At 68.8% G+C, this 56,841-nt stretch carries 51 protein-coding genes (2 of these 51 running past the window's edge); 25 read left to right on the top strand and 26 right to left on the bottom strand.

Annotated features, from left to right (window positions below; all coding sequences use genetic code 11):
• Positions 1–332, top strand: the 3' portion of a protein-coding gene (locus E2F46_RS05965) for a putative bifunctional diguanylate cyclase/phosphodiesterase (RefSeq protein ID WP_133321174.1). Its footprint begins 1,801 nt before the window's first position; only the last 332 of its 2,133 coding nucleotides appear in the window; its start codon lies off the left edge, out of view; its stop codon occupies positions 330–332.
• Between the two features lie 108 nt (positions 333–440).
• Here the strand turns inward: E2F46_RS05965 and E2F46_RS05960 are convergent, their stop codons facing one another.
• The 3 genes from E2F46_RS05960 to E2F46_RS05950 all read right to left on the bottom strand — a co-directional run bounded on the left by E2F46_RS05960 (position 441) and on the right by E2F46_RS05950 (position 3,083).
• Positions 441–1,106 carry an exopolysaccharide biosynthesis protein gene (locus E2F46_RS05960; RefSeq protein WP_133321173.1) on the bottom strand — a complete coding sequence of 222 codons (666 nt, stop codon included), beginning with the start codon at positions 1,104–1,106 and terminating at the stop codon, positions 441–443.
• A complete protein-coding gene (locus tag E2F46_RS05955) occupies positions 1,096–2,433 on the bottom strand; it encodes a hemolysin family protein (protein WP_133321172.1) in 1,338 nt (445 codons plus the stop codon). The genes E2F46_RS05960 and E2F46_RS05955 overlap by 11 nt, the downstream gene beginning before the upstream one ends.
• 239 nt (positions 2,434–2,672) lie before the next feature.
• Positions 2,673–3,083, bottom strand: coding sequence for a hypothetical protein (locus E2F46_RS05950; RefSeq protein WP_133321171.1), 411 nt, complete (start codon positions 3,081–3,083; stop codon positions 2,673–2,675).
• Positions 3,084–3,126: 43 nt separating this feature from the next.
• Between E2F46_RS05950 and E2F46_RS05945 the strand changes: the two genes are divergently transcribed.
• Together E2F46_RS05945 and E2F46_RS05940 are read left to right on the top strand one after the other, a co-directional pair.
• Entirely contained in the window at positions 3,127–3,477 is a 351-nt protein-coding gene (locus tag E2F46_RS05945) for an MGMT family protein (RefSeq protein ID WP_133321170.1), read from the top strand.
• An 82-nt stretch (positions 3,478–3,559) separates the two neighbouring features.
• Positions 3,560–4,225, top strand: coding sequence for a rhomboid family intramembrane serine protease (locus E2F46_RS05940; RefSeq protein ID WP_133321169.1), 666 nt, complete (start codon positions 3,560–3,562; stop codon positions 4,223–4,225).
• A 130-nt stretch (positions 4,226–4,355) separates the two neighbouring features.
• On the opposite strand, the gene E2F46_RS05935 is transcribed toward E2F46_RS05940, so the two are convergent.
• The gene (locus tag E2F46_RS05935) at positions 4,356–6,362 is read right to left on the bottom strand and encodes a M13 family metallopeptidase (protein ID WP_133321168.1); all 2,007 of its coding nucleotides are present in this window, start codon (positions 6,360–6,362) and stop codon (positions 4,356–4,358) included.
• A gap of 135 nt (positions 6,363–6,497) precedes the next feature.
• Between E2F46_RS05935 and E2F46_RS05930 the strand changes: the two genes are divergently transcribed.
• The gene (locus E2F46_RS05930) at positions 6,498–7,871 is read left to right on the top strand and encodes an MBL fold metallo-hydrolase RNA specificity domain-containing protein (RefSeq protein WP_133321167.1); all 1,374 of its coding nucleotides are present in this window, start codon (positions 6,498–6,500) and stop codon (positions 7,869–7,871) included.
• 501 nt (positions 7,872–8,372) lie between these two features.
• On the opposite strand, the gene E2F46_RS05925 is transcribed toward E2F46_RS05930, so the two are convergent.
• The 3 genes from E2F46_RS05925 to E2F46_RS05915 form a co-directional block, all read right to left on the bottom strand.
• Positions 8,373–10,223, bottom strand: coding sequence for a monovalent cation:proton antiporter-2 (CPA2) family protein (locus E2F46_RS05925; RefSeq protein WP_133321166.1), 1,851 nt, complete (start codon positions 10,221–10,223; stop codon positions 8,373–8,375).
• Positions 10,224–10,238: 15 nt separating this feature from the next.
• Complete coding sequence (locus E2F46_RS05920) at positions 10,239–10,607, bottom strand: DoxX family protein (protein ID WP_133321165.1); 369 nt, start codon at positions 10,605–10,607, stop codon at positions 10,239–10,241.
• An 86-nt stretch (positions 10,608–10,693) separates the two neighbouring features.
• The gene (locus tag E2F46_RS05915; protein ID WP_133321164.1) at positions 10,694–11,467 is read right to left on the bottom strand and encodes an SDR family oxidoreductase; all 774 of its coding nucleotides are present in this window, start codon (positions 11,465–11,467) and stop codon (positions 10,694–10,696) included.
• 108 nt (positions 11,468–11,575) lie between these two features.
• Between E2F46_RS05915 and E2F46_RS05910 the strand changes: the two genes are divergently transcribed.
• Positions 11,576–12,481 (top strand): LysR family transcriptional regulator, encoded by a 906-nt coding sequence (locus E2F46_RS05910; RefSeq protein WP_133321163.1) that lies wholly within the window; start codon positions 11,576–11,578, stop codon positions 12,479–12,481.
• Positions 12,482–12,487: 6 nt separating this feature from the next.
• Here the strand turns inward: E2F46_RS05910 and E2F46_RS05905 are convergent, their stop codons facing one another.
• Positions 12,488–14,167: a CHASE2 domain-containing protein gene (locus E2F46_RS05905; RefSeq protein WP_133321162.1), complete on the bottom strand. Its 1,680-nt coding sequence runs from the start codon at positions 14,165–14,167 to the stop codon at positions 12,488–12,490.
• A 3-nt stretch (positions 14,168–14,170) separates the two neighbouring features.
• Positions 14,171–15,907: a FecR domain-containing protein gene (locus E2F46_RS05900; RefSeq protein WP_165967359.1), complete on the bottom strand. Its 1,737-nt coding sequence runs from the start codon at positions 15,905–15,907 to the stop codon at positions 14,171–14,173.
• A gap of 363 nt (positions 15,908–16,270) precedes the next feature.
• On the opposite strand from E2F46_RS05900, the gene E2F46_RS05895 reads away from it, so the two are divergent.
• Positions 16,271–17,668: a DEAD/DEAH box helicase gene (locus E2F46_RS05895; RefSeq protein ID WP_133321160.1), complete on the top strand. Its 1,398-nt coding sequence runs from the start codon at positions 16,271–16,273 to the stop codon at positions 17,666–17,668.
• A gap of 82 nt (positions 17,669–17,750) precedes the next feature.
• Here E2F46_RS05895 and E2F46_RS05890 read toward each other — a convergent pair whose 3' ends face one another.
• A complete protein-coding gene (locus E2F46_RS05890; protein ID WP_133321159.1) occupies positions 17,751–18,452 on the bottom strand; it encodes a DUF502 domain-containing protein in 702 nt (233 codons plus the stop codon).
• A 70-nt stretch (positions 18,453–18,522) separates the two neighbouring features.
• Entirely contained in the window at positions 18,523–20,565 is a 2,043-nt protein-coding gene (locus E2F46_RS05885) for a bifunctional serine/threonine-protein kinase/formylglycine-generating enzyme family protein (protein ID WP_165967358.1), read from the bottom strand.
• A gap of 122 nt (positions 20,566–20,687) precedes the next feature.
• On the opposite strand from E2F46_RS05885, the gene E2F46_RS05880 reads away from it, so the two are divergent.
• Complete coding sequence (locus tag E2F46_RS05880; RefSeq protein WP_133321157.1) at positions 20,688–22,058, top strand: hypothetical protein; 1,371 nt, start codon at positions 20,688–20,690, stop codon at positions 22,056–22,058.
• Here the strand turns inward: E2F46_RS05880 and E2F46_RS05875 are convergent.
• Together E2F46_RS05875 and trxA are read right to left on the bottom strand one after the other, a co-directional pair.
• The gene (locus E2F46_RS05875) at positions 22,004–22,516 is read right to left on the bottom strand and encodes a DUF4442 domain-containing protein (RefSeq protein ID WP_133321156.1); all 513 of its coding nucleotides are present in this window, start codon (positions 22,514–22,516) and stop codon (positions 22,004–22,006) included. The two genes, E2F46_RS05880 and E2F46_RS05875, sit on opposite strands and share 55 nt — an antisense overlap.
• Positions 22,517–22,533: 17 nt before the next feature.
• Entirely contained in the window at positions 22,534–23,403 is an 870-nt protein-coding gene (gene trxA / locus E2F46_RS05870; RefSeq protein WP_133321155.1) for a thioredoxin, read from the bottom strand.
• 133 nt (positions 23,404–23,536) lie between these two features.
• On the opposite strand from trxA, the gene E2F46_RS05865 reads away from it, so the two are divergent.
• The 4 genes from E2F46_RS05865 to E2F46_RS05850 are packed head-to-tail and all read left to right on the top strand — an operon-like array spanning position 23,537 to position 25,390.
• The gene (locus tag E2F46_RS05865) at positions 23,537–24,169 is read left to right on the top strand and encodes a hypothetical protein (RefSeq protein WP_133321154.1); all 633 of its coding nucleotides are present in this window, start codon (positions 23,537–23,539) and stop codon (positions 24,167–24,169) included.
• Positions 24,166–24,609, top strand: coding sequence for a hypothetical protein (locus tag E2F46_RS05860; protein WP_133321153.1), 444 nt, complete (start codon positions 24,166–24,168; stop codon positions 24,607–24,609). Before E2F46_RS05865 ends, E2F46_RS05860 begins: the two co-directional genes overlap by 4 nt.
• Positions 24,606–24,821, top strand: a complete 216-nt coding sequence (locus E2F46_RS05855) for a helix-turn-helix transcriptional regulator (protein WP_133321152.1) — start codon at positions 24,606–24,608, stop codon at positions 24,819–24,821. The genes E2F46_RS05860 and E2F46_RS05855 overlap by 4 nt, the downstream gene beginning before the upstream one ends.
• On the top strand, positions 24,818–25,390 hold the full coding sequence (locus E2F46_RS05850) for a DUF998 domain-containing protein (protein WP_165967357.1): 573 nt from the start codon (positions 24,818–24,820) through the stop codon (positions 25,388–25,390). Before E2F46_RS05855 ends, E2F46_RS05850 begins: the two co-directional genes overlap by 4 nt.
• A 580-nt stretch (positions 25,391–25,970) precedes the next feature.
• On the opposite strand, the gene E2F46_RS05845 is transcribed toward E2F46_RS05850, so the two are convergent.
• Entirely contained in the window at positions 25,971–26,222 is a 252-nt protein-coding gene (locus tag E2F46_RS05845) for a SemiSWEET transporter (protein WP_133321150.1), read from the bottom strand.
• Positions 26,219–27,511: a metal-dependent hydrolase family protein gene (locus tag E2F46_RS05840; protein ID WP_133321149.1), complete on the bottom strand. Its 1,293-nt coding sequence runs from the start codon at positions 27,509–27,511 to the stop codon at positions 26,219–26,221. The genes E2F46_RS05845 and E2F46_RS05840 overlap by 4 nt, the downstream gene beginning before the upstream one ends.
• A gap of 113 nt (positions 27,512–27,624) precedes the next feature.
• Here E2F46_RS05840 and leuS point away from each other — a divergent pair, with 113 nt between their 5' ends.
• From leuS to rlmH, 7 genes are all read left to right on the top strand, one after another.
• Positions 27,625–30,363 carry a leucine--tRNA ligase gene (leuS, locus tag E2F46_RS05835; RefSeq protein ID WP_133321148.1) on the top strand — a complete coding sequence of 913 codons (2,739 nt, stop codon included), beginning with the start codon at positions 27,625–27,627 and terminating at the stop codon, positions 30,361–30,363.
• A gap of 54 nt (positions 30,364–30,417) precedes the next feature.
• Positions 30,418–30,930, top strand: coding sequence for an LPS-assembly lipoprotein LptE (locus E2F46_RS05830; protein ID WP_165967356.1), 513 nt, complete (start codon positions 30,418–30,420; stop codon positions 30,928–30,930).
• 22 nt (positions 30,931–30,952) lie between these two features.
• Entirely contained in the window at positions 30,953–31,999 is a 1,047-nt protein-coding gene (holA, locus tag E2F46_RS05825; protein WP_133321146.1) for a DNA polymerase III subunit delta, read from the top strand.
• Positions 32,000–32,171: 172 nt separating this feature from the next.
• Positions 32,172–32,858 (top strand): nicotinate-nucleotide adenylyltransferase, encoded by a 687-nt coding sequence (nadD, locus tag E2F46_RS05820; RefSeq protein ID WP_133321145.1) that lies wholly within the window; start codon positions 32,172–32,174, stop codon positions 32,856–32,858.
• 30 nt (positions 32,859–32,888) lie between these two features.
• Positions 32,889–33,302 (top strand): ribosome silencing factor, encoded by a 414-nt coding sequence (rsfS, locus tag E2F46_RS05815; RefSeq protein ID WP_133321144.1) that lies wholly within the window; start codon positions 32,889–32,891, stop codon positions 33,300–33,302.
• 15 nt (positions 33,303–33,317) lie between these two features.
• Complete coding sequence (locus tag E2F46_RS05810; protein ID WP_133321143.1) at positions 33,318–34,088, top strand: DUF695 domain-containing protein; 771 nt, start codon at positions 33,318–33,320, stop codon at positions 34,086–34,088.
• Positions 34,085–34,555, top strand: a complete 471-nt coding sequence (gene rlmH / locus E2F46_RS05805; RefSeq protein ID WP_133321142.1) for a 23S rRNA (pseudouridine(1915)-N(3))-methyltransferase RlmH — start codon at positions 34,085–34,087, stop codon at positions 34,553–34,555. The genes E2F46_RS05810 and rlmH overlap by 4 nt, the downstream gene beginning before the upstream one ends.
• Positions 34,556–34,918: 363 nt before the next feature.
• Here the strand turns inward: rlmH and E2F46_RS05800 are convergent, their stop codons facing one another.
• The 3 genes from E2F46_RS05800 to E2F46_RS05795 all read right to left on the bottom strand — a co-directional run bounded on the left by E2F46_RS05800 (position 34,919) and on the right by E2F46_RS05795 (position 36,791).
• A complete protein-coding gene (locus E2F46_RS05800) occupies positions 34,919–35,608 on the bottom strand; it encodes an energy transducer TonB (RefSeq protein WP_133321141.1) in 690 nt (229 codons plus the stop codon).
• Positions 35,609–35,878: 270 nt separating this feature from the next.
• Positions 35,879–36,049, bottom strand: a complete 171-nt coding sequence (locus tag E2F46_RS17410) for a hypothetical protein (RefSeq protein ID WP_165967355.1) — start codon at positions 36,047–36,049, stop codon at positions 35,879–35,881.
• Positions 36,050–36,053: 4 nt separating this feature from the next.
• A complete protein-coding gene (locus tag E2F46_RS05795) occupies positions 36,054–36,791 on the bottom strand; it encodes an SIMPL domain-containing protein (protein WP_165967354.1) in 738 nt (245 codons plus the stop codon).
• 122 nt (positions 36,792–36,913) lie between these two features.
• Between E2F46_RS05795 and E2F46_RS05790 the strand changes: the two genes are divergently transcribed.
• From E2F46_RS05790 to tldD, 4 genes are all read left to right on the top strand, one after another.
• On the top strand, positions 36,914–37,510 hold the full coding sequence (locus E2F46_RS05790; RefSeq protein WP_133321140.1) for a Maf family protein: 597 nt from the start codon (positions 36,914–36,916) through the stop codon (positions 37,508–37,510).
• Between the two features lie 8 nt (positions 37,511–37,518).
• Positions 37,519–39,039, top strand: a complete 1,521-nt coding sequence (gene rng / locus E2F46_RS05785; protein ID WP_133321139.1) for a ribonuclease G — start codon at positions 37,519–37,521, stop codon at positions 39,037–39,039.
• A 105-nt stretch (positions 39,040–39,144) separates the two neighbouring features.
• Positions 39,145–42,999 (top strand): YhdP family protein, encoded by a 3,855-nt coding sequence (locus E2F46_RS05780; RefSeq protein WP_133321138.1) that lies wholly within the window; start codon positions 39,145–39,147, stop codon positions 42,997–42,999.
• Positions 43,000–43,041: 42 nt separating this feature from the next.
• Positions 43,042–44,493, top strand: a complete 1,452-nt coding sequence (gene tldD, locus E2F46_RS05775) for a metalloprotease TldD (RefSeq protein ID WP_133321137.1) — start codon at positions 43,042–43,044, stop codon at positions 44,491–44,493.
• A 26-nt stretch (positions 44,494–44,519) separates the two neighbouring features.
• Here tldD and yjgA read toward each other — a convergent pair whose 3' ends face one another.
• Positions 44,520–45,086: a ribosome biogenesis factor YjgA gene (gene yjgA, locus E2F46_RS05770; RefSeq protein ID WP_133321136.1), complete on the bottom strand. Its 567-nt coding sequence runs from the start codon at positions 45,084–45,086 to the stop codon at positions 44,520–44,522.
• A gap of 145 nt (positions 45,087–45,231) precedes the next feature.
• Here yjgA and pmbA point away from each other — a divergent pair, with 145 nt between their 5' ends.
• The 3 genes from pmbA (at position 45,232) to E2F46_RS05755 (ending at position 47,651) form a co-directional block, all read left to right on the top strand.
• Positions 45,232–46,605 (top strand): metalloprotease PmbA, encoded by a 1,374-nt coding sequence (gene pmbA / locus E2F46_RS05765; RefSeq protein WP_243720322.1) that lies wholly within the window; start codon positions 45,232–45,234, stop codon positions 46,603–46,605.
• An 82-nt stretch (positions 46,606–46,687) separates the two neighbouring features.
• Positions 46,688–47,047 carry a DUF4870 domain-containing protein gene (locus E2F46_RS05760; protein WP_133321134.1) on the top strand — a complete coding sequence of 120 codons (360 nt, stop codon included), beginning with the start codon at positions 46,688–46,690 and terminating at the stop codon, positions 47,045–47,047.
• Between the two features lie 157 nt (positions 47,048–47,204).
• Complete coding sequence (locus E2F46_RS05755) at positions 47,205–47,651, top strand: DUF4870 domain-containing protein (RefSeq protein ID WP_133321133.1); 447 nt, start codon at positions 47,205–47,207, stop codon at positions 47,649–47,651.
• 40 nt (positions 47,652–47,691) lie between these two features.
• Here the strand turns inward: E2F46_RS05755 and E2F46_RS05750 are convergent, their stop codons facing one another.
• From E2F46_RS05750 to dnaE, 7 genes are all read right to left on the bottom strand, one after another.
• The gene (locus E2F46_RS05750) at positions 47,692–48,570 is read right to left on the bottom strand and encodes a farnesyl diphosphate synthase (protein WP_341777551.1); all 879 of its coding nucleotides are present in this window, start codon (positions 48,568–48,570) and stop codon (positions 47,692–47,694) included.
• Between the two features lie 14 nt (positions 48,571–48,584).
• Complete coding sequence (locus E2F46_RS05745) at positions 48,585–48,857, bottom strand: exodeoxyribonuclease VII small subunit (protein WP_133321132.1); 273 nt, start codon at positions 48,855–48,857, stop codon at positions 48,585–48,587.
• Positions 48,858–48,909: 52 nt separating this feature from the next.
• Complete coding sequence (tilS, locus tag E2F46_RS05740) at positions 48,910–50,193, bottom strand: tRNA lysidine(34) synthetase TilS (protein WP_425599808.1); 1,284 nt, start codon at positions 50,191–50,193, stop codon at positions 48,910–48,912.
• 105 nt (positions 50,194–50,298) lie between these two features.
• Positions 50,299–51,144, bottom strand: coding sequence for a class I SAM-dependent methyltransferase (locus E2F46_RS05735; RefSeq protein WP_133321131.1), 846 nt, complete (start codon positions 51,142–51,144; stop codon positions 50,299–50,301).
• Between the two features lie 251 nt (positions 51,145–51,395).
• Entirely contained in the window at positions 51,396–52,133 is a 738-nt protein-coding gene (locus E2F46_RS05730) for a tetratricopeptide repeat protein (RefSeq protein ID WP_133321130.1), read from the bottom strand.
• 24 nt (positions 52,134–52,157) lie between these two features.
• Positions 52,158–53,117 (bottom strand): acetyl-CoA carboxylase carboxyltransferase subunit alpha, encoded by a 960-nt coding sequence (locus E2F46_RS05725; RefSeq protein ID WP_133321129.1) that lies wholly within the window; start codon positions 53,115–53,117, stop codon positions 52,158–52,160.
• 272 nt (positions 53,118–53,389) lie between these two features.
• Positions 53,390–56,841, bottom strand: partial view of a DNA polymerase III subunit alpha gene (dnaE, locus tag E2F46_RS05720; RefSeq protein WP_133321128.1) — the 3' portion only. 76 nt of this gene lie beyond the right edge of the window; only the last 3,452 of its 3,528 coding nucleotides appear in the window; its start codon lies beyond the right edge, outside the window — the gene reads right to left on this strand; it ends in the stop codon at positions 53,390–53,392.

Below are 56,841 nucleotides of genomic sequence, written 5' to 3'. Positions count from 1 at the left end.
TGCTGGCGCGGCTGCGCAACACCGGCGTCAAGGTGTGGCTGGACGACTTCGGCACCGGTTTCTCGGGCCTCAGCCACCTGCGACGGGTGCCGGTTGACGGCGTGAAGATCGATCGCAGTTTCATCGCCGACGTGCTGCGCGACCCCGACGACCTGGCGTTGACTACCGCGATCATCGCGATGGCGCATTCGCTGGGCATCCACGTGGTGGCCGAGGGCGTGGAGAAGGAAGGCCAGTACGCCATCCTGCGCGAGCGCGGTTGCGACATGGCGCAGGGCTTCTGGCTGGGCCACCCGATGAAGGCGCAGGATTTCATGGGGTTGCTGGCGTAGGGCGGGTCTCGACTCCGCCGTTGCGATGTTCCTGTTTCCCCGCCTGCGTGCCATGCCTCGCTTGGCGTGCGTTGCGGCGGAGAAGGTAGTGGCGGGTCGAGACCCGCCCTACGCGAACAGCTGCCCGATCCAGTGCGTCACCGCGGCGGCCAATGCGCCACTGGCCACGCCGAAGACAACGATGGCGGCGACGCCCGCGACCCAGCACACCAGCATCAGCAGGCCGTCGCGTTCCAGCAGGGCGAAGGCAAACGCCAGCAGCAGCAGGCCGAACACGTAGTTGGTGAACGGGATGGGCAGCGCCAGCAGGATGCCCAGCAGCACCAGCAGGGCACCGGTGAACATGCTGGCGGCACGATGCTCGATGAGGACGGTCATGCGTGGCTTGACCAGGCGTTCCAGGCGTGACAGCCAAGGCGCCATCACGCGGTCGAAGCTCTGCAACGTGGCGCGCCGCGGGCCGCGGCGGGCGATGAACTTCGGCAGCCACAGCTTGCGCATGCCCACCAGCAGGTGAACGCCCACCAGGATCGTCAGCGGGCCGCCGATCGCGCCGCCGACGCCCGGGATCGGGATGAAGGCGGGCAGGGTGGCGATGAACAGCAGCATGCCGAACACCTGTCGGCTCAGCCCGGCGAGGATGTCTTCCAGCTTCAGGCTGTCCTCGGGATCACCGAGCGCCAGCGCGTCCAACAGTGCGCGCGTGCCCAGCATTTCCGGCCTGGCGCGGGTCACGTCTTCGTCGCGCGGCGTGCCGCCACGGTCATTCGTCATCGCTGGCGGCCTCCGTGGCCAATCGCTGGAGCAGCAGCTTGTCGATGCGAGGACCGTCGAGGTCCACCACCTCGATGCGCCAGTGGTTCCAGTCGAAATGCTCGCCCACGTGGGGAATGCGCCCGTAATGTGCGATGACCATGCCCGCGGCCGTATGGAAATCGTGGTCGTCCTCGCCGGGCAGGGCGCCGCCGCCAAGCAGTTCGCGCAGGTTCTCGGCCGAATAGCTTCCGTCGACCAGCAACGAGCCATCGTCGCGCGTCACCACCAGCGGCGACGCCTCGCCGCCATCGTGGGTCTGGGTGCGGCCGATCACGGCTTCGACGATGTCGTTGACCGTCACCAGCCCGGTCACGTCGCCGTATTCGTCCACCACCAGCGCCAGCGAGTGCTGCTCTTCGCGCAGGATTTCCAACGTCGTGAGCACCGGCGTCGATTCGGACACGAACAGCGGCTTGCGCAGGTATTTGAACAAGTCGAACTCACGCTTCTCCAAGCGATCGATCAGCGACTTGATCTCGACCACGCCCACCACGTCCGCGTCACTGCCGCGATACACCGGATAGCGCGAGAACGGCGTGGCGCGCATCGCCGCCAGGTTCTCCTCGAAGCCTTCGGCGATGTCCAGCCACGCGATGCGGGTGCGCGGCGTCATCAGGCTTTCGGTGCTGCGGTCGCCCAGGCGCAGCACGCGGTTCATCATGTTGCGCTCGTCGGCGTCGATCACGCCCTGTTCATGGCTTTCGCTGACCAGCAGCCGGATTTCCTCTTCGGTGACCTGCGCAGCCTCGGTCTTGTCCAGCCGCAGCAGGCGCAACAGGGTGCGCACGCTGGCACTGAGCAACCACACCACCGGCGTGGCCGCCTTCGCCAGCCCGTGCATCGGCAGCGCCACGAACGACGCCAGCTTCTCCGGCGCCAGCAAGGCCAGGCGCTTGGGCAGCAGTTCGCCCAGCACGATCGTCAGGTAGGTGATCAGGCCGATCGCCAGGACCTTGCCGAGTGCGCCGGCATAGCTGAGCTCGGTGAACGGGAACGTCGCGCCCAGCACGGGCAGTTGCGCCAGCAGCCAGGCGCCGAGCGAACTGGCGACCGCGTCGCCGCCATACATGCCGGTGAGGATGCCGATCAGGGTGATGCCCACCTGCACGGTGGACAGGAACTGCTCGGGATGTTCGGCCAACTCCAGCGCCCTGCGCGCGCCACGATGGTCCGTGGCCAGTTGCTTGAGCCGCGGTTTGCGCGAGGTGACCACCGACATTTCCGACATCGCGAAGAACGCGTTGCAGGCGATCAGGAGCAGGATGACCAGGAACAATTCAAACATCGCCGGGGCCTCCTGTCGGGTCGGCCAGGGGCGTGCAGGTCATCCGGGGGGTCTCAAGCGCGCGCCGGAGGGCGGGCGCAGGGGGAGGTCTAGGGTCGTCGTCCATGGAAGCGGCGGCGCGTTGCTGGCGCGGCAGCGGATCATAGCAGGCCCGCCGCAGGCCCCGGCCATCGGCCGGCAGGTCGGCGCAGGGCCTCCACGGTCCCGGGAGCGGCGCCCCGGTCCCGCACCCGGTAGCGTTAGAGCAGGTCGCCGTCGGCCGACAGGGCGCGCTCCAGGCGGTCGCCCATGCCGCCGATCTCCAGCACCAACCGGCCCACTTCGGCGCCGGTAAGGGTTTCGTAGGGGCGGTTCTCGCACAGCTGCAGGTAGGGCACGCCGTCGAGCTCGCCAAGGGCCAGGTAGCCAACGTGCGCGTTCCAGTTGAACGCCAGCGCACGGCGGGCGTCGATGCCGGTGATCGGCGCGATCACGGTGCTCACGCGCAGGAAGTTGCGGTGGTCGTCGTCCTGCAGCTCGGACAGGAAGATCGCCTGGTGCCGACGGCCGTTGTCCAGCGACAGCTCCACGCAGATCACGTACGGATCCTGCATGGTGATGCGGAAATCGCTGGTAGCGAGGTGGCTGCGGATCTGTTCGAAGTTCTGCATGCGGGCGCGGGCGTTCGGTCGACAGGGTTTATCCTAGTCCCCCATGGCCGATCTGTCTGCCGAAGCCCGTATCCTCGCCGCGATCCGCGACGTGCCGCACGGCGCGGTGGCGGGGTATGGCCAGATCGCGCGGCGCGCCGGGCTGCCGGGACGTGCGCGCCTGGTGGCGCGCGTGCTCGCCGGCAACGGTGACGACACGCTGCCGTGGCACCGGGTGCTGCGCAGCGACGGACGCATCGCGTTCCCGCCCGGTTCCCGCGGCCATCGCGAGCAGGCGGCGCGCTTGCGGGCCGAAGGCGTGCAGGTCACGGCAGGTCGCGTCAGGATGCCGCCGCGGGCCACGCTGGATGCCACATTGTGGGGGCCAGCGACGGCACTGCCACGCGCACGCTGAACGGTTTCATCGCACGCATCCCGCGCATGCGCTACACCTTGCGGGCGACTCACATGCATTTCCGAGCGTAGAAGGCAACAGGATGTTCACCAATCTCCCCCCGATCACCAAGGCGCTGCTGATTGCCAATGCCGCCGTATTCCTCTTGCAGGCCATGCTTGGCGGACGCGTATTCACGCCTTTCGAGCTCTGGCCGCTGGGCATGCCGGAACCCTACGCTTCGCAGGGGGCTCGTTTCATGCCATGGCAGTTGCTGACCTATGGCTTCATGCACGGCAATCTTCCGCACCTGCTGTTCAACATGCTGGCGCTGCTGATGTTCGGAGCGCAGTTGGAGCATGTTTGGGGCAATCGCCGTTACCTGTCCTATTACCTCGTGTGCGTGGTAGGCGCTGGGCTGTGCCAACTGGCGGTCGCCTCCTGGATGCTGGACCAAGGCACGGGGATCGTCCGCACCGTAGGCGCGTCCGGTGGCGTGTTCGGCCTGTTGCTGGCCTATGGCCTGCTGTTTCCCAACCAGCGGGTGATGCTGCTGATCCCGCCGGTGCCGATGAAGGCGCGCACGTTGGTGATCGTGTACGGCGTGATCTCGCTGCTGTTCGGCGTGACCGGTACGCAGTCGGGCGTGGCGCACTTCGCGCACCTCGGCGGCATGCTGTTCGGCTGGCTGCTGATCCGTTACTGGCGCGGGCAGCCGCCATTCGGTGGCGGCAGGCCGCGCGGGCCGCGGGGCATCCGGGGGATGTGACGAGGTGGGCGGATGCTGATTGGTGATTCGTAAAGGAAGGCCGCGCAACGCGCGACCTTCTTGTGGCAGGTGTAATGAGGCCAGGCGCCTGCTGTTCCGGATCTGCCATTTACAGATCACGAACCACGCGTCATGGCCCTTCACGCCAGATCGAAACCTGCTCGTCCGCCTTGCGCACCAATCCGGTGCCGACGGCGCACTTGAAGGTTTCGGCGAACGCGGGGTGGTTTGCCAAGGGACCATTGACGCGCCACTTGCCCGGCGCATGCACGGCGGTGGCCTGGTCGCGGCTGGCGACATCCGCCGACGACTGCTGGCGCCACAGCTGTGCCCAGCCCCTGAAGAAACCTTCCCGAGCGGAGGCCTCCGCATCCGGCTGCGCGGTGGACCAAGCGTCCCACGCCAGTTCCACGGCGGACAGGTCGACCATGTTCTGGTCGCGCGTCAACGCGCCGTTGACCTTCATCGCATCCAGCCCCGGGTAGTCATAGGCGTTGTACTGCGCGACCAGCAGGTCGGCGCGGCCCAGCCACGCGGCCTCGTCGTTGGCCGTCCACCAGTTGCGCAGGTTGCCGGCGGCATCCACCTGGCGCCCCGCGAAATCGACGCTGCGACCGATCTCGTGCGCCACCATCGCGCCGAAACTGCCGTACTGCGCGGCGGTGTCCATGCCCATGTCCAGCACTGGCGACTGCAGCGCGGCCGCCGACACCAGCAGGCGGTTGTGCGCGATGTCGTAGGCCAGGACCGGTTGCTGCGGCAATACGTCCCAGCGCCGCCGCGCATCGGTCCGGCCGATCCGGCGCATCTCCTCGCGCCGATGCCAGGTGGACGCGATCAGCATGTTGCTGCCGAAGCTGCTGCGGCCCATCGGCTGCGTGGTGTAGTCCAGTTCGCGCAGCGACGGGCCCACTTCGATCTGCAGCGCCGCGATCTTGGCGGCGGCTTCCTGCTTGGCCTGCGGCGACATCCAGGCGTTGCGTCCGACCGCACGGGCCAGCGCATCGCGCACGTTGCCGGCGATGTCGTTCGCGCGCGAGGCGGTGGTCGCCGGCAGGTGGCGTGCGACGTATTCGCGCGCCAGCATGGCGCCGGCGGCGCGGTTGATCGCGTTCAGCACCTGCGTTTCGCGCGGCAGTTGTGCGCTTTCACCGCGCAACACGCGGCCGTGGAACTCGAACTCCACGTCGCGGAACGGCTTCGACAGGTAGGGCGCCATGGCGTTGCCGACGTGGAAGCGCAGGTAGGTCTTCCACTGGTCCGGACGCAGGCTGTTGACCAGCGCATCGAGCTGCGCGAACAGCTCGGGGTTGGCCAGCGACACCTGTTCGGCGGAGACACCCTGCGCCTTCAGGAAATCGGCCAGCTGCAGGTTGCGGTACTGGCGCGCGAAACCCGCCACCGGCACCATCGCGTAGTTCGCGCGCGGATCGCGCAGCGATTCGACCGGGCGCGACAGGCGCGCGATGCGCGTCTCCAGGTCCAGGACCTGCGCCATCTCCGCGGCCACGCGGTCTTCCGGCGTGCCGGTCAGGCGCAGGATGTTCGAGACGTACTCGGTGTAGCGGCCCAGCAGGGTGCGCGCGTCGGGGTCCTCGCTGGTGTAGTAGGCGGGATCCGGGAGGCCCAGGCCGCCCTGCGCGAAGTAACCGGCGTAGCGGTCGAGGTCGGACAGGTCGAGGTCGGCGGTGAAGTTGAACGCCACCGGGATGCCCACCTGGTGCAGGGCGGCGATGGCGGGCGCGATGTCGCGAGCCCGGCGGATCGCATTGATCCGGCCCAGCATGGGCGCGATGGGATTGGCGCCGTCGGCTTCCACGGCGGCCTCGTCGATGCCGCTGGCCCAGAAGTGGCCCAACAGCGTCTGCACTTCGTTCTGCGGCGTGCGCATTGCCGCATCCAGCAGTTCGCGCTGCTGCTGCACGGCACGCTGCTGCAGTTCGCCCAGTGCCGAAACGCTGCCGGAGCCGACCACGGTGTTCGCGGCCAACCAGTCCTTGTTGGCTTCGCTGTAGAAGTCCGTGCACGCCGGCGTGACGGCAGGTGCGCGTCGGCGCTGGGCATCGGCGTCGCTGGGCATCAGGCCGAGCACGAGGGTGACGGCCAGGGCCAGGGCGAGGGGCTGCGTGTGGCGCATCGGGCATCCTTACTTGAAAGTGGCGGAATTCTAGCAAGCGCCCCGCGACCGAACGTGACCCGGCTCGCTGAACAGGTGCTCGCATCGCGTGCACGGCGGGCGCAGAATCAGAGGCGACAGTGGAGGAGGGCAGGCATGCGGGTGACGTTCCATGGCGCGGCCGGCGAGGTCACCGGTTCGATGCACCTGGTCGAGGCCGCCGGAAAGCGTGTGCTGCTCGACTGCGGCATGGTCCAGGGCGGGCGCGAGGCCGAGCGGCGTAATTTCGAACCCTTTCCGTTCGATCCGGCCACGCTGGATGCGGTGGTGCTGAGCCACGCCCACATCGACCACATCGGCCGCCTGCCGCGGCTGGCGTGGCAGGGCTTCAAGGGGCCGGTGTTCATCCAGCAGGCCGGCGCCGAACTGGTGCCGGTGATGCTGCTCGATGCGGCCTCGCTGGCCGAAAGCGATGCCGAGCGCGAGAACCGCAAGCGCCGCGACGGCGAACCGGAAGCGATGCCGCTGTTCACGCGCCGCGACGTGGAGCGGCTGCTGCCGCAGCTGCGACCGCTGCGGTACGACGCGCGCAACACGATCCTGCCCGGCGTCGAGATCGCCTTCCGCGATGCCGGCCACATCCTCGGTTCGTCGATCGTCGAGGTATGGGCCGACGGGCGGAAGCTGGTGTTCTCCGGCGACCTCGGCCCGCCCGGCACGCCGATCCTGCGCGACCCGGTGGCGATCCGCGAGGCCGACCTGGTGCTGATGGAAGCGACCTACGGCGATCGCAACCACCGCGACCGGCTGGACACCGTGCGCGAGTTCGGCGGCATCCTCGACCAGGCGTGGGAGGCCCGCGGCAAGGTGCTGATCCCCGCGTTCGCGGTCGGCCGCTCGCAGGAACTGCTGTACTGGTTCGCCAGGCATTGGGACGAATGGAACATGTCGCGCTGGCGGATCTTCCTCGACAGCCCGATGGCGGCCAAGGTGGTGGAGATCTACGACCGCCACGATGCCCTGTTCGACGACGATGCGCGCAAGGTCTGGGCCTCGCACCCCAGCCCGTTCCGCCTGCCCAACCTGCGCATCACCGAATCGGTCGAGGATTCGATGGCGATCAACCGGCTGCAGGATGGCGCCATCGTGATCGCCGGCAGCGGCATGGCCAACGGCGGCCGCATCCTGCACCACTTCCGCCACAACATCGACCGCCGCAACACCCACATCGTGTTCGTCGGCTACCAGTCGGAAGGCACGCTTGGCCGGCGCGTGGTGGATGGCGCGAAGTGGGTGCGCATCCATGGCAGCGACCATCGGGTGAATGCCTCCGTGCATACCGTCGGTGGACTGTCGGCGCACACCGACCAGCGCGGGCTGATGGCGTGGTACGGGGCGTTCGAGGGCAGCCCGCCGCTGGTGCTGGTGCACGGCGAGGACCGCGCACGCGAGGCACTGGCCGGTGAGATCGGCGAACGCTTCGGCGCCGACGTACGGTTGGCGCGGCCGGGGATGGTGGTGGAGGTGTAGCTCCGCGCGTCCCGCCGCAAGTCCGGACCCAAGGGCTTCGACGCCCGAGTTGCTGAGGGCGAAAGACGCTGGGTCGCTGCTTGTGCCGGGATGACGGCTGTCGGGCGTGTGGATTCGCGTCGAGCAGCAACGCTGCTCGGAGACCCGGAGGGCGTCCGGCATGGACGCCGGACGTTCTTCGACAGGACAAGGATGTCCTGTCGAAAAATCGTGTCGAGATCAAAGCGCCCGGTCAGCTGTGATCGCGGAAAGGCATTTCTTTGGTTACTTTCCTGAACGGCTTCGCCGTTCGCTTTGCAGTGTGCCAGCAAAGAAAGCAACCCGCCCTTCAGCGGGAACGCGCTTGTTCCTGGCCGACTTGGCCATCAGCCCTGCAGTGGATTCGCAAGGCAGCGACCTTGGCGCGGAGAGTGACGCCATTTCGTGCCATGGATCGTCCTCGGACAGTATCGACCGAGCGGTGGAATGATGGCGCAGCGGCAAGCCATCCATCCACTTCGATCAATCCGCGGGCTGCGCGCCTTCGCCCGGCAACGCTTCGCCTTCGGATGCGTGCAGTGCGCGACCCTCGCGGCGGGGCGTGGTGAACGGCGTGGGCTTCGGGGCGACGCCGCCGGTGTTGTTGAGCAGCATCGGGATGCCGGCGCGTACGTCGTTGCTGGCCATTTCCAGTTCGAACCGTTCCGCGTCCAGCTTGCGCACCTGTGCGGCGATCTCGGCTGCTTCTTCCGCATCCACGCCCACTTCGCGCAGCGCCGCCTCGCCGAATGCCACCGCCGACTCGAACGTCTCGCGGATCTGGAAGTCGACGCCGGCGTTGACCAGTTTGAGCGAGTGCTCGCGGTCGTAGGCACGCACCAGCAGCTTCGCCTGCGGGAAGTGCGTTCGCGCGACCTCGACGATGTGGCTCGAGGTCTCCGGCTTGTCGATGCAGACCGCGATCGCGCGCGCCGAGTGCGCGCCCGAGGCATGCAGCACGTCCAGCCTGCCGCCGTCGCCGTAGTAGACCTTGAAGCCGAACTCGGCCGCACTGGTGATCATCTCGATGTCGGTGTCGATGATGGTCACGTCCACGTCGCGCGCCAGCAGCGACTGGCTCATCACCTGGCCGAAGCGGCCGAAGCCGATGATCAGCACGCTTCCGCGCTGTCCATCCACTTCCTCCACGCCGTCGAGCGAGGCCTGCGTGCGCGGCATCAACGGCCGGATTGCCAGCACCACCAGCGGTGTCAGCACCATCGACAGCACCACGATGGCGGTCAGGTTGCTGTTGGCTTCGGCGGTGATGATGCCCGCCGCCATCGCCGCGCTGTACAGCACGAAGGCGAATTCGCCGCCCTGCGCCATCAGCGCCGCGCGGTCCAGCGCGTCGCCGTGGCTGCTGCGCAGCAGGCGCGCGACGCCGTAGATGCACGCGCCCTTGGCCAGCATCAGCGCCGGCACCGCGAGCGCGATCAGCTGCCAGTTGGCCACCACCACGGACAGGTCGAGCGACATGCCCACCGCGACGAAGAACAGCCCGAGCAGGATGCCGCGGAACGGTTCGATGTCGGCCTCGATCTGGTGGCGGAACGTCGATTCCGACAGCAGCACGCCTGCCAGGAACGCGCCCATCGCCATCGACAGCCCGCCCATTTCCATCAGTACCGCCGCACCCAGCACCACCAGCAGGGCGGCGGCGGTCATCACCTCGCGCGCCTTGGCCGCGGCGAGGATGCGGAACATCGGGTTGAGCAGGTAGAGGCCGGCAAGCAGCAGGCCGACCAGCGATGCGGTGGCGATGCCGATGCTTGCCAGGCGCGAAGGCGCATCCGGATCAGTCGGCAACGGCGACATGAAGGCCATCAGCGCCAGCAGCGGCACGATCAGCATGTCTTCGAACAGCAGGATCGAGACCATGCGCTGGCCGCGCGGCAGGGCGATGTCCCCACGTTCGCCCAGCAATTGCATCACGATGGCGGTGGAGGTGAGCACGAAGCCGGCACCGCCGACGAACGCCACCGGCAACGGGAACCCGAACAGCAGGCCGACGCCGGTCAGCGCCACCGTGCATACGCCGATCTGCAGCGCGCCGAGGCCGAAGATCTGCCGCCGCAGCCCCCAGAGGTGCGAGGGCCGCATTTCCAGTCCGACGATGAACAGGAACATCACCACGCCCAGTTCGGCGAAATGCAGGATCGCCTGCGGATGGGCGAACCAGCCGAAGCCGAACGGCCCGATCACCAGGCCCGCGGTGAGGTAGCCCAGCACCGAGCCCAGGCCCAGCTTGCGGAACAGGGGGACCGCGACCACCGCCGCGCCAAGCAGTGCGACCGCGCGCAGCAGGTTGTTCGGATCGCCTTCGACGGCCATGGCTGTCTTCCCGTCCTAGCGCCGGCGCGTGGGCGCGGCGAGCGACAGCAGCAGGAAGCCGCCGACAATGTTGACGTTCTTCATGAAGTGCAGGAGCTGCGCACTGCGGTCGGGTTCGGCGAAGGCCCAGAACGGATGGGACAGCACCGCGTCGGCGATCATCAGCGCGGCGGACAGCAACGCAGTCCAGCGCAGCTTCCAGCCGGCGGCCACCAGCATGCCCAGCACCAGTTCGGCCGCACTGAAGGTCAGCGTGGCGCCGCTGGTGACCGTGCCGTTGTACGCGGCCCAGAGGCGCCACGCGCCCATGACGATGAATACGCTGGCCAGCAACAGCCTGGCCACGACGAAACCGGGTCCCGGACCTTGTGGACGGAACGACATGCGGATGCCCCGAGCATGGATGAATGCAAAGAGTGGCACAGCAGGCGCAGTGTCGTCATCCGGGGCTGCCGGCCCGGTGTTCAATGTCAACGCGTGGTGTAGCCGCCGTTGGCGAAAATGGTCTGCCCGGTGATCCACCAGCCATCGGTCACCAGGAAGCGGACGATGGGCGCGATGTCCTCGATATCGGTCAGGCCTTTCTTCGACCACCCGCTCAGCGCCGCCGCGGTGCTGTGGTACTGCACCGCTTCCGGTGTTTCCTGCCCGTAGAAGAACGGCGTGTCCATCGGCCCCGGTCCGATGGCATTGACTGAAATGCCGCGGTCGCCGAACTCCTTCGAGGCTGCGCGCGTGTAATGCTCCACCGCCGCCTTGCTGCCGGGATACACCGCGTAGTACGGGGTGTACGCGGCCAGCAGCGAGCTGACGATGGTGACGATGCTGCCGCCGTCGGCCAGCGTCCGCCCGGCCTGCTGCAGGAAGAAGAATGCGGCCTTCGCGTTGGCATCGGAGCTGCGGTCGAAGTCGGCCTCGCTGACGTCCGCGATCGGCTTCTTGATCACCACGCCCACGGTGTTGACGGCGATGTCCACCTGGCCGAAATGGGCCTTTGCCTGGTCGAACAGCGCGGCATTGTTGGCGACCACCGACAGGTCGCCCTGGAACAGGGTGGCATCGGCGCCCATCGCCTTGAGCGCGGCAGCGGTCCGTTCGGTTTCGGCGCGGGAGGCGTCGCTGTTGTAGTGCAGGGCGATGCCGCGGGCACCGGCTTCGACGAACTGGCGGGCGACCAGCGCACCGAGATTCTTGCCACCGCCGGCGATGACGGCGACCTTGCCGTCGAGGGTACGTGCTGCCATGGGCTACTCCCGAGGTGTGGATGGGCGTCCAGTCTGGTTATTTGCCTGTAGTGGATAAATAGGTCTGTTTCGAATTGACAATTCGAGAAAATCGAACAATCTTGGCGCGTGGATCGACTCAGGCAGCTGGAAATCTTCGTCACCGTGGCTGACCTGGGCAGCTTCAGCGGCGCTGCAGAGCGGATGGAGCTGCCGCGCTCGACGGTCTCGGGTGCGATCCAGGCGCTGGAGACGCGACTGCAGACCCGGCTGATCCAGCGCACCACCCGACGCATGCGATTGACCGCCGATGGCGAGGCCTGCCTGGACTGGTGCCGGCGATTGTTGGCCGAGATCGAGGAAACCGAATCGGTATTCCGCAAGTCCGGCTCCCAGCCCAGCGGACGCCTGCGGGTGGACGTGCCCACGCGGATGGCCTCGCTGCTGATTGCCCCGGCCTTGCCCGGGTTCTTCGTGCAGTACCCCGAGATCGAGCTCGAACTGCTGGCAACGGATCGGCCGGTGGACCTGCAGCAGGAGGGCGTGGACTGTGCGCTGCGGGTCGGTGCCGTCCGCGACCCGTCCCTGGTGGCCCAACCGCTGTGCCTGCTGGAGCAGGGCAACTACGCCAGCCCGGCCTACCTGCAGCGGCACGGCGTGCCGATGGCGCCAACGGACCTGGGCAGCCATCTTGCCGTGCACTACGTGCTGCCATCGACCGGGCGGATCGATGCCTGGGAGTACGACGACGGCGGCGTGGCGCGCACCGTGGCGATGCGTGGCATGGTGCTGGCCAACAGCGCCGATACCTACATCGCCTGCTGCATCGCAGGACTCGGCCTGATCCAGATCCCGCGCTACGACGCGCGACGGCACATTGCATCCGGTGAATTGGTCGAGGTCATGCCGTCGCATCGCCCGGGGCCACTGCAGGCGTGGCTGCTGTATCCGCATCGCCATCGCCTGTCGCGACGGGTGCAGGCATTCTCCGGATGGGTGCAGCGGCTGGTCGCCGAGCAGGCGATCGGCGGCTGAGGCGGCTCAGCCTGCGCGCGGCGTACCCGAAGACGCATGAACGCGATTGCGGCCCTCGCGCTTGGCGCGGTAGAGCGCCGCGTCGGCACGCTTCAGCAGGTCGATGTCGTGTCCTTCGAGGATGGGGTAGAACGTGGCGATGCCGATGCTCAGTGTCACCGTGGGTGCAATGGGGGACTGCGCATGCGGCAGCTCCAGTGCACGCACGTCTTCGAGGATGGTCTGGGCGATGGTGGCCGCGGCGTGAGCCGAGCTTTCCGGCAGGACCAGGGCGAGCTCATCGCCGCCGTAGCGTGCCGCCAGGTCGCGCGGGCGCCGCGCCCAGACCAGGATGGCGTCAGCCACCTTGCGCAGCACCTCGTCGCCGGCCTGGTGGCCGTAGTGGTCGTTGTACGGCTTGAAATGATCGACATCGATCAGCAGCAACGACAAGGGCCGGCTGGATCGCCGTGCCGACTGCAGTTCACGCTCCAGCGTGAGGTCGAACATGTGCCGGTTCGCCAGCCGGGTCAGGCCATCCGAACTCGCCAGGCGATGCGATTTGCGGAGGCGTTGCGTCGCCCAGATGCCATAGACGGCGAAGGCCACCAGCAGGGCTGCGGTCGGCGCGTACCAGATGCGCGCGAAGTGCAATAGCAGCACGCAGGCCAGCAGCGTGGCCAACACGCCGGCGGTGCTCGCCACCCAGGCGCGGCGGATGCGGTGGCGCGGGCGATAGACGGCGAACGGCAGCAGGACCAGCGCAACCCCGATCGCGAGCTGCCAGGCCAGCGCCAGCGGGACGATGGCATTGCCCTGCAGCAACGCATTGAGCAAGTGCGCGTGGAACTCCACTGCAGGCATGCGGTTCCGACCATTGGCTTCGGGGACCAGTACTTCACGCAGCGAGCCGCTGGCGGTCACCCCAACCAGGATCCAGCGGTCGCGGAGCAGTTCCCCGGGCACTTCGCCGCGCAGCACGTCGACGTAGGAAACCTGCTGGAAGCCCGCGTTGCGCGCATAGGGCACCAGCACGCGGTAGTCGCGGTGCCAGAGGAAGGCGGAGCGTGTCCCCGGTTCGCCGTCGGGGTGGCGCAAGCCGGGCAGCGGGCCATCACGGCGCGCATCGGGATCGATGTTGCGCAACGCCAGCGCCAGTGCCGGCCAATGCGCCGAGCCCAGCCCGGCGTACAGATAGGCTTCGCGGGCGATGCCATCGGCGCCGACGTCGATTTCGACGTGTCCGAGTGCTGCCGAGGCTTCGATCAGCGTTGGCATCGGCAACACCTCGATCAGCGGGCCGTCCGGTTGCGAATCCTCCACCGCAACCGGCGAGGCCACGTTGCCTGCCCGCAGCATCGCGCCGGCAAGGGCCGCGTCACCGGCCTCGTCGCTGCGGCTGGGTTCGGCGAAGAGCAGGTCGAAGGCGATGCCGCGAGGCTCGTGCGCTGACAGCTTCTGCACCAGCTCCGCGTGCACGCCGCGGGACCACGGCCAGCGGCCGAGCGCGGAGAAGCTCTTGTCGTCCACGACCACCATGACGATGCGGTCGTCCACCGCCTGGTCGAGTCCGGTCATCATGCGGTCGTACAGCCACACGTCCATGGGCGCCGTGGTGGCGCGCAGGGTCACGACGACCACGCAGGCGACGGCGGCCGCGGCGATCAGCACGCGGGGCAACCAGTTGCGGGCGTGCGGCAGTGGCATGGCTCAGAGCACCAGCAGGATCAGCGCGGCGCCGCCGGCGCCGGCCAGGATGCGGCATGGCAGGCAGCCGACCTTGGCCACCTGCGCCGGCCCGTACGGATGCTCGTAGCCATCGCTGTCCACGGCGCGCACGCGCATGTACCACGTACCGGCGCGCAGGCCGGGCAGGGCAATGCTGTTGTCGTCGAGCATCTCGTCCCGCACCACGTGGGCAAACGATGCATCGCGCGACAGCTGGAAGCGGTAGCGTTGCCCCGCGTCGCCGGCCCGCCAGCGCACCTGCAAGGTGCCATCGGCTGTTTCGGCATCCACGCCCGGACCTTCGCCGGGCGGGCGCAGGGTAAAGCGCATCGCATCGCTCCATGGGCCGTGGCGGCCATCGCCGTCGATGGCGCCGACGCGCCAGGCATAGCCCCCGGGCGGCAGGTCGGCGGGGACGCGGTATTCGTTGCGGCGAAGGTCGGACGCCTCGACAAGCGGCGCATTGAACGTGCCATCGGCATCCAGCTGGACGCGGTAGCGCATGCCGGCCGCATCCGCGGCGGTCCAGCGCAGGCGCGGGCGTGGCCCTGCGGCATCGCCACGGTCGGTCGGCGCTATCGCGAAGGGCGGCGCCGGCTGCGCGGCGACATGGACCGTGGCCGAGGCATCGAAACCTTCCAGGCCGTGCGCGTCGATGGCGCGCAGGCGAACATGCAACAGGCCTTCGCTGCGGACGTCAAAACGAGCGCGTGCGTCCGCGACCACGCTGTCCTGCAGCAGGGTGCGGAAATCGTCATGTGCACTGGCCTGGAGGCGATAGGCGACCGCGCCCGGAACCCCTGTCCACTGCAGGTCCGCCGGCATGCGCATGATTTCGCGCGGCCATGCGGACAGGTCCGGCGCGGCCAGCAGCGGAATCGGGGTGCGGGGACGCCCATCGGCATCGAGCGCAGTGCCACGGCCTGCATCCACCGCAACGCTGCGGCCACCGCCCGACACCATCACCCGGCCCTCGACCACTTCCGAGCGACTGCGGATCCCGTCGCTGCCGACGCGGAACTCGGTGCCGCGCACGCTGGACATCATGCCCGGTGCGTCGATGCTGAAGCGCGATGCGGGGCCGCGACTGCGCGTGACCTTGCTGGAGGCGCGCCCACGCGGCAGGCGCAGGCGGGTATCGACCATCCCGGTGGCACCGTAGGCGCTGAGCCGATCGAGATGCAGTTCGCTGTCGCCCTTCAGCTGCAATTGCGAACCGTCGGCGAACGCCAGGGTCAGGCTGGCAGCTGGCGTCGTGCGCAGCGCCGCGCCGCTGCCCAACTGCAAGCCCTCGACGGCCGGGAACGCGTCACCGAAACTGCCATCGCGACTGGCTTGGACGTCGCCCGATAGCGCGATCACGCGGGCCTGGGCAGGTTGTTGCCGCAGCCAGGCGACCGGGAACGACATCACCCGTCCGGGCACAAGCCGCAGCGGGTCCTCGATTGCATTATGGGACTGCAGCCGTTCCCACGGGATATCCTGGCGCATGTGCGCGCTGGCCAGGTCCCAGACGGTGTCGCCGGGACGGATCCGGTAACGCCATTCCTGTGCATCCACGCTGGCGGGTACCAACCAGCACGCCAGCGCAAGCGGCAGCAGCAACAACACCCGGAGGGCGGCGCAACGCCAGGTCCCGGCACGCGGCGAAGGCAGCGAAAGCGCGGTTGCAGAACGCTGCGCGTGCCTCGGCGGCCGCGTCGTCTGGTCAGCTGTCATGGAGTCCTTTCCCCGGAAGGAAGCCCGCCATTCTAGACGAATCGCCCGCGGGCACCGCCGGCCTCGTGGCATTTGGCGTGGAAAGCGGCTAGACTACGCGCCGTTTGCGACGCGTCTGCCCACTCGCCTGGCCCCTGGCCCGGCGGTCACGATCCTGGCAGGCTCGCCCCGGCTCCGGTCGAGGGCATCCTCTCCCGCACGTCATTCGTCGCGCAGACACGGCCCGGTTCCTCCGGCAGCCGCACATCTTTTGCCCGCAACGCGGTACTGGATAGTTCCGGGCAAGCCAGTCGAAGCCGCTTCGATGACCCCGCGCAAACACGCGAGGGCATGGCGTGGCGCGGCTGCCACGGAGTCCATCCAATGACGATCGAAACCACGCCCTTCGAAGGGCTCGGGCTGTCGCCCGCGTTGCTGCGCGCGCTGACCGACACCAACTACACTACGCCCACGCCGATCCAGGCGCAGGCCATTCCCGCCGCGCTCGCCGGCAATGACATCCTCGGTGCCGCGCAGACCGGTACCGGCAAGACGGCCGCGTTCGGCCTGCCGTTGCTGCAGAAGCTCGCGAAGGAAACGCCGGCCAGGGGCCCGCGCAAGCCGCGCGCGCTGGTGCTGGTGCCCACGCGCGAGCTGGCCGTGCAGGTGGCCGACAGCCTCAAGGCCTATGGCCGCCACCTGAAGCTCAACGTGACCATGGTCTTCGGCGGCGTCGGCATGCAGCCGCAGATCGACAACCTGCGTCGCGGCGTCGACATCCTGGTCGCCTGCCCGGGACGCCTGCTCGACCACCTCGACAGCGGCCACGCCAAGCTCGACGCGGTCGAACTGCTGGTGCTGGACGAAGCCGACCGCATGCTCGACATGGGCTTCCTGCCCTCGATCAAGCGCGTGCTGGCCCGCGTGCCGCAGCAGCGCCAGACCATGCTGTTCTCGGCCACGTTCGAGCCGCGCATCCGTGCCTTGGCGATGGACATGCTGCGCAACCCGACCGAAGTGCAGGTCGCTTCGCAGAACACCATTGCCGACACGATCGTGCATCGCGTGCATCCGGTCGACGCGTCGCGCAAGCGCGACCTGCTGGTCGACATTCTCGCCGCGCGCCACACCGACCAGGTCCTGATCTTCGGCAAGACCAAGCACGGCTGCAATCGCCTGGCCGAGCAGTTGGAGAAGGCCGGCCTGAAGGCGCTCGCCATCCACGGCAACAAGAGCCAGGCGCAGCGGCAGAAGGCGCTGGATGCGTTCAAGTCCGGCAAGGCGCGCATCCTCGTCGCCACCGACGTCGCAGCTCGCGGGCTCGACATCCCCAACCTGCCGCTGGTGATCAACCACGACCTGCCGATGGTGGCCGAGGACTACGTGCACCGCATCGGCCGTACCGGCCGCAACGGTGCGCAGGGCGAGGCGCTGTCGCTGGTGTCGCCGGAAGAGGGCGGCCTGCTGAAGCAGATCCAGCGCATGCTCAAGGCCGACATCCTGATGCAGACGGTGGCCGGGTTCGAACCCAGCCGTCCGATCCGCCTGGATGCCCCGATCCCGAAGAACGGCGGCCAGCAGCGCAAGCCGTCGATGGGTGCGCGTCCGGGCCTGCGCCCGGGCGAGCAGAAGCCCTCCGGCCACCGCGCGCCGCGCAAGCCGGGCAGCCGCGGACACGGCAAGCCGATGGACCGTGGCGCACACGCGCATGCGCATACCGGTGCGAAAAGCGGCAATGGCCCCAGCCGGCAGCGGCAGCGTCACGGCGGCAACAGCGCCTGAGGCGAAGCTCACTACAGGCTAAGGACAGCGAGGGCCGCGACATGCGGCCCTCGCTTGTTACGGGGTCGGTCCCAAGGCGTCGTCATGGCGACGCGGCCGATCCGGGCCGGGGCGGCGGATCGAACGGGATGGTGTCCGGTGCGACCGCGCCGCCGCTGATGATGAAGCTCATCGCCTGGTCGACGGTCCAGTCGGTGGGCGTGAGTTTCTCGACCGGCACGATCTCGAGGTAGCCGGAGGTCGGATTGGGCGTGGTGGGTACGTACACGGCGGCGAGTTCGCGACCGGTGCCGTGTTCGCGGACCACGCGGGTGACGAAGCCGATGGCCTTCATCTCGCGATGCGGGAAGTCCACCAGCACCACGCGCTGGGTGCTGCCGGGCTTGGTCTGCAGGATGTCCAGCAACTTGCGGGCGCTGGAATAGATGGTGCTGGCCAGCGGGACGCGCAGCACCAGCGACTCCACCCACGACAGCATGCGCTGGCCGATCACCCGACGCGCCAGCCAGCCCACGACCAGGATCAGCACCAGTGTCGCCAGCAGCGCGATGGTGGCCTGCACGAACTCGGCGCTGAACCAGCCCAGTGCGTCGGGAGACGCTGCGGCGATCCGCTGCGACAGTGGACCCACCCACGGCCTGCTGACATCGGACAGCAGTGCGAACACGAACTTCACCACCACCCAGGTCAGCCAGATCGGCAGCAGCGTGAGCAGGCCGGTGAGGAACAGGCCTTGCAGGCGGCGCGCAAGGCTGCGGGGGGCGGGCGGCGGGGTCGGCGACATCCGCGGATTGTAGGCGGCAAGGACGCTTCCCGCGGACGAGCGTTCGTCGGGGTCGGCGCCGCCGGTCCGGTCAGGGGTCGCGTACCAGCCGGAAACCCACGTCGTCGTAGCCGCGGGCGGCATCCAGCGATCGCCGCGCGTTGTCGCTGCGCCAGCTGCGCCCGATGGCGTTGCGCTTGCTGCAGTCGCCGGCGCAATCGCTACGCCATTCGGAGACGGCGCGGGCGCCACCGGAGCCGGGCATCAGCGCCGCCTCCGCAGCCGTGGACAGGCGGTGCCGCTTGCCGGTCTGCCGCGACAGCCACTGCGCGTAGGCGCTGGCGTCGTCCCAGGACACGCACACCACGGGGTCGTCGGCGGACTGGTCGAAACCGGGTTGGGTCCAGTCCCGCGGCGACACCACGCGTAGCAGGGAGCCGCGTTCCCGGCATGCCGCCGGCTCGCGCCCGGTGGCGCTGGCGAAACGGGCGTACTCGTCGCGGGTGACCGCGCGGCGCATCGATGCGAACAGGCGATCGCCGTCGCGCAGCATCACCATGTCCCCGATGTCGCGCGCGAAGCGCACCTCCAGGGGTGGCTCGCGCTGGCTGCGCACCTGCAGCCGTGCCACCACGCCATCAGGCAGGTCGTGTTCGCGCGCGAAGGCAACGGCGCGGCTGGCCGTGGCGCGGTCGTCGACGTCGACTGCGCGATCGATGCGCTTGCCCAGTGCCTGTTCGACCTCGCGATGTTGCGCCTGCAGCGGCGCAACCCCGGCGGTGCCAGCCTCGCGCGCCAGTGCAGCGGCGCGGCGCAGCAGTTCAGCAGCGCGTGCGTCAGCGCCGGCGTCGAGTTGGCGCACGCTTTCGCGCGTCAGCGCGGCCATTACGTTGGCGGTCGTGTCCGGCAGCGCGAGATGCGCGCGGTCGCTGCGCCATGCACCGACCAGGCTTTCCACGGCGTTGCCACCGGCTGGCGAGACCAGGCGCCCGGCGCGCAGCTGCTCGCGCACCTCGACCAGCAGGCGATCGACGTCGGACTCCGGTGCCGCGCGATGCATCGATTGCAGCGGGTCGCCATTCGCCGCGCCGGTTTCGCTCCCGCCTGCCGCGCCTGCAGCGACCGCGCTGCCTGTCGGCGTGCCCCTCTCGGGGCCAGGCGTGCCACCCCCCGGCGTGCGCAACGCGAAACCGATGCCTGCAGCGACCAGCAGGCCCACCGGCACCCAGGCGATGCGCGGCATGTGCCTGACGCCGTCGCGCGCCTTGCGCAGGGCGATCGCGAAGCGCGGCGTGCGCTGGCCCACGCGTTGCGGCACCTCGTCCAGCGCGGCCTGCATCTGCTTCGCATCGTGGAAACGCCGCGCCGGCGATTTCGCCATCGCGCGATCCATGAAGCGTTGCCAGTGACGCAACTCGTGCGGCAGCTTCGGTAGCGGGTTCTGCGCATGCATGATCGCCATCGACAGCGCGTCGTCAGCCTGGTAAGGCAGCTCGCCGGTCAGCATTTCCCAGGCCAGCACGCCAACGCTGTACAGATCGGTGCGGTGGTCCACCTGCTGCCCGCGGGCCTGCTCCGGCGACATGTAGGCGGTGCTGCCTACGGCCAGCCCGGTCATGGTCACGCGCGTGCCGTGGCCGCGGCGCAACGCAATGCCGAAGTCGGCCAGCAGCGGGCGATCGGCCTCGTCGAACAGCACGTTTTCAGCCTTGACGTCGCGATGCACCACGCCGCGCGCATGCGCGAACCCCAGCGCCGACAGCAGCGCGCGAAGGATCTCGCGAATGCGCGCGGGATCGTCGCGCAGGTCACGCTGCCCGACATGCCCGCGCGGCAAGTGCGGCATCGAGTACCACGGCAGCCCGTCACGCGTGCGCCCCACCTCATGGATGCCCACGATATGCGGATGCTCAAGCCTCGCGATGGTGCGCGCTTCGTTCTCGAAGCGCCTGCGGCTGACCTCGTCGGCCAGTGCGTCGGGCAGCATCACCTTGATCGCCACCTCGCGCGACAGCGACAGCTGCGTGCCCAGCCAGACGGTAGACATGCCGCCCTGGCCGATCACGCGCGACAGCCGGTACCCGGGAACCTCCGGCGGCGGTCTTGGAGCGTCGGACGCGTGTGGTCTGTTCATTCGGATTCCCCCGGGTGAGGATATACCGCGCCGATACTGCGCGGACGTGAAAGGCATTGGCGTGCGGTCACATCGACACCGGGAGCGGCGTCGTTGGCATGCCACCAATGGAGGGGACGCGCGTGGGAAAGGCGATCGAATGGATCATCAAGGGGATTGTCGGCATGGTCGTGGTGCTGGCGCTGGCATGGGCCGCCGCCCGCGTGGCCGGACCCGGACAGGCACAGCGCGAGGCCCTGGCGCTGCTGGGTGCGCCGTGGCAGCCGGAAGGTGGCAACGCGTTCGGTGCGCTATGGCTGTTGGCGCACGACGTGCCCCCGCACGAGGTGGCCACGCTCGTCGCGGTCGACGCCCATCGCATGCGCCAGGCCGCCGGCCCGGGTGAGGATGGCACCGGTGGCCTCGACGGCTTCGCCACCGAAGCGGCTGCGCGTTTCGCGGACCAGTCGCCCTCAAGCGATGACCGTGCGCTGTTCTGCGAGCCGCGAGGAAGCGATTGCCTGCCGAGGGTGCGCGCCGAACTTGACGCCTACCAGGCCCTCGTCCAGCGCAACGCTTCGCTGCTCGCCCGCATCGATCGGCTTGCAGGCGACGGATATGTCGCCAATCAGCTGCCGTCCCGGATCGATGCCCCGTTCCCGGATTTCGGGTTGCTGCGGCTTGGCGTGACCCGCAACGCCGTGCTGTTCGCACAGGGCGACGTCGACGCTGCCCTGCAGGCGAGCTGCCGCGACATCGACACATGGCGCAGGCTCGGCGGCAACACCGACATGCTGGTCGTACAGATGACGTCGCTTGCCATCGCCGGCGATGCCAACGCACAACTGCTGGCGCAGATGCTGCATGAACTCCCTGCCCACCATCCCGTGCCGGAGATCTGTGCCGTCGCGGTACGGCCTGTGCACGTCGAGGAGCGTTCGGTCTGCCGTGCGATGCGCGGAGAGCTGGCCTTTGCGTCGGGCATGGTGGACATGACGCGCAACGCGCTTGCGGAAGCGGCGAATCCCGTGGAGCGGCTGCTCAGTTCGCTGGTCTACAACGCGCACAAGACGCGCGGCGAGATGGCGCTTGTCTACGGGCAGTCATGCAGCGCCGGGGAGCGTGCGCGCATTGCGTCGGACCTGCCCATCCGGGACGCGGCGCTCCCTCGCCACGGCTGGGCACGGCCGGGGTGTATCGACAACCTGGTGGGTTGCCTGCTGGCCGCGATCGGATCGCCGGCTTATGACGGCTATCGGCATCGCGCACAGGACCTGGGCGCGCGCATGCAGGTGCTGGGCACGCTGCTGTGGCTGCGTGAGCAGGGGACGGGGCCGCGCACCCTTGTCGAGCGTCTCGCCACGCGCCCGGAAGCGCTGCGGAGCCCTGCGCGCGACATCGAGGTGGGTGCCGACGGCCGATCGCTCCGGATCAGGCAGTACGACACCAGCCAGGGCGATTACTGGGAAGTGCCCTTGCCCGATGACGTTGTCGCTCCGTCCGTCGCGGACTGAGCCGTGCTTGCTCGCGGGCGCTTGCGCCGCACGTACACCTGCTTGCGCAGGCGTGCGACGACGTCGCCGCCGGCGTCGGTGACGTCGGTCTCGAACCAGCGCAGCACCTTGTCGCCGGCATCGGCCTGGGTACGAAGGCTGTCGACGACGCCGTCATCAAGGTCGAACGTCGCGACCACCGTGCCCTTGCCGGGTTTCATGAAGTCGATGTGCGCGGCCTTGTCCCAGACGATGTAGTCGCGGCCCAGGCGTTCCTTCACCAGGATCATCCAGAACGGGTCGGTCATCGCGAACAGGCTGCCGCCGAAGTGCGTGCCCACGTAGTTGCGGTTCCAGGGGCGCATCCGCAGTTCCACGCGCGCATGCCGCCAGTCCTCCGACAGGTGGGTGACGTGGATCCCGCCGGCCGCGAACGGCGGCCAGAGGTTGAAGACCCAGCGCAGGGTGGCGGGCGACATGCGTCAGGCCGGGCAGGTCAGAACAGCAGCGCCGACATCTTCCGGCGGTACTGGCCGACCAGCGCCGCGTCGTCGATCACGCGGAATGCATCGATCAGCGCCTTGCGCGGCAGCCCGTCCTCGAAATCACGGTCGATGCGCAGCATCTCCAGGAACTGGGCCAGCGCCGCCTCGTTGCGACCGTCCACCACGTGGTGTGCGCCCAGCAGGTGGCGTGCGCGCAGGTCGTCGGCGTTGGCCGCGATGGCGGCCTCCAGCGTTTCCGGCGCGGGCGCGTCCTTGAGCAGGGCGGCGAAGCCGAGGCGCGCGCGTGCCTTCAGCGCACGATCGTCGGTGGCCAGGTTGGCCGGCAATGCCTCGAGCAGGGTTTCGGCCTCCTGCGCGGCGCCGGTCTGCAGCAAGGCCAGGGCGAGGTCGAGCTTGAGTTCGGCCTTGTCGGGTTCGGCCTCGATGCCGCCACGCAGGCGCTGCACGTCGGCGTGCGGATCGGCGGGCGCGTCGGCTTCGGCAGGGGTTGCCTCGGCCGGCGTCGCGGGCTCGATGCCGTGGTGCTTGAGGAACTCACGCACCTGGCCTTCGGGCAGCGCGCCCTGGAAGCCGTCGACGATCTGCCCGCCCTTGACCAGGAACACGGTGGGGATGGAGCGGATCTGGAAGGCGCCTGCGATCTGCGGCTCGGCTTCGGTATCCACCTTCGCCAGCAGGAAGCCGCCGTGGAAGTCGGCGGCCAGCTTCTCGAGGATCGGGCCGAGGGTCTTGCACGGGCCGCACCACTCGGCCCAGAAGTCCACCAGCACGGGCACCTCCATCGACTTCTGCAGCACGTCGGCCTCGAAGCCGGCGGTGGTGGCATCGAAGACGTGGAGCGTCTGGAGATCGGTGGGCATGGGCATTCCTGCGGCGGGGGACCGGGAGGATGGCGGCGGGGCCGCCGGATTCCAAGCCGATGTCAAAAATACTTGACATGGAAATGGCGCTATGTAAAAAATAACTTACATAAAGTCTGGTGGAGACGACATCATGGGACGACTCGCGTGGATTGGCCTGCTGGTGCTGGCAGGGCTTTCGCTGTGGCTGCTGATGGGGAGTGGCCGCGTGTTCGGCATCGATCCCGGCGCAATCGGCATGACCCTGCTGGTTGCCACCACGTGGGGCGCGTTGCACCGGTTGTCCTCGGTGCCGCAGGGCGAGTTCGAGCGCGGTGTATCGCCGGGCGAATGGAAGGCGTGGATCGGGCTGGGGTTCATGGTGGCGGCCACCCTTTATTTCGCGACCCGCCTGCATGGCGTGGCGGGAGGGGACGTCTTCGATGCGCCGGTGCCGCGTGACGTCGCGCGCAACCTCGTGCTGCTGCTGGTGGCCTGGATCGTGCTGTCGCAGGTGGTGGCGTCGCGCTGGGCCGGGCGCGTGCAGGCCGACGAGCGCGACCGGCGGATCGAGGCGCAGGCCGGCGACTGGGGGCGCACGGCGATGGTGTTCGTGGTGATTGGCCTGGCCGTGCTGTTCGGGTTCTCGCCCGCCGAGCGGCTGCAGTGGGCCACGCACGCGATGATCGCCAACCTGCTGGTGTTCGCACTGCTGTGGGGTTGGCTGGTGGAGCACGCGGCGATGGCGTGGATGTACGCGTGGGATCGACGGAGGAACGCGGCATGAGTGGAATGCGTGATGCCATTGCGCCGGGGTTCGGCGAACGCTTTGCCCTGAATTCGACCTGGGGCCTTGCAGGCCTCGGCGCCTTCTGCGCGATCGCGGTCGTGAAGCAGGGTTCCCTGTTCTCGTTCATCGCGGTGCTTCTGGTCTTGTTTCTGTCCCACTGGTTCCGGCGACGCGCAATGCATGACCAACAGCGACGCAACGAGGCCATGGAGGACGAGCGCGACTCCGCGATCGCTTCGCGCGGCGATCGGGCGTTTCGAGTGACGGCCAGCATCGGTATCGTCGCGCTGGCTCTCGCTCTGGCGATCCCGGCAATGCGCGGGCCGCTGCTCGAGGTGGCGTTGCGCTTGCCGGGCGTACTGTTGCTGGCGCTGATCGCGGCGAACCTTGTGGGCCATGTCGTGGTGGCGCATGCCTATGTGCGGGAGCGCCGGTGACCGGCACGCCGCTGTCCAACGACATCCGTCGCCTGCGTTTCGAGCGCGGCGAGATGACGCAGCAACAGCTGGCGGACGCCTGCCAGGTCACGCGGCAGACGATCATCGCGCTGGAGGCGGGGCGCTATGCGCCCTCGCTGGAACTGGCGTTCCGCATCGCGCGCGCATTCGGCGTGGGCGTGGAAGAGGTGTTTCGATGGGAGGACGCATGAATCGCACGACGTTCCGTCTCGCCATCCTGGCAGGGCTGGTGTTCCTCTGTTCGCTGTTCGCCATCGGTGCGCAATGGGCGCCGTTCTCGCACGCTGCACACCCCGTGGCGTTCGCGGGCATGCGCGGCGTGCCCGGCGCGGCGCTGTTCAACGGCATGGTGTTCGTGTTGCCAGGCCTGTTGCTGGTGCTGGGGGGTGGCCGGTTGCGCGCCGCATTGCCGGTGCAAACGCGTTGGCAGCCGCGGATCGGTGCCACGCTGTTGATGCTGTCGGCCATGGCTTTCGCGGCGCAGGGACTGTTGCCACTCGATCCGGAGGACATCGACGCCGGCACCAGCAGCCTGCATGCCACGGCGTGGACGGTGTGGTGGATCGCATTCGCCACCGGCGCAGTGCTCTACGCCCGCGCCAGCCTGGTGGAGCATCTGGTCGCGGTGGGCGCAGTGCTGCTGGTGCTCTTGATCACGTTGTTCGGACGCGAGTGGATGCCCGCTGGCATCGCGCAGCGGGTCGCGTTCTCCGTGTGGTTTGGGTGGTTCGTTTACGCGGCGTGGTGCGAGCGGCGTTAAGTGTGTATCAGTCGAGGGCTAACAGATCCTGGTGGCACGGAACGAACACCCGCATCTGTGCCATATCAAAGGTTGCCGGCTTCCGGCGAGGTCCTTGCTGGTCCACTGCGAAGCTAACGGCGAAGCCGGTAAAGGCAAGAGCGTTCCGCCCGCAGGCGGGCGGGTTACTTTCTTTGCTTGCACACTGCGAAGCGAACGGCGAAGCCGGTCAAGAAAGTAACCAAAGAAATGCCTTTCCCCGACGGAGCTCACGTCTCAGGTTGTATTCGACGGGATTTTTCGACAGGACATCCGTGTCCTGTCGAAAAACGGCTGGCATCCGTGCCAGCCGCCCTCCGGGTCTTCCAGCAACATTGTTGCTGGACGTGAGGAAAGAGCGCCACGCTTGTTGTTCCGGATATCGCCGGGAAGTAGCTTTCGGAGCTCGTTTGCCGAATCCAGGAGTTTCCGTTGGTCCGATGGTGCAATCTGCTCTATCTCATGGATGCCCCCGGCCAGCCGCGAGCCTTCGCGGGCATGTCGCAACAATCGCTCCGGATTGTTGGACTGAAGGCAAGCTCGCGTCGAGCGCTGCGCGCGGTCAACCGTGCCGAAGCTTCAATCCCAGGATCACCGCCGCCAGCACGAACGTGATCGCGTTGGCGATGATCATCGGCCACGAATCCAGCGCGATGCCGTAGCCGAACCAGCACACGATGCCCAGGGTGAACACGACGTACATGCCCAGCGAGATGCCGCGGGTGTCGCGCGTGCGGATGGTCTTCACCGCCTGCGGCACGAACGCCAGCGTCGTCAGCGTCGCCGCGGCGTAGCCCATCCACTCCAGGTTCATTCCGCCTCCGGCCGGCGATAGACCTTGCCGTCCTTCATCACGAAGTCGACGTTCATCACCGCAGTGATGTCCGCCACCGGGTCGCCGGGCAGGGCGATGATGTCGGCGCGCTTGCCGGCCTCGATCACGCCCTGGTCGTCCACGCCCAGCACCGTGGCCGCGTGCACGGTGGCCGCTTGCAGGGCATACGCCGGCGGAATCCCGGCCTCCACCATGTAGATGAACTCGCGCGCGTTGTCGCCGTGCGGGCCGACGCCCTGGTCGGTGCCGAAGGCGATCTTCACGCCACCGCGGTAGGCGCGTGCGGCGGTGTCCTGGATCTGCGCGCCGATGGTCGCGGCCTTGGGCCGCACGATCTCGGGGAAGTAGCCCGGTTCCTTCGCCTTGTCGGCGACGAAACGACCGGCGTAGATGGTCGGCACGTACCAGGTGCCGTGCTGGCGCATCAGCCGCATCACCTCGTCGGTCATGTGGGTGCCGTGCTCGATGCTGGTCACCCCGGCCACCACGGCGCGCTTCATGCCCTCGGTGCCGTGGGCATGCGCAGCCACGGCGTAACCGTAGTCGCGCGCGGTGTCGACCACGGCCTTGATCTCGTCCTCGGTGAACTGTGGCGCGTCGCCGGAACGCGCGTAGCTGAGCACGCCGCCGGTGGCGGTGATCTTGATCACGTCGCTGCCGTCCTTGTAGCGCTGGCGCACGGCCTGGCGCGCGTCGTCGACGGAATTGATCACGCCCTCGGTGGGTCCGGGCGGGCCCATCAGGTGCGACAGCATCGAGTTGTAGCCGTTGGTGGGATCGGCATGGCCGCCGGTGGTGGCGATGGACTTGCCGGCGGCGAAGATACGGGGGCCGTCGACCAGCCCCTGGTTGATTGCGTCGCGCAGGTGCGGCGTGACTTCGCCCCCCAGGTCGCGGACGGTGGTGAAGCCCGCCATCAGGGTCTTTTCGGCATAACCGACGGCGCGGAAGGCGTAGTCGACCGGGTCCAGCCGGAAGCCCTCCGAATAGCTCGCCGGACTGGATTGCGAGCCCAGGTGCACGTGCAGGTCGGTCCAGCCGGGCAGGCAGGTGCGGCCAGCGAGCACGATCGACCGGGTGCCGTCGGGCAGTCGGGCGCGACCGGGCTGGACCGAACGGATGCGTCCGTCCTCGACCACGACGGTGTGCTCGCCCAGCACGCGACCGCTGCGGGCATCGAACAGGCGCTCGCAGTGGAGGGCGACCGGGTCGGCGGCGAAGGCGGGCAGGGTGGTGGACAGCAGCAGGCAGGCGGCGGTGCGGCGCATCGGCGGATTCCTTCGGTACCCCGGGGATTCGAGGCGGCATCATAGGCCCTCGCATGGCGGGCGATGGTGCGCTGCGGTAGGCTTCCCGGTCTTCCTTTCGCCCAAGACGTCCCGTGTCCGCATCGCCTGCCAGCCCCGAGCCCGCCTACCAGCCCGCCCCCGTCGAAGCCGCTGCGCAGCGCTTCTGGGATGCGACCCGCGCCTTCGAGGTGGCCGAGCAGCCGGACAAGCCGAAGTTCTTCTGCCTGTCGATGTTGCCGTACCCGTCCGGTGCGCTGCACATGGGCCACGTGCGCAACTACACCATCGGCGACGTGATCAGCCGCTACCAGCGCATGACCGGCAGGAACGTGCTGCAGCCGATGGGCTGGGACGCGTTCGGCCTGCCCGCCGAGAACGCCGCGATCAGGAACAACACCGCGCCGGCGAAGTGGACCTACGCCAACATCGACCACATGCGCGCGCAGCTGAAGTCGCTGGGTTACGCGATCGACTGGAGCCGTGAGTTCGCAACCTGCTCGCCTGACTACTACGTGCACGAGCAGCGCATGTTCACGCGCCTGATGAAAAGGGGCCTGGCCTACCGGCGCAACTCGGTGGTCAACTGGGATCCGGTGGACCAGACGGTGCTGGCCAACGAACAGGTGATCGACGGGCGCGGCTGGCGCAGTGGCGCGGTGGTGGAGAAGCGCGAGATTCCGCAGTGGTTCCTGAAGATCACCGATTACGCGCAGGAGCTGCTGGACGGCCTGGACACGTTGGACGGCTGGCCGGAATCGGTGCGCACCATGCAGCGCAACTGGATCGGTCGCAGCGAGGGCCTGGAATTTTCGTTCAAGGTCGACGGCGAAGATGCGCCGTTGTCGGTCTACACCACGCGCCCCGACACGCTGATGGGCGTGACCTTCATCAGTATCGCGGGCGAACACCCGCTGGCGCTCAAGGCCGCCGAATCGAATCCCGAACTGGCCGCCTTCCTCGCCGACCTCAAGCAGGGCGGCGTGTCCGAAGCCGAGCTGGAAACACAGGACAAGCGCGGCATGGCCACCGGCCTGTGGGCGATCCATCCGGTCACGGGCGAAGACGTGCCGATCTATGTCGCCAACTTCGTGCTGATGGGCTATGGCACGGGTGCGGTGATGGCGGTGCCGGCACACGACCAGCGCGACTGGGAGTTCGCCAAGGCCTACGGGCTGCCGGTGCGCCCGGTGGTGGTGCCGGCCGCAGTGCGTGACGCGCTGAAGGAAGTGGCCGGCGACGTAGCGCACGATGCCGACCCGTTCCAGGCAGCGCTCGCCGGCGGTTCGGTGGATGCCTACGACACCGCTGCGGCGGTCGCGGTGGTACGCGCGTATCTCGACGGCATCGAGCAGCAGGGCGCGTTCACCGAGCGCGGGTTCCTGATCAATTCCGGTGAGTACAGCGGCTACGACTTCGATCGCGCATTCGATGCGCTCGCCGCGCGCTTCGAGGCGGACGGTGTCGGCAGCCGCAAGGTCAACTTCCGGCTGCGCGACTGGGGCGTGAGCCGCCAGCGCTACTGGGGTTGCCCGATCCCGGTCATCTACTGCGACGATTGCGGCGCAGTGCCGGTGCCGGAAGACCAGTTGCCGGTGGTGTTGCCGGAGGACGTCGCGTTCAGCGGCGTGCAGTCGCCGATCAAGGCCGACCCCGAATGGCGCAAGACCACCTGCCCGCAGTGCGGCAAGCCGGCCGAACGCGAGACCGACACCTTCGACACCTTCATGGAGTCGAGCTGGTACTACGCGCGCTACACCTCGCCGGGCGCGGCCGACATGGTCGACGACCGTGCGAAGTACTGGACGCCGGTGGACCAGTACATCGGGGGCATCGAACATGCGATCCTGCACCTGCTGTACTTCCGCTTCTACCACAAGCTGCTGCGCGACGAAGGCCTGGTGGACAGCGACGAGCCGGCGACGCGCCTGCTCACGCAGGGCATGGTGATCGCCGACACCTATTATCGCGAACAGGCCAACGGCGGCAAGGAATGGTTCAACCCCGCCGACGTGGACGTGGTGCGCGACGACAAGGGCCGCGTGACCGGCGCCGCGCTGCGCACCGATGGCCAGCCGGTGCGGATCGGCGGCGTCGAGAAGATGTCGAAGTCGAAGAACAATGGCGTCGACCCCCAGTCGATGATCGACAAGTACGGCGCCGATACCGTGCGCCTGTTCTCGATGTTCGCCTCGCCGCCCGACCAGTCGCTGGAGTGGAACGAGGCCGGCGTGGAAGGCATGGCGCGGTTCCTGCGCCGGCTGTGGGCGCAGGTGCAGAAGCATGTCGAGTCCGGGTCGGTGGTGGGTGCGTTCGATCCGGCATCGGCGACGGCGGCGCAAAAGGCGCTGCGCCGGCAGCTGCACGAGACCATCCAGAAGGTCGGCGACGATTACGGCCGCCGCCACAGTTTCAACACCGCGATCGCGTCGGTGATGGAGCTGCTGAATGCGCTGGCGAAGTCCGATGATGCTTCCGCCAACGGGGTGGCGCTGCGTCAGGAAGCCTTCTCGGCGATCGTGCTGCTGCTCAACCCGATCACCCCGCACGCCAGCCACGCGCTGTGGCAAGTACTGGGCCACGCCGAGACGCTGCTGGAGGACGTGCCGTTCCCGCAGGCCGACACGGACGCACTGGTGCGCGATGCGGTGACCCTGGCGGTGCAGGTCAACGGCAAGCTGCGCGGCACGATCGAGGTTGCCGTCGACCTGCCGCGCGAGGCCATCGAGGCCGCGGCCCTGGCCGAGCCGAACGTGCAGGCCTTCCTGGCCGGCCTGTCGGTGCGCAAGGTGATCGTGGTGCCGGGCAAGATCGTCAACGTGGTGGCCGGCTGAATGCCGGGCCGCGTCCCGCTTGCCCGCCCGCGCGCCCTCGGCCAGACTTCGCCCATGAAACGACTGCCCACGGCCTTCGTCGCCGCCTGCCTGCTGCTCCTGTCCGCCTGCGGCTTCCAGTTGCGCGACGCGCTGGTGCTGCCGACCGGCCTCGAAGAGGTGCGGGTGACGGCTACTGACCCCTACAGTCCGCTCGCCCAGTCGCTCGAGCGCGCGCTGGTGCAGGCAGGAGCCGACGTGGTGGGCGCGGATGACCGGCGCCGCGTTGCGTCGCTCAACGTGCTCTCCGAGCGCTGGGCCGACAGGCCCTTGAGCATCGACCAGTTCGCCCGGGCGCAGGAGTTCACCATGCAGTACGCGGTGGTCTTTTCGCTGACTGATGCGAATGGCGACGTCTTGGTGCCACAGCAAGTGGTCGAGATGGGGCGCGACTACATCGCCCCGCCGCAGGATGCGACGGGCACCGCGACCGAACGCGAGCTGTTGACCCGCGAAATGCAGCGCGAGATGACCGCATCGATCCTGCGCCGCATCGACGCGGCCTCGCGGGACGTCCGGTCGCCGTAGTGGCCCATATCGGTATGGTGCAGTGGAACTGACGCCGGAACGGCTGCCGGCGCAACTGGCCGCCGAGCCGTTGCGGCCCGCCTATCTGATCGCAGGTCCCGAGCCGCTGCGCGTGCTGGAAGCCGCCGATGCCGTGCGTGCGCGCGCGAAGGAGGCCGGCTACGCCGAACGCGAGGTGTTCGACGCGGATGGGCGCGACTTCGACTGGAACTCCCTCGATGCGACATTCCGCGCGCCCAGCCTGTTCGCCTCGCAGCGCCTGATCGAGGTCCGCCTGCCCACCGCCAAGCCCGGCAAGGAAGGCGCACAAGTGATCGCTGGCTACTGCGCCGACCCGCAGCCGGACATCGTGCTGCTGGTCACCGGCGGCGAATGGAGTCGGCAGCACGGCGGCAAGTGGAGCGATGCGATCGGCAAGCTCGGGCACGTCGTGGTGGCCAACCCGGTACGTCCGCATGAGCTGCCCGGGTGGATCGAAGCCCGCCTCCGCAGCCGCGGCCTGCGCGCCGATCGCGACGCCGTGCAACGCCTGGCCGAACGCGTCGAAGGCAACCTGCTGGCCGCCGCGCAGGAGATCGACAAGCTGGCGCTGCTGGCCGACGGGCAACCCCTGGATGCTGCACGCATGGAGGCATTGGTGGCCGATGCCGCACGCTACGACGTGTTCCGCCTGGTCGATGCCGCGCTCAACGGCCAGCCGGCGCAGGTGTCGCGCATGCTCGCGGGACTGCGCGCCGAAGGGCAGGCGGTGTTCGCGCTGATGGGCATGATCGTGATGGAATTGCAGCGCGTGGCGGCGCTGGCGCGCGTGCAGGAACGTGGCGGCAACCTCGCCGCCGAGTTCAAGGCGCAGCGCGTCTGGGATTCGAAGCAGGCGGTGTATCGCCGTGCATTGCAGCGGCACCCGGCGTCGCGCTGGCAGCGGCTGGTGGCTGAGGCGGGGCGGGTGGACCGGATCGCCAAGGGCCGGTTCCGCATCGGCGAGGAGTCCGACGATGCCTGGCAGGTGCTGGAACGCCTGCTGCTGACCGTCGCCGAGCCGAAGGCAGCGGCGCTGCTGGCGTCGTGACGCTGCGCCTCGTGTCCTTGAGGATGGACCCCAACGTTCTTCGTCATCCCCCCGCACGCCGCGACCCAGTGGTCTTCTCCTGCCATGCAGGCCACCGCCACTCTCTTCCGTTGCGTCGCCGGATCCCGGCTTTGACCGGAGTGGCACGCGTGCATCCGGGCGTAGCGTCGCCGTGACCGCATCCGGCACATTGCGGCTCTACTACGGCGGCACCTTCGATCCGGTGCACGAAGGTCATCTTGCGATCGCGCGTGCCGCGCGCGACGCATTGCATTGCCCGGTGCGCATGATGCCCGCCGCCGATCCACCGCATCGCGCGCCGCCGGGTGCCGATGCCGTGCAGCGTGCGGAGATGCTGGCGCTGGCCATCGGAAATGAGGATGGCCTGTGCGTGGATCGTCGCGAGCTGCAGCGTGATGGCCCCAGCTATACCGTCGAGACGCTGCGTGGCCTGCGTGCGGCGTACGGGAATGCGGCTCCGCTGGCGCTGCTGATCGGTGCCGACAGCCTGCTTGGGCTGCCGGCCTGGCGGGAGTGGCGCGCGCTGTTCGAGCTGGCCCATTTCGTCGTCGCAGACCGACCGGGCAATGACCTCGCCCGGCTGCCGGTTGGTGAGCTCGCCGAGGCGATGGATGGTCGATGGACGCAAGCCCCCGCCGACCTGCAGGCCGCGCCTGCAGGCCGCGCCTACAGGCTGTCGCAGCCGCTGCATCCTGGTTCGGCCACCGAAGTGCGTGCGCGCATCGCCGCGGGCGAGCCGCTGCATGGCTGGGTGGCGGACGCGGTCGCCGACTACATCCGCCAGCACGGCCTCTACGGCGCGCCCCTGCACGGGCTGCCGACACCCCCTCCGCTATAATCCATTCGCAACCGCCAGAGCCATCCGCCCTTGACCAGTCCAGCCCAAGTCATCAAGACCCGCCTTCCCAACCCGCCACCGCCGGTGGATGTCCTGCTCCAGTCGGTCCATGGAGCGCTCGAGGAACTCAAGGCGAAAGACACCGTCGAGATCGACGTGCGCGGCAGGACCAGCGTCTGCGACTACATGGTGGTCGTATCCGGCACCTCGACCCGGCACGTGAAGTCGATTGCGGACGAGGTGGTGAAGAACGCCAAGCAGCTCGACTGCCAGCCACTGGGCGTGGAAGGCGAGCGCGAGGCCGAATGGGTGCTGGTGGACCTGGGTGACGTCGTGGTCCACGTGATGTTGCCGCGCGTGCGCGAGTTCTACGCGCTGGAACGGCTGTGGACGGTGGGCGACCAGCCGCCGGAAGACGTTTCCCCGGACGAAGACCGCGGCTGAGCCAGGCGGCGACCATTGGACGGCCGCTGGGAGTTCTATTTCCTGCTTGTCGGCGACCAGCCGGCGTCGATCTTCGTCGACCTCGCCCGCATCGACCATGCGCCGTTGGCCGGGTTCCCGGTCATGGCCCATGTGAGCGTCGAAATGCGACAGCCGAGGGAGGACGGATTGTCGAGCGCCGAGGAGTTCGACGAGCTCGTCATGCTCGAAAATACCCTGATCCAGGCGCTCGAAAGAGCCGGTGACGCCATCTACGTCGGGCGCAATACGTCGTCGGGACGCCGGGACTTCTATTTTTATGCGCGCGAGGGTATCGGTTGGGATGCACGCGTTGCCGTGGAGATGGCGCGTGCGCCGGCATACCGCTACGAATCAGGCCAGTGTGCGGATGCGGGCTGGTCCGTGTACCGGGAGTTCCTGTATCCCGGTCCGGTGGAACTCCAGCGCATCGGCAATCGCTCGGTCTGCGATGCGCTCGAACGCGAGGGCGATGACCTGGAGGAGGCCCGTGAGATCGATCACTGGGCCTACTTCCCGGACGCGTCGCGTCGGAATGCTTTCGTTGCCGACGCTGTCGGGCTGGGTTACGCGCTGAGGGAACGCCACGACAGCGGAGACGTCGAGGGGGAAAAGTTCATGGCGCGCGTGTTTCGCAAGGACGCCCCCGCGCATGCTGCCATCGACGATATCTGCTTGCCGCTGCATGATCTGGCGCAAGAGCACGATGGCCGTTACGACGGCTGGGAATGCGAGATCGTGCGCGCGAACGCGGCACCCCTGCAGTGAAGGCACGCCTTGTCGCTGTCGGCGAACGTGCGCCGGCGTGGGTGGCCCAGGGATTCGCCGAATACCAGAAGCGGTTGTCGCACTGGCTGCCGCTTGAACTGGTCGAGATCGAACCTGGCGTGCGCGGCAAGGGCCGCGATGCGGTGCGTGCGATGCACGACGAAGGCACGCGGGTGCTGGAGGCGTTGCCGAAGAACGCCTGGGTGGTCGCGCTCGATGGCCGCGGCAGGTCGCACTCCTCGGAACAGCTGTCGCAGCGGCTGGAGCACTGGCGCGGGCAGGGCCGCGACCTGGCCTTCCTGATCGGCGGCCCGGAAGGGCATGCGTCGGGCGTGCTGGCGCGCGCAGACGAGCAATGGTCGCTCGGGCCGATGACCTTGCCGCACATGCTGGTGCGACTGGTGCTGGCCGAACAGCTCTATCGCGCGGCGGCGATGCTGGCCAACCATCCCTACCACCGCGCCTGATCCGGCGGGGACGCGGAAAAACAGGGTTCCTCTCCCGATCGCGGGAAAGACGCCACCTCGTGGTGGCGCAGGTCCGATGCCACCGCAAGTCGCTGCCCGATATCCGTTTGATGGCGGTGGCATCGGACCTGCGCTGGACAGGCCGTCGCGCGTCAGGCGAAAAGTGGAGCGGCGCAGGCGTTGTTCCGATTTCCGTTCCGTCCGCCGGATGCGTGCAGGCGCTTGGGCGGGGCCCTTCCGTCATCGCCGAGGGACGCCTCAAGAGCAGGAACCGGCTTTCCCGAATCCCCACTTCCGATTCCCGGCTAAAAAAGAAGAGGCCCACTTGCGTGGGCCCCAGGAATGCTCTGGTCCCGGTGCCGATTACATCCGGTCGAGCTTGAACTCGATCGGCACCAGGCCGATTGCCTGCACGGCGCGCCCGTCCTTCGTGGCGGGCCGGAATGTCCAGTGCCGCAGCACGTGGCGGACGGCCTCCTGGTCCAGCACGCGATGGCCGCTGCCGGTGTGCACGCTGACCTCCAGTGGCTTGCCGTCAACGTCCACCAGCACCTGCAGCAGCACCGTTCCCTGCAGGCCATCGCGCAGCGCTTCGCGCGGATAGCGCGGCGGCGAGGTGCGTGCGTATTCCAGTCGCATGCCCTGCACCGGGCCGGGTGGCGCGATATCCACCGGGCCCGCGTTACCGGGCGTGGTCTCGACCAACGGTGGCGTCCACACGGTGCCGTCATCGACGACCACGGGGTCCGTTGCGGGCGCAAGGGTCGGCTGCTGCGTGCGCTGGATCGGCTGCGGACGGGGTTGCGGCGGCACCACTTCCACCCGCTCCGGCGGCTTGGGCGTCACCGGCGGCAGTGGTACCACGTCCACCACGGTCAGTCGCGGCGGTTGTTCAACGACCGCGAGCGGTGGTGGCCCCGCCATCGGCATGAACAACAGCAGGAAGGCCAGCACGTTGACCGCCAACGTGCCGCTCATGCCGAGGATGCGGTTCGAATCGAGGGACGGTTGCGCCGCCGTCCGCGAATGCCGATGCGCGTGTTGCAGGACCATGGCCCACCTCCGTTGATGGCCGGGGCGATGGCCCCGGTATGGCGTTCAACGCGCCAGCGGCGGATGCGGGGTGAAGCCAGTGGCCCGCGATGGCGCGTAACCCGACTGCAACCCCACGCTACCCCCGGCCCGAGGGGTGTGGCAATGCGACGGAGGTCGAATGCGGGCGTGGGCCGACGGACGGCATGGGGCACGGCCCGGCGCATGCGGGCCGGACGGCACAAGGCCCGCAGTGCGGGCCTTGCGTGGATTGCGACGAGCGGCGCTGGCTCAGGTGTCGTCGGGGCTGCCGTCCTGGTCCGGGTCGCGGTCCAGCCCGCCCTCGTCGGGATTGGGCGGCTTGCGCGGGTCCGGCTTCTGGGCCTCGCCCTTGTCCTTGGGATTCTTCTCCGGATACCCGGCGTTGTCGCCCGGGCGCGGGGAGGGGTCGGATGCGGTCATCGGGTCACCTGCCAAGTTCGAAGACGACGTCGAGGTTTGCACTGAGCGTGGTTTCGCCAGGTGAAACCGGGGTCGATTCCATCCGGGCATCCATCGCCATGGTCTTCATCATCGGCATCGGCGGCTGGAAGCCACCGCCCTCGCTGATGCTGACGATGCGGCGCACGCGCAGTCCCAGCGACTGGGCGTACATCGTGGCGCGTGCCTGCGCCTTTTCCAGCGCGGCGCGGCGCGCCTCGTCGTACACGGCCTCGGGTTGGTCGATCGTGAAACTGGGGCCGTTGACCTGGTTGGCGCCGCTGGCGACCAGTGCGTCCAGCACGTCGCCCACCTTGGCGATGTCGCGCACCTTGATGTTCACGGTGTTGCTGGCCTGGTAGCCGGTGATCGTAGGTGCCTGGTTGTCGCGATAGTCGTACTGCGGGTGGACGTTGATGCCGCTGGTCTGGATGTCGCGTTCGGCGATGCCGGCGGCGCGGATGGCGGCCACGACCTTCGCCATCTGCTGTGCATTGGCGCGCAGCGCGGCGTTGGCGTCGGGGGCCTGCGTGACCACGCCGGTCGACAGTGCCGCCACGTCCGGCGGCCGGCTGGCTTCAGCCTGGGCGGAAACCGACAGCAGCGTGCTGTCGCTGGCGACGGCGGGAGCATTGACGGTCTGTGCGTGGGCGTCGGTCATGGCGGTGGTGCCGAGTGCGGCGCCGACGGCGAGCACCAGTGGAAGGAGGATGTTGCGGGACATGGTGGTCTCCTGAATGGACGGGATCAAGCTGGGACGCAGCCCGTGAACGGTCCGTGAGCCGGGCAGGGGTTGGCGCGGCTGCATTCGCCGGCCACCGTTCAACCGCGGGTTATCCTTGCCCGATGTTGCACCTTGCCTCCCAATCGCCGCGTCGGCGCGAGCTGCTGGCGCGCCTCGGCGTCGACTTCGGCATCATCGATGTCGACGTGCCCGAGGTGCGCGTGCCCGGTGAACCGCCTGAGGACTACGTGCACCGCGTGGCCCGCGAAAAGGCCGGTGCGGGCCTGCTGGCGATGGTCGCCGTGCCGGAGGCGCTGGTGATTGGCGCCGATACCGAAGTGGTGCTCGGTGGCCGTGTCTTCGGCAAGCCGCGGGATCATGAAGACGCGGCGGCCATGCTGCGTGAACTGTCCGGTCGCACCCACGAAGTCGTGTCGGTGGTGGTGCTGGTGTCGGCCGGGCGCGAGGCGCAGCGCGTCTCGCGCTCGCGGGTGACGTTCGCGGCGCTGGCGGAGGACGACATCGCTGGCTATGTCGCCAGCGGTGAACCCATGGGCCGCGCCGGCGCCTATGCGATCCAGGGTGGCGCGGAGCGGTTCGTTTCGCGCCTCGACGGCAGCTATTCCGGCGTGATGGGCCTGCCCCTGCACGAGACCGCGGCATTGTTGCGCGAGTTTGGTATCGCCACCGGTTTCAAGCCGCCTGTCGAAGGCAGGTGAGGCTGGCCATGTCGGAAGAAATCCTGGTCAACGTCACCCCGCGCGAGACCCGCGTGGCCGTGGTCGAGAACGGCATGCTGCAGGAACTGCACATCGAACGCGGCTGGCGGCGCGGTGTGGTCGGCAACGTCTACAAGGGGCGCGTACAGCGGGTGATGCCCGGCATGCAGGCGGCGTTCGTCGAGATCGGGCTGGAGCGTACCGCCTTCCTGCACGCCAATGATGTGATGCGCGGGCTTCAGGAATCCGGGACGGATGCCGCCGGCGAAGCCGATGCGCTGTCCGTGCCGATGCCGGCGCGCCCGGTCACCGAACTGCTGCGCGACGGTCAGGACGTGGTGGTGCAGGTGGTCAAGGATCCGATCGGCACCAAGGGTGCGCGCCTGACCACCCAGATCAGCATCCCCTCGCGCTACCTGGTGCTGCTGCCGCAGTCGCGCGTGATCGGCGTGTCCGCGCGGATCGAGGACGATGCCGAACGCCAGCGGCTGAAGGCGCTGGTGTCGGAGCTGGCGCCAGCGGGATCGCAGCAGGGCTACATCGTGCGCACCAACGCCGAAGGCCAGCCGGCCGAGGCGTTGGCCGAGGATATCGCCTACCTCCAGCGCGCATGGGCGCTGATCGAGAGGCAGGTGGCCACCGCCGGCGTGGGCGCCTGCCTCTACGAAGACTTGACCCTTCCGATGCGCGCGGTGCGCGACCTGCTGCGCCGCGACGTGGAAAAGGTGCGCGTGGATTCGCGCGAGACCTACGAACGACTGCGCGCGTTCGCGGCGCAGTACATGCCGGGGCAGGGCGTCGAAGCGCAGTCGGGCCTTGCCGGCAAGCTCGAGCACTATGCCGGCGAGCGGCCGATCTTCGACCTGTATGGCGTGGAAGACGAGATCCAGCGCGCGCTGGACAAGGAAGTGCCGCTGAAGTCCGGCGGCTACCTGGTGATCGACCAGACCGAGGCGATGACCACGGTGGACGTGAACACGGGTTCGTTCGTCGGCCAGCGCAATCTCGAGGAGACCGTGTACCGCACGAACCTGGAGGCGGCGCAATCGGTGGCGCGACAGCTGCGGCTGCGCAACCTCGGCGGCATCGTCATCATCGATTTCATCGACATGGTGGACGAGGAGCATCGCCGCCAGGTGCTGCGCACGCTGGAGAAGTCGCTGGCCAAGGACCACGCCAAGACCACCGTCTACGATTTCTCGCCGCTGGGCCTGGTGGAGATGACGCGCAAGCGCACCGTCGACAGCCTGCAGCGCCAGCTCAGCGAGACCTGTCACGAATGCGGCGGCCGCGGCACGCTGAAGACCGCCGAGACGGTGACCTACGAGATCTTCCGCGAGATCGTGCGCGCGGTGCGCCAGTTCGAGGCCCAGCGCCTGCTGGTGATCGCTTCGCCCAGGGTGGTCGTGCGCATCACCGAAGAAGAGTCCGCGGCCGTGGCCGAGCTGGAGGAATTCCTCGGCAAGTCGATCCGGTTCCAGGCCGACGACCAGTACCAGCAGGAGCAGTTCGATGTGGTGCTGCTCTGAAGCGGTGGTGGGCGGTTCGTCATTCCTGGTTCGAAAAGCCAGGCGCGTTTTCCCGGCCACCAACCACCAACCACCAATCGCGGCGTCGCACGGAGCGTGGAGCGAATGACCACGCCGCTCCGTCGCCGCTTGCGCTTCGCCGGCAACAGCGTCTGGTACCTGGTCGTCGCGCTGGTGGTGGCGATGGCGTTGGGCGCCGTGGCGTTCCAGCAGGCTTTGGCGATGGTGGAACGCCACCCCGCGCGGGTGGCGGCATGGCTGGGCGAACGCGCCGGCCGGCCGGTGGCGTTCGATGCGCTGCATACCGAATGGACGCGCCGGGGCCCGCTGCTGCGCCTGGAAGGACTGCGCGTGGGCGAGGGCGGTGGCGTATCGATCGGCGAGGCGGAGATACTCGTCGCGCAATATGAAGGGCTGCTGCCCGGGCGTTCGTTCACCGAACTGCGCCTGCGTGGCCTCCATCTCAGCCTGGTCCGGGAAGACGACGGGCGTTGGCAGGTGCGCGGACTGCCGGGGCAGGACAGCGGCGAAGATCCGTTCGCGGTGCTGGAAGGCCTGGGCGAGCTGCAGGTCCTGGGTGGCGGGCTGGAGATCCACGCGCCCGGGTTGGGCATCGACGCCAGCATTCCGCGGATCGACCTGCGCATGCGGGTCGACGGCCCGCGCGTGCGTGCGGCGACGCGCGCATGGATGCAGGACGATGCGACCCCGGTCGATGCCGTCGTGGACGTGGACCGTACCCGGGGTGATGGTCGCCTGCACGCTGCGTTGCGCGATGCCGACCTTGCAACGTGGAGCGACCTTGCCCGCCATGGCGGCGTCGCCATCGAAAGCGGTCGCGGGCGTGCGCAGGCCTGGGCCACGCTGCGTGGCCATCGCATCGCGTCGGTGACCGCCGACGCCGAACTGGCGAATGTCGTGTTGCGCGGTGCATCGCTGGGCGAAGGCCGGGAGCCGCCGCGGCAGCGCGTGGATGGCCTCTCGCTGCTGGCCCGCGTCGATGTGGATGGCGATGACTGGCAACTGGTGGCGCCGAGGTTGCGGATCGGGCCGCGCGCGTCCGAACAGGTGCTTGACGGCCTGGAGGCTGCAGGGGGCGATCGCTTTGCACTGCGCGCCAGGCGGATCGATGCCGGGCCACTGATCGCGGCGTTTGCCTTGGGCGAGCAGTTGCCTGCAGGCCTCCGCGCCTGGCTGCTTGCGGCAGCGCCCACGGTGGTGCTGCACGACATCGATGTCTCCCGCGAAGGTGCTGGCCGATTGCAGGCGTCTGCACGCGTCGAGGCACTGCGCTTCGACACGGTGGACGATACGCCCGGCCTGTCCGGGCTGGGAGGTGTGCTGCGCGGCGACGGCGACGGCTTCGCGTTCACCCCCGATCCCGAAGCGCGCCTGCGTTTCGACTGGCCCAGTGGCTTTGGTGCGGCGCATGTCATCCGATTGCGCGGCGACGTGGCCGGCTGGCGCGACGGGGACGCAGGCCTGCGCATCGAAACACCTTCGCTGCGCGTGGAAGGCGAAGGCTACGCCGCCGATGTGCGTGGTGGCATGCGGTTCGGTGGCGGGCGGGGGCCGGCCATCGACCTCGTCGCCGGCATCGACGAAGCGATGGTGCCCGTGGCCAAGAAATTCTGGGTGCGCCACCGGATGTCCGACGCGACCGAACAGTGGCTCGACGACGCGCTGGTGTCGGGACGCGTACGTGGCGGTCGCGCCGTCGTCTCCGGCGAGCTCGAGGACTGGCCGTTCAGCGCGCTGGAGGGTGCGCAGGCCAAGGGCGTGTTCGATGCGCGTGGCGAGCTGGTCGACATGGTGGTGAAGTTCCAGCCCGACTGGCCGGCCGCGGAGCGGCTCAACGGCATCGCGCGCTTCCATAACGACGGATTCACCGTCGACGGCGCGGCGGAACTGTCGGGCGTACCGGCGACCGGCCTGCATGCCGCGCTCCCGCACTACAGCCGCGCACGCCTGGCGATTCGCGCGACGACCGATGGCGAGGGCGCGAAGGTGCTGTCGCTGCTGCGCGCCAGCCCGCTGCATGCCGGGCATGGCGAGGCGCTGGACAACCTGTCGGTGGAGGGACGCATCGCCGCCACGTTCGCGATGGACCTGCCGCTGGACGACGATCCGCGCACGGTCCCGGCGATTTCCGGCGAAGTGCAGCTGCACGGGGCGACGCTGGCCGAGCAGCGCTGGAAGCTGGCGTTCAACGAGGTTCGTGGCGCCGTGCGTTACGACCAGCATGGCTTCAGCGCCGACAGCCTGGCGGCCGTGCGCGAGGAACACCCGGCCAGCGTCTCTCTGCGCGCGGGCGACCAGCACGTGCGCGATGGGGCGCATGCCTTCGAGGCGGACATCGATGCGATGCTGCCGGCATCCGATCTGCTTGCGCAGGCGCCGGAACTCGACTGGCTTGCACCGCACGTGCGCGGCAGCTCGCGCTGGACGCTGGGCCTGGCCGTGCTGCAGTCGACACGCGCGGGCGTGGCCGGGCAGACGCGACTGCAGTTGCGCTCGAACCTGGTCGGCACCACGCTTGACCTGCCGCAGCCGCTGCGCAAGCCGGCGGCGGAGCCGCTGGCGACCACGGTGCAAACCACCTTCCCGCTGGAGGGTGGTGAGGTGGCGGTCGGCTTTGGCCAGCGCTTGGCCCTGCGCGCACGCGAACGCAATGGTCGTACCGGCGTGCGGGTGATGCTGGGCACGTCCACCGTGACCGAGGCGCCGCCCGAATCCGGGCTGGTCGCGACCGGGCGCACGCCGGCGCTGGATGCGATCGACTGGGCCACCTTGGCGACCGGTGGCGACGGCGATGGCCTGGCGCTGCGCGGCATCGACGTGACCGCCGACCGCCTGCAGCTGCTGGGCAGCCAGTTTCCGCGCACCCGCGTGCTGGCCGCGCCGGAGGGGGATGGCGTGCGCGTGACCTTCGACGGCCCCGCGCTGGCGGGACGCGTGCAGTTGCCCGATGACCGTGCCGCGCCCGTCGTCGCACGGCTCCAGCGCATGCACTGGGCCTCTGCGGCGCCGTTGGCCGACGCCGCGTCCGCGCCACGTGCGACCCGCGTGGCGACGGACCCCGAAGACGAGATCGATCCCGCCGCCATCCCGCCGCTGCGGATCGAGGTGGACGACCTGCGCTTTGGCGCACTGGCGCTGGGCACGGCATCGCTGCACACCCAGCCAACCGCCACCGGCCTGCAGATCGACCGGCTGCAGGCGCGTTCCGACGCGCAGCGCATCGATGCCAGCGGCTCCTGGAGCGGGCGGGGTGCCGCGGCACGCACGCAGCTGTCGCTGGCGGTCGACAGTGCCGATGTCGGTGCGCTGGTCGAAGGTGCAGGGTTCGGCAGGCGCATCCACGGCGGCAAGGGCGCGCTGCGCTTCGACGCGCAGTGGCCGCACAGCCCGGCGGCATTCGACATCGGCACCCTGGAAGGCAACCTCACGGTGGCCCTTCGCGATGGCCGGTTGGCCGAGGTGGAGCCGGGCGCTGGCCGCGTGCTGGGCTTGCTCAGCGTGGCCGAACTGCCGCGGCGGATGATGCTCGATTTCCGTGACTTCTTCTCCAGCGGTTTCGCGTTCAACCGCATCGACGGCGCAGTCGCGTTCGCGAGGGGCGAGGCGCGCAGCGACGACATGGTGATCGACGGCCCTGCCGCCGAGTTGCGCATCCAGGGCCGTAGCGACCTGCGCGCGCAGACCCACGACCAGCGCATCGACGTGCTGCCCAAGACCGGCAACCTGCTGCCCGCCGTGGGCGCGATCGCCGGTGGCCCGGTCGGCGCCGCGGTCGGTGCCGTGGCCAACGCGGTGCTGCGCGGCCCCTTGGGTGAACTCAACGCCAAGACCTATCGCGTCACCGGCATGTGGGACGACCCCAAGGTCGAAGTGCGCGACCACCAGCCCGTACCGCGCGCGTCCTCGTCTTCGCCGCCCGCGTCGCCCGAAGCGCGCTGAATCGCCCTTGCCATCCCCGCCCGAACCCGCACACTGCATGCCATGACCGAACCGGACAACACCCTCGCCACCGCCACCTCGCGCCTGCTCGCCCCCGCGGGGCTGGACGCCGGACGGCTCGACCGCATGTTCTCCACGTTGCTGGGGCCGGGCATCGATTTCGGCGACCTGTATTTCCAGCACGCGCGCCGCGAGAGCTGGACGGTGGAGGACGGCATCGTCAAGGACGGCGCGCATTCGATCGAGCAGGGCGTGGGCGTGCGCGCGATCAGCGGCGAGAAGACCGGCTTCGCCTACTCCGACGACATCGATGGCAACGCGCTGCTGGAAGCCGTGCAATCGGCGCGCGCGATCGCGCGCGATGGCGATTCGCGCGCACCCAAGGCCCTGAAGATCGCGAGCGCGCGCCATCTGTACCCGGCGCACGATCCCATCGACCTGTATGCCAGCGAGGCCAAGGTCGAGGCGCTGCGCCGCGTGGACAAGCTGCTGCGCGCAGCCGATCCGCGCGTGCAGCAGGTGATGGTGAGCCTGTCCGGAGGCGTCGACACCATCCTCGTCGCGCGCAGCGATGGCGTGCTGGCGGGCGACGTGCGGCCGCTGGTGCGGCTCAACATCCAGGTGATCGTGGAACAGGATGGTCGCCGCGAATCCGGCTACGCCGGATACGGCGGGCGCTACGACTATGCCGAACTGCTGGGCGACGGCAATCCCGAGAAATTCGCGCGCGAGGCGCTGCGCCAGGCGCTGGTGAACCTCGATGCCATCGACGCACCCGCCGGGAACATGCCGGTGGTGCTGGGCGCAGGCTGGCCCGGCGTGTTGCTGCACGAGGCGGTAGGGCATGGGCTGGAAGGCGATTTCAACCGCAAGGGCACGTCCACGTATGCCGGGCGCATGGGCCTGCGGGTGGCGTCACCGGGCGTGACCATCGTCGACGACGGCACGCTGCCGGGCCGTCGCGGCTCGCTCAACATCGACGATGAGGGCACGCCCACGTCGTGCACCCCGCTGATCGAGGACGGCGTGTTGACCGGCTACATGCAGGACACGCTCAACGCGCGCCTGATGGGCGTGGCGCCGACCGGCAACGGCCGTCGCGAATCGTTCGCGCACCTGGTCATGCCGCGCATGACCAACACCTACATGCTGGCCGGGCAGCACGACCGCGAGGAGATGATCCGCTCGGTGAAGCGGGGCCTGTACGCGGTGAACTTCGGCGGTGGACAGGTCGACATCACCAGCGGCAAATACGTGTTCTCGGCGACCGAGGCGTACCTGATCGAGGACGGCCGGATCACCGCGCCGGTGAAGGGCGCGACCCTGATCGGCAACGGCCCGGAGACCATGCAGCGGGTGAAGATGGTCGGCCACGACATGGCGCTCGACGACGGCGTCGGCACCTGCGGCAAGGACGGGCAGAGCGTGCCGGTCGGCGTCGGCCAGCCTTCGCTGCTGATCGACCAGATCACGGTGGGCGGGACGAAGGCGTGAGCGCCGCGTACGCGGCGCCGGGGTCGTCAGCCGTCGATATCGTCTGCTTGCGCGATGTCGGCGTCGCCGGCATCACCCGTGCCCAGCAGGTCGCGGATTTCGCGGAACAGTTCGCGGTAGGCGCGCGGCGGCTTGTTGCGCTTGCGCTCTTCCAGTGCGTTGCGCGCCAGCTGTCGCAGCTGCTGGCGGTCGGCCTGCGGATGGTCGGCCAGCAGTTCGGCCAGCGCGGCATCGCCTTCGTCGAGCAGTCGCTCGCGCCAGCGTTCGGCGCGGTGCAGCAGGGCGGTTTCCTGTCGCGCCGCCTCGCCGCCGGCATCCAGCCCGTCGCGGATCGCGTCCAGTACGTCGTCGTCCTCGCGCCGCATGTGCTTGGCCAGGAAGGCGAGCTGGCGCTTCTTCGCGATGTGCGAGGTGATGCGCCGGGCTTCGGCGATGTGCGGCAGCAGGTGCTCGGGCACCGGCAGCTTCGCCAGTTGGCCCGGCGCCAGGTCGGCCAGCGTGCCGGCCAGCGCCAGCACGTCCAGCGCCTCGCGTCGCTGCTGGCTGCGGCTGGGGCCGAGGTATTCGCCGGATTCTTCGTCGGTTCCGCGCATCGTGGTGGGTCGCAGGCAGCAGGACAGGTCACGGATTTTCGCGGATAAACGCCGACAGCGCACTCGCCGGGCGCGGCCGCGTTCATCCGGAACGTGGCATGGCGGAGAATGACCGGAAGGTCGATCCCAAACACAGGACATGACTTTGAGCGACACAGCCCTTTCCACCGACGATTCACGGCAGCGCCTCGATGCGCTGGCCGAGCTGTCGCAGCGCCTGCTGGCGCGCTGCCGTGCGCATGGCGCGACGCAGGCGGAAGTATCCTGCTCGGAGGAGCGCGGCTTGAACGTCAACGTGCGCATGGGCGCGGTGGAGACGGTGGAAGCCACGCGCGATCGCGGCATCGGCGTGACCGTCTACTTCGGCCAACGCAAGGGAAGCGCCAGCACAGCCGACCTGCGCGAGGACAGCCTCGAGGCCACGGTGCAGCAGGCCTGCACCATCGCCCGGCTCACCGAGGACGACAGCGCCGCGGGCCTGGCCGACGCGGACCGGATGGCGCGCCCCGATGCGCAGGGACGGTGGCCCGATTTCGACAGCTGGCACCCGTGGGCGCTGGATGCCGACCGCGCGGTGGACATCGCGTTGGCCTGCGAGCAGGCGGGACGCGAATCCGACCTGCGCATCGGCAATTCCGATGGCGCGTCCGTGGGCACCGGCGAATCGCTGAGCGTGTACGCCAACAGCCATGGTTTCATCGGTGCCGAGCGCGGTACCCAGCACAGCATCGGCTGCGCATTGATCGCAGGCGAAGGCGAGGCGATGCAGCGTGACGGCTGGTACACCTCGGGACTGGCGGAGGACGACCTGGAATCGCCGCAGGCAGTGGGCCGCCATGCCGCAGTGCGTACGCTGGCGCGCCTGGACCCGCGTCCGATCGCGACCGGTGAATACCCGGTGCTGTTCTCGGCCGAGGTGGCGCGGTCGCTGGTCGGGCATCTGCTGGGCGCGGTCTCGGGAGGGGCGCTGTATCGCCGTGCCAGCTTCCTGCTCGACAGCGTCGGTCAACCGCTGTTCCCCGACTGGCTGTCGATCCACGAGAAACCTTGGTTGCGGCGCGGATTGCGTTCGGCGGCGTTCGATGCCGAAGGCGTGGCGACCCGTGAATCGCCGCTGGTCGCGTCCGGCGTGCTGCAGCGTTACGTACTGGGCAGCTACTCTGCACGCAAGCTGGGGTTGCAGAGCACCGGCAATGCCGGTGGCGTGCACAACCTGGCCGTATCGGCCAACGCCGCGGGTTTCACCGACTTGCTGGGAGGCATGGGGCGCGGCCTGGTGGTGACGGAACTCATGGGCCAGGGCGTGAACAGCGTGACCGGCGATTACTCGCGTGGCGCCGCGGGCTACTGGGTGGAGGGCGGCGAGCCGTCGCATGCGGTCGACGGCATCACCATCGCCGGCAACCTCAAGGCCATGTTCGCTGCGATCGAGGCCATCGGCAGCGACGTCGATCCGCGTTCGCACATCTCCACCGGGTCGATCCTGGTGGGGAAGATGACCGTCGCCGGCGGCGATTGACGTAAGCTAGATTGGCCGCGTGGGGGGCTCGACCGCGCGCACTGCTTCCATTCGATTCGACACTCTAGAGGGGAACCCACTGATGAACGATCCGAATCCGACCATCGCCGGCGCCCCGGCGCAGGACGATCGCACCATTGCGCTGCTGACCCATCTGTCCGGCATCCTGCTGGGATTCATCATCCCGCTGGTCATCTGGCTGATCAACAAGGACAAGCCGGAAAAGGGCTTCGTCATCGACCAGTCCAAGGAAGCGTTGAACTTCCAGATCACGCTGTTGTTCGGCTACATCATCGGCATGGTGCTCACCATCATCCTGATCGGCGCATTGCTCAATTTCGTGCTCTGGATCGTCTGCATCATCTTCAGCATCATTGCCGGCCTTGCAGCGAACAAGGGCGAGGCTTACCGTTATCCCTTCGCCATCCGCCTGGTGAAGTAGACCTGTTTCCCCCGCCGTGGGCGACCACTGGCCGCCCACGGCGCGGCGCGACGAATGCATCGCGCAAGATGTGACTAGCCCATCAGTTGGCTTGGGTTAGTGGCCATATGGCGCCATCCTCCCTGCATGCCGGAATGGTTCCGGTGGGAGACGCACCATGGCGCATGTCTACAGCCCCCTCGCTGCCGCCCCCACGACCAACGAGCGCCAGTGGGCGGCCCTCGCACACGGTGGCGCGCTCGCGCTGGCCCTGTTGACCAGCTGGACCGCGGGTTTCGCGGGCATGCTGGCCGCGGTCGTCGTGTACCTGCTGAAGAAGGACGAGTCTGCCTTCATCGCCGAACATGCGCGGGAAGCATTCAACTTCAATCTCAGCATGTTCCTGTACACCTGCGCCGTGGTGGTCGCCGGCATGCTGCTGGTTGGCGCGACCGTGCTGACGCTGGGCATCGGCATCCTCGTCACCCTGCCCGCGGGATTGCTGCTGTTGGCGCTGGTGGCGGTGTTGGCCGTGGCGTGGCTGGTGTGCAGCATCATCGCCATCGTCAAGGCCTGGAATGGCGAGTCCTATCGTTATCCGCTGACGATCCGCCTGCTGGGGTGAGGCGGTTAGGCCGTGACGGGCGCGGCGCCACGGCCAGGGGCTAGGCGTCGCGCTCGATCGCCATGCGGCCCAGCGCGGACAGAGGGGCGGTGTCGCCGGTGCAACCCTCCAGCGCCGCCCGCATCTGTCCGGCCAATGCGTCCAGGCGCGCGCGCGATGCCTCCGCGCCGATGAGCGCGGGGAAGGTGGCCTTGTCCTGCAATGCGTCCTTGCCGGCGGTCTTGCCCAGGGTGGCGCTGTCGCCCTCGATATCGAGCAGGTCGTCGCGGATCTGGAAGGCAAGGCCGAGCGCATTCGCGAAATCATCCAGTCGCGCGCGCGTGGCGTCGTCCGCCCCGGCCGCGATCGCGCCCAGGCGCACGGCCGCGCGCAGCAAGGCACCGGTCTTCAGTGCGTGCAGGTGTTCCAGCACGGCCAGCGTGGTGGTGGCGGCCTGGCCGGTGGCAGCCAGGTCGAAGGCCTGTCCGCCGCACATGCCGGCGGCACCGGACGCGTGCGCCAGTTCCGCCAGCATCGCGACCACGCGTTGCGATGGCAGTGGCGATGTCGCGAGCGTCGAGAACGCAAGCGTCTGCAGCGCGTCGCCGGCAAGGATCGCGGTCGCCTCATCGAAGGCGACATGGACGGTAGGCTGGCCCCGGCGCAGGGCGTCGTCGTCCATCGCCGGCAGGTCGTCATGCACCAGCGAATAGGCGTGCACCAGTTCGACGGCAGCCGCGGGCGCATCGGTCGCCTCCGCATCGGCACCGCAGGCATGCGCAGCGGCGTAGGCCAGCATCGGACGCATGCGTTTGCCGCCGAGCAGCACGGCGTGGCGCATCGCGGCCAGCAGGCGGGGTTCGGTGCCGTGCAGGCCGTCCAGTGCGTTGACCAGCGCGCGGTCCGCGCGCGTGCGCCAGGCGTCGAGCTTCGTGTCCACCTGTGGGTGTGCGATCAGCGTTCGCCCTGCGCGGCATCCGGCAGGGCGGGAAAGGGCATGGCCTTGTCAGGCGCGTCGGGGTCGGTCAGCAGGCGTACGCGCAATTCGGCCTGTTCCAGCGCCTGCTGGCAGCGACGGTACAGCGCGACACCGCGCTCATAGGCGCCCAGCGACTCCTCGAGGCTCATTTCGCCGTGCTCCATCTTCTCCACCAGCTGCTCCAGCTGGTCGAGCGACTGCTCGAAATCGGCGACGGGCGACGGTTCGGCGGCGGTCTTCTTGGCCATGTGCGCAGTGTACGCGATGGCCTTGCGAATGCCATGTCGTGGCAGCCGACGATCAGGCTGCCGCTGGTTGCCAGCGCAGGCGCAGGCCCGAGGCCTGCATCCATTCGGAAAAGGCGGCGGAGGCCACCAGGTCGCCCGCCGCCAGCACGTCGCCGTCGGCGTGCGACAGCACGGGGAGGCGGGCGCGGATCCATGGCGGGATGCCCAGTGCCTGCAGCACATGCTTGAGTGCGTGGGAGTGGGTGCGCCCGGGCAGGGTGATGCGCTCACCGCCGGTGCGCGCGTGGACGATCCATGTCGTGGGTTCGATGGTGCTATGCATCGTGCCCTCGAGGGCCAGCGTGCCGCTGCCTGGCAGGTGCAGCGGTGCTTTCCCGTCCCATGCTTGCCGGAACGCCGAGGGCAAGGGCACGTGCGTGCGCTCCGCCCAGAGCAGGCCGCGCCAGCGGCGGACGATCGCATCGTGCCAGGCGAAGGCGGGCGTGGTGTCCGCCGAAGCCTTCAGCAGGTCGTGTTCGATGCGCGACACGCCCTCTGCGGGTAGCGGCGGCAGCCCGCAGCCGCCGATCCAGCGACGCAATACCCGCGCGCGACGCTCGCGCGGCAAGGCGGCAAGCCGCTCGACATCCACGCAGGCCGGGTCTGCACAACGGACCTGTGCGAGTGCGGCGGCATCCTCTGCCTCGAGCAGCGCCACGGCATCGCGCTGAAGGGCGGCGCTGGCGGCGAGCGAGTTCGCGGCTTGCGGCCAGCGCGCCTGCAGCAGGGGCATGACCTGCCGGCGCAGGAAGTTGCGGTCGTGCGCCTCGCTGGCGTTGGTCGGATCGTCGATCCAGCGCAGGCCGTGCCGCTGCGCGTACGCCAACAGCGCCGTACGCGGCGTGTCCAGCAGGGGGCGCCACAGCCAGCCCGGCTCGAAGCGTCGCCATGCCCGCATCGCGCCCAGTCCGTCGCCTGCGCCGCGCAGTGCGCGCAGCAGGAAGGTTTCGGCCTGGTCGTCGAGGTGATGGGCCAGCGCCAGCACGTCGCCGGGCTTCAGCAGCGAGGCGAACGCCGCGTGTCGCGCATTGCGTGCAGCGGCTTCGAGGCCTTCGCCGCTGTGCTTCGCCACCTCGACCTGGAGGACATCCAGCGGCACGTCCAGCGCGGCGCAGGCGTCGATGCAATGCCGGGCCCAGTCCTCGGCGTCCGCATGCAGTCCGTGGTGCACGTGGAGGGCGCGGAGCGCGCCGCCGTGCCGGCGTTGATGCGAGGCGAGCGCATGCAACAGCACGGTGGAGTCCAGGCCGCCGCTGTAGCCAACCCACACGCAAGCGCCGGTCTGCACGTGCGGGATTGTGGCAATGGCGATGTCGACAACTTGTGGCACGAGGGCAGGCGCGGGGCGGTGCTTGATCGTAGCGGAGTGCCGTTGCTACGGCCAACGACGCGGCGCGACCGGTCAGGCGGTTGCCGTGCATGGTGCCAGCGCGGGGGGCATGGCCTGGGACACGCTGCGCTTGCGTGCGACCAGCAGGATCGAATCGTCGCGCGTGTCGCCTTCCAAGCGCGTGCCCTGCAGGTCGTACGCCTCGGCGTCGCGCTCGAAGCCCGCGTCGGCAAGCTGCTCCCGCTGCTTGTCGAGGGTGACGTAGTACAGCATCGTGCCGTAATGGTGGCAGACATCGTTGATGACGGCGTAGTCCTCCGTATGCACCTCATGTGGGCGATGGCGGCTGCGGTTGCGCAGCCGTTGCCAGGTTTCCGAGGCGTAGCGTGCGGCACGCACCACCAGCCGCGCCGGGTTGGCCGTCCACTGGAAATCGGGCAGGCGGAAGCCGCGGCTGAATTCGGCCGAGTCGCGGTTGTGGGTGGAAAACACGAACAGGCCGCCCGGCTGCAGCACGCGTTGGACTTCGCGCAGGATCGACAGCCGGTCGGCGTGCGAGACCATGCCGATGCCGTTGCAGCTGAACACGGCGAGGAAGATGGAGTCGTCGGCGACGGCACCCATGGCGCGCGCATCGGCGAACGCGAAACGCGCGTCCGGATAGCGCTGCCGGCAGGCGTCCACCATTTCCTGGCTGTAATCGATGCCGAGATAGTCGCGGCTGATGTCGCGCAACGCGTCCACCGTACGCCCACCGCCCACGCCGATGTCGAGGATCGGCTTGCCGTGGGCGAGTGGCGCGACGCGGTCGAACGCGGCCTGTTCAGCGGCGCTGAGCGACCACGGCCGCGCATAGTGCGCCACCACGGCTGGCGTGGTCATGGTGCGCAGGTTGATGCGGTCGATCGTTTCGCTCATCGTTTTCCCCTGTCCTGCAGCGCGTACTTGCCCGGCACCGGCACATGGTCGGCGTCGAAGGGCGTGGTGATGTCCCCGGATTGCCCGCGCGCCCGGCCCACACGCGCGTTTTCACGCACGGCGGCGCGGCTGGATGCGGTGCTGCTGTCCCCTGTGCCGTGTCGACGGCGCCCCTGTGCCTGCGATGCTAGCGCATCGAGCGCATCGAGCGCATCGAGCGCATCGAGCGCATCGAGCGCAGCCGCGGAGGATCAGGCCAGTTCGGCCTTCGCGATCGCGATCCACTCGCGCTGTTCGTCCCGGTAATGCCGGGTCGACAGCTCCGCGCGGCGCAGCACGTCGCGGAACTGCCGTTCCGCCCGTGCCTGCTCGCCCACGCGCTTGAGCAGCAGGCCGTGCCGCACGCGCGCCTCTTCGCCGGGATAGGCGGGGACCAGGGTGTCGTACTCGGCCAATGCGGCCGTGGTGTCGCCGCCGTCGGCCATGGCGCGCGCGTACAGCAGGTGGCCATCGTAGGAATGGAAATCGGGCCGTGCGGCGATCAGCGCCTCGATGGTCGCGCGTGCGTCACGGGGCATGCCCAGCGCGAACTGCGCGCGCGCCATGCCCAGCATCAGGTGCGGGTCGTCCGCATACAGGCCCTTCAGCGACGCGCGGTACAGCTCGAGCGCCTTCGCCGGATCGCCACGGCGCAGGGACTGTTCGGCGAGTTCGCGCCGGTTGTCGACGGTATCGGAGACTTCCAGCCGATCGGCGGCGCGACGGCGGCCGCGGTCCGGATCGATGCGGTCGCGCAGGCCGCTGGCGGCGCGTCGCGCATGCCGACTGTTGCCGAGCTCCGGCAGCACTTCGGCGATCAGGTAGATCAGCACCGCGATGTACGAGCCGATCAGCAGGATGAAGATCCAGTACATCGGGCGACCGGTGCGCACCACGTGCACCGCGCAGCCGACCTGCAGCAGGATCGAGAGGAGGAGGATCGGTCCCATGCCTGCGTCCTTGCGGGTGGTCGGTCAGGCCGCTTCGTAGGCGCCGTAGCCGCGCAGGCGGCGGTAGCGGCGTTCCAGCAGTTCCGCCATCGGCATGCGCTCCAGTGCGTCGAGCTGGTTGAGCAGCACGGCCTTCAGGCGGATCGCGGTCTGGCGCGGGTTGCGATGCGCGCCGCCGATGGGCTCGCGCACCAGCTTGTCGACCAGGCCCAGTTCCAGCAGGCGCTTCGCGGTCAGCCCGAGCTGTTCCGCCGCGTCCTTGGCCTTCTTCGCGTCCTTCCACAGGATCGACGCGCAGCCTTCGGGCGAGATCACCGAGTAGGTGCTGTATTCCAGCATCAGCGTGCGGTCGCCGACGCCGATGGCCAGCGCGCCGCCGGAGCCGCCTTCGCCGATCACGGTACAGACGATGGGCGTCTTGAGCTCGGCCATTTCCATCAGGTTGCGGGCGATGGCCTCGGACTGGCCACGCTCTTCCGCGCCGATGCCCGGGTACGCGCCAGGCGTGTCGATGAAGGTCAGCAGCGGCAGCTTGAAGCGCTCGGCCATCTTCATCAGCCGCAGCGCCTTGCGGTAGCCCTCGGGGCGCGGCATGCCGAAGTTGCGGCGCACCTTGGCCTTGGTGTCGCGGCCCTTCTGGTGGCCGATGATCATCACGCTGCGGCCGTTGATGCGGCCCAGGCCGCCGACGATGGCGGCATCGTCGGCATAGGCGCGGTCGCCGGCGAGTTCCTCGAACTCGTCGCAGATCTCGCGGATGTAGTCGTTGGTGTAGGGGCGCGCGGGGTGCCGCGCCAGCTGCGAGACCTGCCAGGGGGTCAGGTCACGGAAGATGTGCGCGGTGCGCTTGCGCAGCTTGTCCTGCAGCGTGTGCAGTTCGCTGTCGATATTGACTTCGGGGCCATGGCTGGCCTGCCGCAGCTCCTGGATCTTCGCCTCGAGGTCGGCGATGGGCTGTTCGAAATCGAGGTAATTCGGATTCATCAAGCGCGGGCCGTGGGCCGGAAAGCGCAAAGTCTAGCCGACCGGGCTGTTCCGGACCGTACCGGGGCGTCTGGTCCCGCAGGGGCCGATCCGGGCCCTTCACCCGATTCCGGGGGGTGCGTCCCGGGTCTCTGCGGAGGCAGGCGAACCAGGCATTCGCAGCCGATGGGGGGTAACGCAGGATCAGGCGCAGTCAGGCGGGTATCGGGTTACGACTCGTGGCGGCCGCGTCTTCCCGACGCCACCCGCTGACCTGGCGCGGGAGAACGTCCCTAGTTCGCCCACGGCCGCGACAGCGACAGCCGGACCTGCTGCACGCCCGGCAGGCTGCGCAGCGCCGGGGGCAGGTCGGCGGCCACGCGCACGCCATGGCTGCCGTTGACGTCCAGCTTGCCGGTGCTGCCGCTGGGCGAAAGCAGCTCGTAGCGCAGCGGCGTCTTGCCCGGCCGGTGCTGCGCGAACAGCGATTCCACCTGGCGCAGCGACTCGGGCACGCGCAGGTCCAGCTGCAGCGACAGCCCGTTGGCGTGCTGCTGGCAGACCTGCTCGTAATCCCAGCAGCGGCGGGCGCGCAGCGCGAAGCCGCCGCTGAATTCGTCCTCGCGCAGCCCGCCCTCGATCACCAGGATGCGGTCGCGGGTCAGCAGCGCGGCATTGGTGAAGTAGTCCTCGGCGAAGAACGCGCATTCCAGGCGGCCGCGTCCGTCCTCGATCAGCACGAAGGCCTGAGAATCCCCGCGTTTGCGCATCGCGATCACCTGGCCGGCGACCACCACGGTCGTCTCCGGGCGCCAGCCGCGCGACTCGGAGGGCGAACGCGCCGCCCACAGCGCGTCCAGCTGCCCCAGGTCGTGGCCGACCAGCGCCTTCAGGTCGTCGCGGTAGGGGTCCAGCGGATGGCCGCTGAGGTAGTGGCCCAGCGTGTCGCGCTCGCCGTCGAGCATCTGCTTCAACGGCCAGTCGCCGCAGGTGGGCAGGTCGATGTGGATGTCGGGGGCGCCTGCCGCATTGCCGAACATGTCGACCATGCCGGCGGCGCGGTTGCGCGCGATCTGCTCGGTGGCCTTCAATACCTCGGGCAGTTGCAGCATCAGCGAGGCGCGGTTGGGCGCCAGCGCATCCAGCGCACCCGCATGGATCAATGCTTCCAGCGTGCGCCGGTTGAGCTTGCCGGTGTCGATGCGCTTGCAGAAATCCAGCAGGTCCTCGAACGCGGCCTCGCGGCGCGCCTCGACCACGGACTCGCAGGCGCCGCGGCCCACGCCCTTCACCGCGCCCAGGCCGTAGCGGATGGTGTCGCTGTCGATGGCTTCGAACATGTACGCCGATGCGTTGACGTCCGGCGGCAGCACGGTCAGTCCCATCGCCCTGGCCTCGGTGAGGAAGCCCACCACCTTGTCGGTGTTGTCCATGTCGGAGGACAGCACCGCGGCCATGAACTCGGCCGGGTAATGCACCTTCAGCCACGCGGTCTGGTAGGCCACCAGCGCATAGGCGGCCGAGTGCGACTTGTTGAAGCCGTACTCGGCGAACTTCTCCATCAGGTCGAAGATCTGCGTGGCGGTGCGCGCATCCACGCCGTTGTCGGCCGCGCCGGCCTCGAACTTCGCGCGCTCCTTGGCCATTTCCTCGGCCTTCTTCTTGCCCATCGCGCGGCGCAGCAGGTCGGCGCCGCCCAGCGAATAGCCGGCCAGCACCTGGGCGATCTGCATCACCTGTTCCTGGTACACGATCACGCCGTAGGTCGGCGACAGCACCGGCTCCAGCGCCGGGTGCGGATAACTGACGTCCTCAAGTCCATGCTTGCGGTCGCACCATTGCTTGTCCATCCCGCTGCCCAGCGGGCCGGGACGGAACAGCGCCGCGAGCGCGATGATGTCCTCGAACGTGTCGGGCTTCGCGCGCTTGAGCAATTCGCGCATGCCGCGCGATTCGAACTGGAACACCGCAACGGTATCGCCGCGCGCGAACAACTCGTAGCTGGCGGTATCGTCGAGCGGCAGTGCGGCGATGTCGAGTGGCGCTTCGCCCTTTGCGGAACGACGCGCATTGACCGCTTTCACCGCCCAGTCGATGATGGTCAGCGTGCGCAGGCCGAGGAAGTCGAACTTCACCAGGCCGATCGATTCCACGTCGTCCTTGTCGAACTGGGTGACCGGGTTGCGGCCGCGGCCGCCCTCGTCGTGTTCGGCGAACAACGGGCAGAAATCCGACAGCGGCGACGGCGCGATCACCACGCCGCCGGCGTGCTTGCCGGCGTTTCGGGTCAGGTCCTCCAGCTGCAGCGCCAGGTCGACCAGGTCGCGCACCTCGTCCTCGGACTCGTAGCGCTCCTTGAATTCGGCGACCACGTACGAGGCGTCCTTCTGCGCGCGCTGGCTGCGGCCGATGGCGTCTTCCAGCGACAGCGGATCGGCCGGCTGCAGCGGGATCAGCTTGGCCAGGCCATCGACGAAGCCGTAGGGGTGGCCCAGCACGCGGCCGGCATCGCGCAGCACCGCCTTCGCGGCCATGGTGCCGTAGGTGATGATCTGGCTGACCCGGTCGCGGCCGTACTTCGCGGCGACGTAGTCGATCACCTCGTCGCGGCGATCCATGCAGAAGTCGATGTCGAAGTCCGGCATCGACACGCGTTCGGGGTTGAGGAAGCGCTCGAACAGCAGGTCGTACGGCAGCGGGTCGAGGTCGGTGATGCCCAGCGCCCACGCCACCAGCGAACCGGCGCCCGAGCCGCGGCCCGGGCCGACCGGGATGCCGTGGTCCTTCGCCCAGTTGATGAAGTCGGCCACGATCAGGAAGTACCCCGGGAACCCCATGCCGACGATGACGTCGAGTTCGCGTTCCAGCCGCGCGTCGTAGTCGGCGCGGGTGTGGCCCGGTGCCAGCGGATGCTTCTCCAGCCGCGTGGCCAGGCCGCGGCGAGCCTCGCTGCGGATCCAGGTCTCCAGCGTCTCGTCGGACGGCACCGGGAAGGCCGGCAGGTAGTAAGTCCCCAGCCGCAGCTCAAGGTTGCAGCGCTGCGCGAGCGCGATGCTGTTGTCGATCGCGTCCGGCACGTCGGCGAACAGTTCCGCCATCTCGTCGCTGGATTTCAGGTACTGGTCGGCCGAGTAGTCCTTGGGTCGCTTCGGGTCATCCAGCACGCGGCCGGAGGCGATGCACACGCGCGCTTCGTGCGCTTCGAAGCCCTCGGCGTCGAGGAAGCGCACGTCGTTGCTGGCAATGACCGGGATGCCGCGTTGCGCCGACGCGTTCAGCGCGAAGGCATTGAAGGCCGCCTCGCCGTCCAGCCCGCAGCGGGTGATCTCGAGGAACAGGCGCTCGTCGAAGCTGCGCTGCCAGTCGGCGAGCCATTGGCTGGCTAGGTCGTCGCGTCCCGAGGCCAGCAACCGTCCGCCGGCAGTGTGCCGCCCCGCGAGTGCGAACAGACCCGTGTTCGCGTCGCGCAGCCACTCCGGACGCACCACCACGCCATCGTGGCGATGGCCTTCCATCCAGCCGCGCGTCAGCAGCCGCGACAGCGACAGGTAACCGTCGCGGTCGCGGCAGAGCAGGGTCAGCGGCCAGGCGGCCTCGTCGCCATCGGCCACCATCACGTCGGCCCCGGCGATCGGCTTCAGCCCGGCGCCCTCGGCCGCGCGGTAGAACTTGACCAGCGAGAACAGGTTGTTGCGGTCGGTGATGGCCACCGAAGGCTGGCCATGGGCAGCGCAGCGCGCAACGA

Source organism: Luteimonas aestuarii (genome assembly GCF_004357985.1).
In the GTDB taxonomy this organism is placed as follows: domain Bacteria; phylum Pseudomonadota; class Gammaproteobacteria; order Xanthomonadales; family Xanthomonadaceae; genus Luteimonas; species Luteimonas aestuarii.
Note: the sequence above shows the minus strand (reverse complement) of the source record. Positions and strands in the feature narration are given on the sequence as shown.

What these genes read in the sequence shown, in the direction of transcription:
- E2F46_RS05960 (WP_133321173.1), bottom strand. Translation starts at nt 1,106, where the DNA reads ATGACGAATGACCGTGGCGGCACGCCGCGCGACGAAGACGTGACCCGC.
- E2F46_RS05955 (WP_133321172.1), bottom strand. Translation starts at nt 2,433, where the DNA reads ATGTTTGAATTGTTCCTGGTCATCCTGCTCCTGATCGCCTGCAACGCG.
- E2F46_RS05950 (WP_133321171.1), bottom strand. Translation starts at nt 3,083, where the DNA reads ATGCAGAACTTCGAACAGATCCGCAGCCACCTCGCTACCAGCGATTTC.
- E2F46_RS05945 (WP_133321170.1), top strand. Translation starts at nt 3,127, where the DNA reads ATGGCCGATCTGTCTGCCGAAGCCCGTATCCTCGCCGCGATCCGCGAC.
- E2F46_RS05940 (WP_133321169.1), top strand. Translation starts at nt 3,560, where the DNA reads ATGTTCACCAATCTCCCCCCGATCACCAAGGCGCTGCTGATTGCCAAT.
- E2F46_RS05935 (WP_133321168.1), bottom strand. Translation starts at nt 6,362, where the DNA reads ATGCGCCACACGCAGCCCCTCGCCCTGGCCCTGGCCGTCACCCTCGTG.
- E2F46_RS05930 (WP_133321167.1), top strand. Translation starts at nt 6,498, where the DNA reads ATGCGGGTGACGTTCCATGGCGCGGCCGGCGAGGTCACCGGTTCGATG.
- E2F46_RS05925 (WP_133321166.1), bottom strand. Translation starts at nt 10,223, where the DNA reads ATGGCCGTCGAAGGCGATCCGAACAACCTGCTGCGCGCGGTCGCACTG.
- E2F46_RS05920 (WP_133321165.1), bottom strand. Translation starts at nt 10,607, where the DNA reads ATGTCGTTCCGTCCACAAGGTCCGGGACCCGGTTTCGTCGTGGCCAGG.
- E2F46_RS05915 (WP_133321164.1), bottom strand. Translation starts at nt 11,467, where the DNA reads ATGGCAGCACGTACCCTCGACGGCAAGGTCGCCGTCATCGCCGGCGGT.
- E2F46_RS05905 (WP_133321162.1), bottom strand. Translation starts at nt 14,167, where the DNA reads ATGCCACTGCCGCACGCCCGCAACTGGTTGCCCCGCGTGCTGATCGCC.
- E2F46_RS05900 (WP_165967359.1), bottom strand. Translation starts at nt 15,907, where the DNA reads ATGACAGCTGACCAGACGACGCGGCCGCCGAGGCACGCGCAGCGTTCT.
- E2F46_RS05895 (WP_133321160.1), top strand. Translation starts at nt 16,271, where the DNA reads ATGACGATCGAAACCACGCCCTTCGAAGGGCTCGGGCTGTCGCCCGCG.
- E2F46_RS05890 (WP_133321159.1), bottom strand. Translation starts at nt 18,452, where the DNA reads ATGTCGCCGACCCCGCCGCCCGCCCCCCGCAGCCTTGCGCGCCGCCTG.
- E2F46_RS05885 (WP_165967358.1), bottom strand. Translation starts at nt 20,565, where the DNA reads ATGAACAGACCACACGCGTCCGACGCTCCAAGACCGCCGCCGGAGGTT.
- E2F46_RS05875 (WP_133321156.1), bottom strand. Translation starts at nt 22,516, where the DNA reads ATGTCGCCCGCCACCCTGCGCTGGGTCTTCAACCTCTGGCCGCCGTTC.
- trxA (WP_133321155.1), bottom strand. Translation starts at nt 23,403, where the DNA reads ATGCCCACCGATCTCCAGACGCTCCACGTCTTCGATGCCACCACCGCC.
- E2F46_RS05865 (WP_133321154.1), top strand. Translation starts at nt 23,537, where the DNA reads ATGGGACGACTCGCGTGGATTGGCCTGCTGGTGCTGGCAGGGCTTTCG.
- E2F46_RS05860 (WP_133321153.1), top strand. Translation starts at nt 24,166, where the DNA reads ATGAGTGGAATGCGTGATGCCATTGCGCCGGGGTTCGGCGAACGCTTT.
- E2F46_RS05850 (WP_165967357.1), top strand. Translation starts at nt 24,818, where the DNA reads ATGAATCGCACGACGTTCCGTCTCGCCATCCTGGCAGGGCTGGTGTTC.
- E2F46_RS05845 (WP_133321150.1), bottom strand. Translation starts at nt 26,222, where the DNA reads ATGAACCTGGAGTGGATGGGCTACGCCGCGGCGACGCTGACGACGCTG.
- E2F46_RS05840 (WP_133321149.1), bottom strand. Translation starts at nt 27,511, where the DNA reads ATGCGCCGCACCGCCGCCTGCCTGCTGCTGTCCACCACCCTGCCCGCC.
- E2F46_RS05830 (WP_165967356.1), top strand. Translation starts at nt 30,418, where the DNA reads ATGAAACGACTGCCCACGGCCTTCGTCGCCGCCTGCCTGCTGCTCCTG.
- E2F46_RS05800 (WP_133321141.1), bottom strand. Translation starts at nt 35,608, where the DNA reads ATGGTCCTGCAACACGCGCATCGGCATTCGCGGACGGCGGCGCAACCG.
- E2F46_RS17410 (WP_165967355.1), bottom strand. Translation starts at nt 36,049, where the DNA reads ATGACCGCATCCGACCCCTCCCCGCGCCCGGGCGACAACGCCGGGTAT.
- E2F46_RS05795 (WP_165967354.1), bottom strand. Translation starts at nt 36,791, where the DNA reads ATGTCCCGCAACATCCTCCTTCCACTGGTGCTCGCCGTCGGCGCCGCA.
- E2F46_RS05790 (WP_133321140.1), top strand. Translation starts at nt 36,914, where the DNA reads ATGTTGCACCTTGCCTCCCAATCGCCGCGTCGGCGCGAGCTGCTGGCG.
- rng (WP_133321139.1), top strand. Translation starts at nt 37,519, where the DNA reads ATGTCGGAAGAAATCCTGGTCAACGTCACCCCGCGCGAGACCCGCGTG.
- E2F46_RS05780 (WP_133321138.1), top strand. Translation starts at nt 39,145, where the DNA reads ATGACCACGCCGCTCCGTCGCCGCTTGCGCTTCGCCGGCAACAGCGTC.
- tldD (WP_133321137.1), top strand. Translation starts at nt 43,042, where the DNA reads ATGACCGAACCGGACAACACCCTCGCCACCGCCACCTCGCGCCTGCTC.
- yjgA (WP_133321136.1), bottom strand. Translation starts at nt 45,086, where the DNA reads ATGCGCGGAACCGACGAAGAATCCGGCGAATACCTCGGCCCCAGCCGC.
- E2F46_RS05760 (WP_133321134.1), top strand. Translation starts at nt 46,688, where the DNA reads ATGAACGATCCGAATCCGACCATCGCCGGCGCCCCGGCGCAGGACGAT.
- E2F46_RS05755 (WP_133321133.1), top strand. Translation starts at nt 47,205, where the DNA reads ATGGCGCATGTCTACAGCCCCCTCGCTGCCGCCCCCACGACCAACGAG.
- E2F46_RS05745 (WP_133321132.1), bottom strand. Translation starts at nt 48,857, where the DNA reads ATGGCCAAGAAGACCGCCGCCGAACCGTCGCCCGTCGCCGATTTCGAG.
- E2F46_RS05735 (WP_133321131.1), bottom strand. Translation starts at nt 51,144, where the DNA reads ATGAGCGAAACGATCGACCGCATCAACCTGCGCACCATGACCACGCCA.
- E2F46_RS05730 (WP_133321130.1), bottom strand. Translation starts at nt 52,133, where the DNA reads ATGGGACCGATCCTCCTCCTCTCGATCCTGCTGCAGGTCGGCTGCGCG.
- E2F46_RS05725 (WP_133321129.1), bottom strand. Translation starts at nt 53,117, where the DNA reads ATGAATCCGAATTACCTCGATTTCGAACAGCCCATCGCCGACCTCGAG.